The organism is Aeromonas sp. EERV15 (assembly GCF_900079845.1).
GTDB classification, from domain to species: Bacteria; Pseudomonadota; Gammaproteobacteria; order Enterobacterales; family Aeromonadaceae; genus Aeromonas; species Aeromonas sobria.
On record NZ_FKKY02000015.1, the window covers coordinates 56,856 to 112,159 of the forward strand.

Consider the following 55,304-nt stretch of genomic DNA (forward strand, 5'->3'; position numbering starts at 1 on the left):
GCATGCCGACTCCCAGCCAGGCCGCGTGTTCCATCGCCCACAGGCTGACAGCCCCTTTCATCAGCCCGGCCGGAAACAGCAAGATGATGCTGCAGCAGAGCAACAACCAGACCATCAGCCAGTTGAGGCGGTTCAGTTGATAGAAATGTTGGATCCACCGTTTCATCGTTCATCCTTCCCAAACTGTTGTGGATAGTGAACTACCTCCAGCAAGCTGTGTGCCAAGAGTGCAATTTTGGGGGGAGTGCGGCGGGTCGGGTTACATTCTCTTACAACTCAGTCAGTGAGTGATGAATTGTTTGTCTTGTGAACGGGCTGCCGCGTTGCTAAAAAGCCCCCTCAGTCATTGGGGAGTAGCAACCCGCCCGCATTCCGGGCCGGGCCCATGTCAACACTCTTGGATCCTCGCATCCATGGCATGGGCGGCGATAGGCACTATCGCTCTGCAAGACCTTTGGCCTCGATATGCACGCCAGCCGGGCGAGCCATGTCGGGTCCATTGGTTATTCTGCTCGCCTGGCGGTATCTATTATGTTGATTACCCTGCTGTTATTTCTTGCCTCTGCGGTCACCATCTACCTTGCCTGCGAATACTTCGTCAACGGCATCGAGTGGGCCGGCCACCACTTCAAACTCTCCCAAAGTGCCACCGGCTCGCTGTTGGCGGCGCTCGGTACGGCGCTGCCCGAGTGCATCGTCACCCTCACCGCCTTGCTGATGGGCAACACGGCCGCCCAGCAGGAGATCGGCATTGGCGCCGCCCTCGGCGGGCCGCTGGTGCTGGCGACCATCGGCTATGCTGCGGTCGGTCTCACCCTGCTGCTTTGCATGGGGCGTACCGAACGGGCCATCAATGGCGAGGTGCAGCGTGAGATTGGCCGGGATCAGCGCTGGTTTATCGGCATCTTTCTGGTGGCGACCGCGCTGGGTCTGGTCGCCTTTAGCGGCAAGAGCTGGTTGGCCCCGCTGTTTGTGCTGGTCTACCTCGTCTATGTGCGGCGTGAGCTGAAACAGAGCGACAGCCACGAGGCCGGGCTGCCAGAGCCCCTCAAACTGGCACCCGATGCCGGGATCCCGCCCCTTGGCAAGGTGCTGCTGCAGACGCTGGGTGCGCTGGTGGTGGTGGCGCTGGCGGCCCAGCTGTTTGTCCATCAGCTGGAGAGCATGGGCGAGCTGTTTGGCCTCTCGCCGGTGCTGGCGGCCCTGCTGCTGAGCCCGGTGGCGACCGAGATGCCGGAGCTGATGAACGTGCTGATCTGGGTGCGACAGGGCAAGACCAGGATGGCCTTGGCTAATATCTCCGGGGCCATGATGATCCAGGGCACCATCCCCAAGGCGTTCTGTCTGCTGTTTACCCCCTGGCTGCTGAGTGGTGCCATGCTGGTCTCGGCGATCGTGACAGTATTGGCGATGGTGTTGCTCTGGTGGGGGTTTCGCCGGGGGGCGATGACGGCTGGCCGTCTGGCACTGATTAGTCTGCTCTATCTGTGCTTCTGCGGCTGGCTGTTAGTGATGTGAGCGGGATGCGAACGGCGGATCGGTCGGGGCACCAAGGTGGTCACTCGTGAGTGCCCCGAAGTAGCAACGACACAGCCCAGCAGGACACGCCTGCCGGGCTGTGGGTCAGGCGGCCCCGCGCCTTAAGTTCCAAGCCGGTTTCAGGTGGGCTGGGGCAGCTGTTGTTGCGAGGTGCGTTGCTGGAACCAGAGCCAGAGGCCGATGGCAAAACCCAGCACTGAAAGACTGACCACATAGTGGGAGGGGGCCAGCATGTCGTTCTTCATCCAGAGGGTCACCGCCATCGGGGTGAGGCCGCCGAAGATGGCGTAGGCCACGTTGTAGGAGAACGACAGACCGGAGAAGCGCACCACCGGCGGGAAGGCGTTGACCATCACGTAAGGAACCGCGCCGACAATCCCGACCGCAAAGCCCGCCAGCATGTAGAGCGGCACCAGCTGGCTCGTGCCGGCCGCCAGACCGTGATAGAAGGCGTAACTGGAGCCTGCCAGCAGCAGGGAACCGAGCATGAAGGTGATACCGCTGCCCAGCAGGTCGATCAGTCGGCCATAGACGATGCAGCCGAGGGTCAGGGCGACGATCGCCAGCGAGTTGGCGGTCAGGGCGTCCGCCGGGCTGATGCCATAGACCTTCTGCAGATAGGTCGGGGTCATCAGGATCACCACCACGATCCCGGCGGAGAGCAGCCAGGTCAGCAGCATGGAGACCACCACGCTGCTCTTGTGATTGCGCAGCACCGTCTTGAGGGGCAGTTCATCGGCCAGGGTCTTGTTGGCTTGCATCTCGGCGAAGACCGGGGTCTCGTGCAACCAGCGACGCAGGTACATGGCAACGATGCCGAAGATACCGCCCAGCAGGAAGGGCACTCGCCAGCCCCACTCGCTCACCTCGGCCGGGGTCAGGCTCTTGTTGACCGCCGTGGCGATCAGGGAGCCGAGCAGGATGCCGGCCGTCAATCCCGCCGTGAGCGTGCCGCAGGCGACCCCGACCCGACGGGCAGGAACGTGCTCGGCGACAAATACCCAGGCGCCCGGCACTTCACCGCCGATGGCCGCGCCTTGCAGGATACGCAGTCCCAGCAGGGCGATGGGGGCACCGATGCCGAGCACCGCATAGGTGGGCAGCAGACCGATCAACAGGGTCGGCAGCGCCATCATGATGATGCTGAGGGTGAACATCCGCTTGCGGCCGATGAGATCGCCAAAGTGGGCCATGATGATGCCGCCGAGCGGGCGGGCCAGATAACCGGCGGCGAAGATGCCGAAGGTCTGGAACTGGCGTAGCCACTCGGGAATGTCGGCCGGGAAGAACAGCTCGCCGATGACCACGGCGAAGAAGACGAAGATGATGAAGTCGTAAAACTCCAGCGCACCGCCGAGGGCAGCCAGACTCAGGGTCTTGTAATCCTGTCGGTTGAGGGGGCGGGCGTGATCGTGTTGTTGTGCGGTTGTGCTCATATCCGTATGTTTCCCATCGGTTTTTTTAGTTATTGTCAGCCCGCGCAAGGGGCATATACAGGTGTTCGAGAGTATGCTGCCTGCCTCTTGTGTGTAAATCGCGCAATTCGCAACACTGTCTTGCATCTTTTTGGGGCAATCCGAATGCCCCGCTGGCGGAGGAATGATGGAAAAGAAACGGGTACTGCTCTCCTGGAGCAGCGGTAAGGATTGCGCCTGGGCACTGCATCAGTTGCGGCAAGATCCCGCTATCGAGGTGGTGGGGCTGTTTACCACCCTCAATCAGGCGTTCGAGCGGGTGGCGATGCACGGGGTACGCAAGCAGTTGCTGACCGAGCAGGCCGCCTGTGTCGGGCTGCCCCTCATCACCATCGATCTGCCCTGGCCCTGCAGCAACGAGGATTACGCCCGCATCATGACCGGCTTTATCGCCGATGTGGTGGCACAGGGGATCCGCCATATGGCCTTTGGCGATCTGTTCCTTGAGGATGTGCGCGCCTACCGTGAACAGCAGCTGGCAGGCACCGGTATCGAGCCACTGTTCCCGTTGTGGGGCAGCAACACCGGTGAACTGGCGCCGCAGATGATGGCCGCTGGCTTGAAGGCGCGGATCAGTGCCCTCGACCCGAACAAGCTGGATGCCAGCTTGGGTGGCCACGATTTTGACGAAGCACTGCTGGCAGCGCTGCCGGAGGGGGTGGACCCGTGCGGTGAGAACGGCGAGTTTCACACCCTGGCCTATGATGGCCCCATGTTTGCCCGTCCGCTCGGCATTCTGGTCGGGGAAACCGTACTGCGCGACGGCTTTGTCTTTACCGATCTGCTGCCAATCGAAGATTAATTGTCGGGCGTCAAATGCTCCCTTTTGCAGGAACGTTCACAGATTTGAGGGGCGGGATGGGGGCACTATTGACCCCCTCTTTTGATTGAAGATGACAACCTGCCTTATGAAACACTTCTCTCGTCCGGCGCTGCTTGCCTCCTTGCTGGCTGCTGCCCTCTCTCTGCCTGCCGTTGCAGGTGAAGCCGCTACCGTTCAACCGATCCCTGCCGGTGTCACTACCGTCACGCTGGCCCAGCAGGCGCCGATCCACTGGGTCTCGGTGGAACAGATTGCCAAGAGTCTGGATGGTCTGCCCCCGATGGCGGTCGGCTTCGACATCGACGATACCCTGCTCTTCTCCAGCCCCGGTTTTTATCGCGGCAAGCAGGAGTTCTCGCCCAACGACGAGAGCTATCTGAAGAACCCCGCCTTCTGGGAGAAGATGAACAACGGTTGGGATGCGTTCAGCATGCCGAAAGAGGTAGGCAAGGGACTTATCGCCATGCACCTCAAGCGCGGTGACCACATCTATTTCGTCACCGGTCGCTCGGCCACCAAGACCGAAACCGTGAGCCAGACCTTGCAGCAGACCATGAATATTGCGGCTGACCAGCTCAATCCGGTGATCTTCGCCGGTGATCAGCCGGGCCAGAACACCAAGGTGCAGTGGCTCAAGGATAAGCAAATGAAGGTCTTCTACGGCGATGCCGACGGGGATATCAAGGCGGCGCAGGAGGTTGGCATTCGCGGCATTCGTCTGCTGCGGGCAGCCAACTCCAGCTACCGGCCACTGCCGCTGGCAGGGGCGCTGGGGGAAGAGGTGATCATCAATTCCCAGTTCTGATCCGGAGAGTATCCATGCAACAAGGGCGGGGCCATTGGCACCCGCCCTTCTGTTTTTAAGGAGTCATGCAAAGGCGTGGCGCCTTAGTCAGCTCACGGTATCAGTCAGCCCACGGCATCTCGGGCAGGCTGTCGAGGAACTCGCCGTAACGGGTCAGATTGAAGGGGCCCTGATCGGCCTCCATCGCCATCAGCTCGGCCCCGAGGGCGCAGGCGATATACTGCAGCGCCTCTGCCCGCGGGGTGCCCTTCATCACCAGCCGCATCAGGGTCGCCTTCACATGGGGCGGGTGACCATCGTTGAGCTGGTTCTCCACCATCTCCAGCAGCGTCTCTTCGTCAAAAAATTCCTGAGTGTCGTTCATGGGCTATCCACAACAGTAAATGTGGCGGCCAGTATAGCCCTAACCGCCTCCACTCCCTGCACAATCAGGCAATAAACTGCCCGCGGTTCGTCGCGGTTAGGTACGGCAAACCAGCCCGAACAGGGTGTAGCGATCGCGCTGGTTGACGCGGCAGTAACTGATGCCGGCGGGCAGTGCCTGCTGCAGGGTGATGGCGCTGTGCTGATAGTGGCAGACCAGATAGAGTGGGCGTTGGCTACCATCAAGCTGGCTCCAGTAGTGGATCTCGTCGCTGTCGCCATTATCCGGTTTGAGTTGGGCCAGCTCGGCAGGATCTCCGTCGAACAGGGCGAGGTTGTCGAGCTGCAGGCTGAGGGAATCGCGCTGCTCGCCGCTGGCGTTGCGGGTAACGGCTTGCCAGCCCTGCTGCGGGGTCAGCAGTTGCTGGCTAACCTTGATGGCGGGCGGGCAATCAAATTGCAGGCTGGCGGCAAGGGCCAGGGTGGTCAGTAACATGATCTCGGATCTCTCTTCATTCCATCAATCCCGTCCCCATGCTATGTCATCTGCTACTGAACAGCTTCATCATTTTGTCCAGCAGATCAAGCTGTTGTGGTGGCTGTCTCATGGACTCCGCCTCCCGTTCCAGCAACGCCTGCTGCTCCTGCTGGCGGTCGCTCAGTACCCGATAGAGGGGCTCGACCAGCGACTCGCGCTGCATCACCAGTTCCTGAAACATCCCCTGATTAATGCGATAGGTTTCCACGGTAGCAAGCGCCCGTACCGTGAAGGAACTGGGCTCGCCAGTCAGCAGGCTCAGCTCGCCAAAGAAATCACCAGCCCCCAACGAGCCCAGTTTCAGCTCTCGCCCTTCCACGTTGACCAGCATCTCCGCCTCTCCCTTGACCAGTACGAACAGCCAGCCGGAGATCTCCCCCTGCTCCAGCATGATGTCGCCGCTGACGAAGGGGGCGAACTTCACCTGATCGGCCAGCTGGAGCAACTCGTTCTCCTGCAACATGGCAAACAGCGGCAGCTTGCGCAGGGTGTCGGTACGCTCGGCGGTGTGGCGTTTGTGGCGGGCATCCAGATGCTGCTTCTCCTTGGCCATAAAGACGTTGAAGATCGGCGGGGTGAGGCGACGATCGTTGCGGCGCAGGGCCGCATCTATAAGGCTGCGCACCATGGAGTCGGTCGGATCGTCGCGAGCCAGATCGGTCAGCCAGTAGCGCACCGCATAGCGGGCAATCCCCCCTTCGACGTTCATCAGCAGGCAGTCCGGTTGCGGATACTTGGCGACACAGGGGAGCTTGGTCTCCCGCAGGGATTTCTCGATCAGCGCGATGATCTGGGTCGGCAGGGTATCGAGGGTCAGATCGAACCAGACCCAGCGCCGCCACTGCAAGGGTTCGCCCTGACGCCGCCCGAGCACGGTGAAGCGCTGTTTGAGCAGATGGCTGTTGGGGATGACTACGGTTTCCCAGTTGCGGGTTTCGATGGTGGTGGCACGCCAGTTGATCTCCACCACCCGGCCCTGAGTGGTATCTACTTGCAGCCAGTCACCGATGGCGATGGAGTTGTCGAGCTGAATGGAGACCCCGGCCAGCAGGTTGCCCAGGGTATCCTGCATGGCGAAGGCGATGACCGCAGTGATCACCGCCGAGGTGGTGACTATCTCCCCCAGCGCCATCCCGGAGGCATAGAGACGAAACAGCCCCCAGCCGATGTAGCCAATGGTGATGACAATATCGGCGATGATCCGCGGGATCCGCACATGGCAGAGGGGGAGTAGAAACTCGAACAACAGGATCCCCCACACCTTGACCAGTATCAGACCCGCCAGCAGGGTGGAGATCTCGATCAGCAATTGATGGGGCAACGGCAGTTTGAACCAGCCCCCTTCCAGCTGGATCAGCAGGATCATCACCGCGCTTATCATCACGAAACTGAGCTCGGAGAGCAGCTCCCGGCGCTGGCCCGGACGACGCCAGAGGTGGATCAGCATCAGTGACAGGGTGAACAGAGTCCAGAATGGGTGTTCCATGATCCAGATGATGGCAGGTAGTACCGTGAGGTTATCGCCAGACATAGCAGCCCCTTCTTGTGGTTTACCACCAGCATAGTTGCTGTAGCGAGGGGAAATGGTGCGTTGGTACAGCAATTTATTTATGCTGTGCAGAACCAGGCAAAGGAGTGCGATCTAGTGTCAATTTCAAAGAAAATCATCTGGTTGGTGGCATTGTTGCCACTGGCTGGTTGTGACCTGTTAGTGGATAAGTATCGGGTCGAGTTCAGGGATGGATCCTGGCGCGAGATAGCCATCACCCCCTTCTCCAGCGAGGCGCGCTGGCGCGAGGGGTGTGCCACCGGCGAAGTGCTGAGCGATATGAAAGTGCCGATCAAGCGCGGTGACAAGGTCAATGGCCGGGAGCAGTTGCTGATCGGCGGCGAGAAGTTCGAGCTGGATGACAACAACCTCTACCGCAGTAATGGCATGGTGTTTGGTCAGTCCCCGGATCATATCCAGCGTGGGCTCAAGGGAATGGATATATGCCGAACTATGCGCCCCGAGCGGGGTGGCTTGCCCAAGCTCAAGGCGCGCGGTTTCGGTGACTGACCTGCTCTGGCTTAACCTTTGGCTGCCAGCCCACAGCGCTGGCGGCAGGCATCGCCAAAGGCTTGAAAGATCTTGATGGAGTGGGGGTTTTCATTGGCTTTCCACTCCGGATGCCACTGCACTGCCAGCAGAAAGGGGGAGAGTGTGGGAGCATGCAGTGCCTCGATCAGCCCATCTTCGGCGTGAGCCAGCGGCTCCAGTCCGCTCCCCAGTCGATCAATCCCCTGCCCATGCAGGGAGTTCACCGCAATCCGCTCAGCCCCCATCAGCTCGGCAAACCAGCTGTCCGGCAGCAGCTCAATCTGATGGCTCGGCCCATACTGCTCGTCGACCGGATCGTCGGCATCTTCCCGGTGATCGTCATAGCCCGGCTCGTTGTAGACCTTCTGATGAATATCGCCACCCAGTGCCACGTTGATCTCTTGCATGCCACGACAAATCCCGAGGATCGGCAACCCCTGCGCAATCGCGGCATTGATCAGTGACAAGTCAAAGAGGTCGCGATCCCGATCCTGCTGTTTTTCCGGGGTGAGGTTCTCTTGCCCATAGAGGATCGGGTCTATGTTGGAACCGGCACCACTCAGATAGACACCATCGGCCAGATCCAGATATTGCTGCAGATCGGCGGTGCTGCAGCAGGTGGGCACCAGCAACGGGACGCAGTCGCTGATCTCCACCAGCGGCATGATGTATTTGTGGGTCATCACCTGATAGGCGTGGCCGTTGCGGGGTTGGGCCCCCATGGTCATCAGCACCACAGGTTTACGGTTGGATGGGGGGAGGGGATTTGGCATAGGGCACCTTGATTATCCTTGGCGTTGAAGTCTCATCCTGCGCCTTGGGCAGGCCCTTGCATACGCAGTGGGCAAGGGCATGCCTCAAGGCATGGTCATGGGATCCCGGGTCGGGCAGGGTGGCAGAATCGTCGGTCAGCCTGGGCAGTGACAGCCTGGATCCTCTGTTCAGTCTGCCAAGGCCGTTCAATATGTCAAACAAAATGATGCTAAATTGTTAACGGGTTTGTGTTGATCTGCTCTGAAACAGCGATTTAACGGGGCGGAGTAGATGGGTATTCATGGCCGGGTCGCCAGAATGGTGGATATATTAAACGCGCAGGGGCTGCGGGGGATGGGGAAGGGCGTCAATAGAAGCACGCCTCCGCAGAGGGAGGCGTGTTTCGGGGATCACAGCAGGTCTTCGATCTCGCCGCGCAGATATTGGTACATCTCGCGATAAGCGATCGGCGGCGTGTTGAGGGTCCGCTCTTTGTTAGCTGTGCGGATCAGTTGGCGCAGCTTCTGGCGATCCAGCTCGTGGAACTGCGACAGCAGTTCGTTGAGGGCGCTGTCACCTTCGGTGATCAGGCGCTCGCGCCACTGCTCCAGACGATGCAGACGTGCATTCACGGTAGAGTGACGGTTTCTGAAGATCGACAGGGCTTCGACGATCGGCTCGATATCACGGCTGCGCATCAGGCGGCCGATAAACTGCAAGTGACGGCGGAATGACTCATCTTTGTTCGGCTTGAGCTTGCGGCCCAGCTCGACTGCATCGGCAAGCTCTTCATCCAAAGGAATTTTTTCCAATTCACTGTGGCTTAAGGAGACAATCTCTGCACCCAGTTTTTGCAACGCTTCTGCATCGCGCTTGAGCTGGCTCTTGCTGGGGCCCCAGTCTTCTAACTCGTTGTCGTCTTGATATTGACTCATCGGTCTCTTGATTCCTGTCTTTCACGTTTGGTGGATATGTTACCAGCTTCTCCCGCTGGGCGCAGGGGTCTGATATGCTTAGTCCCCTTTCCTTCCTTCATACAGATGTGAGTTATGGATCAGCAAGACCAAATCCGCCAGGATCAAGCCCATCTCGAGGCCGTGGTTGCCGAAGCCCTGGAGATAGCCAAAGGACTGGGCGCCTCGCTGGCCGAAGTCTCCATCAGCAAGCAGACCGGGCTGTCGGTGAACACCCGGGGTTGTGAACTGGAAAGCATTGAATTCAATAAGGATGGGGCGCTCGGCATCGCGGTTTACCGCAATGGCTGCAAGGGGTCATCATCGACCACCGATCTGGGCAAACCGGCCATCCGCGCCGCAGTCGAAGCCGCCATCGAGATCGCCCGCCACACCTCTGCCGACGATTGCGCCGGGCTGGCACCTGCCGAGCTGCTGGCCTGGGATGCCCCTGACTTGCAACTGTGTCACCAGATTGAACTGGATCCCCAGCGCGGGATTGAGTTGGCCATCGAGTGTGAGCGGCTGGCACTGGGTCGCGATGCCCGCATCAAGCACTCCGACGGTGCCGGTTTCTCAAGCCATCTCGGCATCAAGGTTTATGGCAACAGCCATGGCTTTGTGAAGGGCTATGCCGCCTCGCGCAACTCCCTGAGCTGCGTGCTGATCGGCGAGCAGGATGGCGAGATGCAGCGGGATTACGGTTACTCATCCAGTCGCGATCTGGCTGGGCTCTGGAGCCCGCAGCGCATCGCTGATGAGGCGGTCGAGCGTACCGTCTCGCGCCTCGGCGCCCGCAAGATTTCCACTCGCCATGCCCCTGTGCTGTTTCACCCCGATACTGCGTCCGGCCTGTGGGGTCATCTGGTGATGGCCATCAGTGGGGGTAACCTCTATCGCAAGTCGAGCTTCCTGCTCGACAAGCTGGGCAAGCAGGTCCTGCCCCAGTGGCTCACCATTGAGGAGTTCCCCCATCTACTGGGCGGGTTGGCCAGTAGCCCGTTCGATGGTGAAGGGGTGCGCACCCGCGACATGGATATCATCCGTAACGGCGAGTTGATGAGCTGGCTGCTCACCTCCTACTCCGCCCGCAAGCTGGGGTTGACCACCACCGGTCATGCCGGTGGCATTCACAACTGGCAGGTTTCCAACTCCGGCAAGGACTTTCAGGGCATGCTGAAAGAGATGGGCACCGGCCTGCTGGTGACCGAGCTGATGGGGCAGGGGGTCAATATCGTCAACGGTGACTACTCCCGTGGCGCCGCCGGTTTCTGGGTCGAGAATGGCGAAATAGCCTACCCGGTCGAGGAGATCACCATAGCTGGCAATCTGGCGGAGATGTTCAGCCATATCGTGGCGGTGGGCAGTGACGAGGACGAACGTTCCAGCCTCAAGACCGGTTCGGTACTGGTCGAGAACATGAAGCTGGCGGGTCATTGATCCGGTAGTTATCCTGCCTGACGGGATGAAATGAGAAAGGCCCCCTCGCCAACGCGAGGGGGCCTTTTTATCAGCTTGCGATCAGTGATCTGCTGGCAATCAAAGGGCTATCAGCCCTTGATGCGCTCGATGCGGCCACCCAGTCCCTGCAGCTTCTGCTCGATGTCTTCGTAGCCACGGTCGATGTGATAGATACGGTCGACGATGGTAGTGCCTTCGGCTACAAAACCGGCCAGCACCAGACTGGCGGAGGCGCGCAGATCGGTCGCCATCACCTGGGCGCCCTTGAGCTGCTCGGTGTCACGGCAGATGGCTACATTGCCCTGCAGTTCGATGTCAGCGCCCATCCGTACCAACTCGGGAACGTGCATGAAGCGGTTCTCGAAGATGTTCTCGGTGACCATGGCGGTGCCCTTGGCGACCGCGTTCAGCACGGTGAACTGTGCTTGCATGTCGGTCGGGAAGGCCGGGTAGGGGGCGGTCTTGATGGTGACCGGCTTGAGGGTGCGGCCAGTCATGTCGAGGGTGATCCAGTCAGCCCCTTTCTCGATCAAGGCGCCTGCCTCTTCCAGCTTGACCAGTACCGCTTCCAGCAAGGTCGGGTCGGTGTTGCGGCAGGTGACCTTGCCACCGGTAACCGCTGCGCCCACCAGGAAGGTACCGGTTTCGATACGGTCAGGCTGTACGCTGTAGTCGCCACCGTGCAGGCGTTCGACGCCATCGATGGTCAGGGTGTCAGTGCCTGCGCCCTGGATCTTGGCGCCCAGGGTGGTGAGGAAGTTGGCCAGATCGACCACTTCCGGCTCACGGGCGGCGTTTTCGATCACGGTGCGCCCTTCTGCCAGGGTCGCAGCCATCATCAGGTTCTCGGTACCGGTGACCGAAACCATGTCCATCAGGATATGGGCGCCTTTGAGGCGACCATCGACACGGGCCTTGATGTAGCCATCTTCGATGGTGATCTTGGCACCCATCAGCTCCAGACCGTGGACGTGCAGGTTGACCGGACGGGCACCGATGGCGCAACCGCCGGGCAGAGAGACGTCAGCAGCCCCGAAACGGGCGGCCAGCGGGCCCAGCGCCAGAATGGAGGCGCGCATGGTCTTCACCAGCTCGTAGGGGGCGACGTGGTTGTTCACCGCACCGGTCAGCACGGTGACGTTGCCGTTGACCTTGGTGGTCGCGCCCAGCATCTCCAGCAGCTTGATGGTGGTGCCCACATCTTTCAGACGTGGCACGTTGGAGAGGTGTACCTCTTCATCACACAGCAGGGTTGCGAACAGGATCGGCAGGGCGGCGTTTTTGGCGCCGGAGATGGTCACTTCGCCGTTGAGAGTGCAACGACCATCGATTTTGAATTTGTCCATTTTTACTTCGTTACCAAATCAGGAGGGCAATAGGAATTTACGTTCGCGTTTCCACTCGGCGTCGGTGAACGCCTTGATGGAGAGGGCGTGAATGGCGTTGCTGGCGATCTTGTCCATCAGCGGGGCATAGATGGCCTGCTGTTTCTTGACCCGGCTCATGCCGTCAAACATGTCACCGACGGCGATCACTTGATAGTGACTACCGTCCCCTTTGACATGGACTTCGGACAATGGCAGAGCCTCGAGGAGTATCGCTTCAATTTCAGAGACTTGCATTATGCGTCCTCAGTTGTGAGCGGGGTTGACTGAAACAGCCCGGCCACCCCGTAGAGGTTGGCCAGGGTATAGAAATCACTGGAGGCGCCCACCAGTTGCGGTGTGGCGCCTCGCGCTAATACGTTTTTGGCCCATTTGACCAGCAGCGCCAGCCCGGCTGAGTCGAGGGTGGTGACGCCGCCGAGTTCGAGCCGGTCATTCTGCCACCACTGGGCGCGGGATTGCCACAGCTCATTGACCTGTGGCGCCTGCAGATCACCGCTCAGGATCATGGCTTGAGCACTAGCGGTTTGGCGTTGTGTTCGCGCAACTGGGCGATCACCGCATCGATGCCGTTCTGGCGAATGAGGCCGCCCAGCTCGCTCTGTTTGGCGGAGAGCAGGCTGATCCCCTCGGCGACCATGTCGAAGGCTTTCCACTCGCCGGTCTTGTTGTTCTTGCGCAGCTTGAACTCGAGGAAGATATCCGGCTTGCCGGGCTCTTTTACGCTGACGCTGACGGCGGTGATGTTGCTGTCACCGGCCGCTTTGCCCGGTTCGACCTTGACGGTCTGCTTGTCAAAGTGGGCCAGCGCGTCGGCGTAGGAGCTCACCATGTACTCGGTGAACACCTCGACAAAGGCATTGCGCTGCGCCTCTGTGGTCTCTTTAATCTGGTTGCCGAGCACCTTGTAGGCGGCAAAGCGGTTATCCACGTAAGGCAACAGCTCTTCACGGATGATCACCCGCAGGTGATCCGGATTGCTTTTTACCTGGGCCTGATCGGTTTTCAGGCGGGCAAAAGTCTGCTTGGCAGCTTGATCCACCAGTGCATTGGGGTCGGTTGCATCGACTGCGGCCTGGGCCGACAGGGAAAAGAGCATGCTGGTCATCAGGCCCAGCAGCAGGGCGATTTTCTTGAACATGGTTACTCCTTCTTGCTGTCAGGTTTGCTGTCGGAGGATTGGCTGTAGAGGAATTTGCCAATCAAATCTTCCAGCACGATGGCGGATTTGGTGTCTTCAATCAGATCACCATTTTTGAGCATACCGGTTCCCATCTCCTCATCGCTGAAGCCGGGGGCCAGACCAATGTACTGCTCGCCCAGCAGACCCGAGGTCAGGATGGAGAGCGAGCTGGTATCGGAAAACTCGCCAGCACTCTTTTGCATCAGCAAGGTGACTTCGGGCACCTGGGTTTTCGGGTCCAGCACAATATCGCTGACCCGACCCACCACCACACCGCCGACCTTGATCGGCGAGCGGACTTTCAGGCCGCCGATATTATCGAAATGCGCGCGCAGGGTATAGGTTTCTCCTTCCGGTTTGAAGCTCAAACCGGCCACTTGCAGTGCCAGCGCCAGAATGGCGCCGAGGCCAGCCAGCATGAAGGTGCCAACCAGGAATTCTACTTTGCTGAACTTCATCGTTACCTTATCCAAACATGACTGCGGTGAGTATAAAATCCAGGCCGAGTACGGCGAGGGAGGAGTGGACCACGGTACGGGTCGTGGCCTGACTGATCCCGGCCGAGGTCGGCTTGGCATCATAGCCGTTAAAGAGCGCAATCCAGGTGATCACCAGGGCGAAAATCAGGCTCTTGATGGCCCCCTGCATGATGTCATCCTGCCAGTCGACGGAGGCCTGCATGGCGGACCAGAAGCTCCCTTCATCAACCCCCAGCAAATCCACTCCAACCAGTTTGCCGCCAAAGATACCGATCAGGCTAAACATAAAGGCCAATAGTGGCATGCTGATGACCCCGGCCCAGAAGCGCGGCGCGACGACGCGGCGCAGCGGATCGACCGCCATCATTTCGAGGCTTGAGAGTTGTTCGGTGGCCTTCATCAGACCGATCTCGGCGGTCAGGGCAGACCCGGCGCGACCGGCAAATAACAGGCCGGTCACCACAGGCCCCAGTTCCCGCAGCAGGGAGAGGGAGACCAGCGGCCCGAGGCTCTGCTCGGCGCCGAAATCCTTCAAGACGTTATAACCCTGCAGCGAGAGCACCATACCGATAAACAGGCCGGAGACCAGAATGATGGCCACCGACTGCACGCCCACTACGTAGAGCTGTTGCACCAGCAAGGGAAAGTGCTTGCGTGGTTCGGGTTTGCCCGCCAGTGCATGAAACAGCATGATGGAGGCGCGGCCGACAGAGCTGATAACACGCACCCCGACCCGACCCAGCTTGCTTATTTGACTTATCAACATCAGAGATCCTGTAGCAGATCGCCTGCCGGAAAATGAAACGGAACAGGACCGTCGGGCAAGCCTTTGAGGAACTGCTCGACTTCGGGATTGTGCTCCTCGCGCAATTGAGCCGGGGTGCCGTGTGCCACCACCTTGCGATTGGCGATGATGTAGGCGTAATCGGCGATGCTGAGCACCTCTTTCACATCGTGGGTAACGATGACGGAGGTGATGCCAAGGGCATCGTTCAGCTCCTTGATTAGCTTGACCAGCACCGCCATGGTGATGGGGTCCTGCCCGACGAAGGGCTCGTCATACATGATGAGATCGGGGTCAAGGGCGATGGCTCGGGCCAGTGCCGCCCGACGCGCCATGCCGCCGGAGAGCTCGGACGGCATCAATTGTGCCGCGCCGCGTAAACCCACAGCTTGCAGCTTCATCATGACGATGGTGTGGATCAGCTCTTCTGGCAGGCCGGAGTGCTCCCGCAGCGGGAAGGCCACATTGTCGTAGACCGTCATGCCGGTAAACAGGGCGCCACTCTGGAACAGCATGCTCATCCGTTTGCGCACCTCGTAGAGACGGCTGCGGGAGAGGGTGGGGATATCTTCCCCGTCGAACAGGATGTGACCGGACTCAGGTTTGATTTGGCCACCGATTAAGCGCAGCAAGGTGGTTTTGCCGATACCGCTCGGGCCCATGACGGCGGTGACCTTGCCACGGGGAATGGTCAGGCTGATCCCGTCGTACAGCAGCCGATTGCCGTGGCTGAAACTCAGGTCGGAGATGGTGATCAGATCATTGTTCAAACAATTGTCCATCCGGTGTAAATGAGGTGCGAATTTTATGGGGTAGTCTAGGTGTAAGCAACAGCAAGGAACAACTATTGAACAGGTTGCCAGCCTATTTGCACGACAGTTTTCTGTAACAAAGTGCGTCATTCATCGTGGGGTTCACCATCCGATTCGCTTATCCGGGCAGACTTTTTTATAATCCCGCAGCTAATTTCGGCCCGGAGCTGTGTCTTTATGTCTGTAAAGCCTGAGAAAGTGTCTGAACTGTTCGATTTTCGTCGCAGTGCCCGCGCGGTGCTGGACATTGAAAAACAAGCGATAGATGGACTCTATCAGTACCTGAACGATACCTTCGACAGGGCCTGCGAGATGGTGTTGCGCTGTGGCGGCAAGATAGTGGTCACCGGAATGGGCAAGTCGGGCCATATCGGCAGCAAAATTGCTGCAACCCTCGCCAGCACCGGCACGCCAGCCTTTTTCCTCCATCCGGGGGAAGCGAGTCACGGTGACCTGGGGATGGTATCCAGTGGCGATCTCATCATCGCCATCTCCAACTCCGGCGAGAGCGACGAGATCCTGGCCCTGCTGCCGGTGCTCAAACGCCGCGGCATTCCGCTGATCTGCATGACCGGCAATCCAGCCTCCACCATGGCCAAAGAGGCTAACGTGCACCTGTGCATCAAGGTGGATAAAGAGGCCTGCCCATTGGGGCTGGCACCCACCTCCAGTACCACGGCGACCCTGGTGATGGGCGATGCACTGGCGGTGGCCCTGCTGGAAGCACGCGGCTTTACTGCCGATGATTTTGCCCTTTCTCACCCGGGTGGGTCGCTCGGCAAGCGCTTGCTGCTGCGGGTCGGTGACTTGATGCATCGTGGTGAGCTGTTGCCCCGGGTTGGCATCGATGCCACCATCAGCGAGGCACTGCTGGAAGTGAGCCGCAAAGGTCTGGGGATGACGGCGATCATCAATGTCGATGGCGTGTTGGCGGGGTTGTTTACCGATGGTGACCTGCGCCGCATCCTCGACCAGCAGATCGATATCCATCACACTCCCATCAGCCGTGTGATGACCACCAACTGTGTTACCGTAGGGCCAGAGATGATGGCGGCTGAAGCTGTCAAACTGATGGAAACCCGCAAGATTAACGGATTGCTGGTGGTGGATGAAGAGAAGCGCCCGCTCGGTGCCTTCAACATGCACGACCTGCTGAAAGCCGGAGTAATTTGATGCAAAACGTACCGACCCTCTATGGTCCGGTGACGCGCAGCCAGTACGACAAGGCGGCGCAAATCCGCCTGCTGGTGTGCGATGTGGATGGGGTGCTCTCCAACGGCCTCATCTACATGGGAAACAACGGCGAAGAGCTGAAAACCTTCTGCACCCGCGATGGTGCGGGCATGCGGGCCTTGCTCAATGCCGGGATCGAGATCGCTATCATCACCGGGCGCAACTCTCGTATTGTCAGCGATCGGATGAAAAGCCTGGGTGTGGCTCACGTGGTGCAGGGAGCAGACAAGAAACTGCCCCACTTCGAGGCGCTGCTGGCCAAGCTGGGACTGACTCCGGAACAGGCCGCCTATATGGGCGATGACACCATAGATCTGCCGGTGATGGCCGCCTGTGGCCTTGGCATCGCGGTGGCGGATGCTCATCCGCTGGTGCTGAGCCGTGCTGATATGGTGACTCGTCTTGGCGGTGGCATGGGCGCGGTGCGCGAGGTGTGCGACCTCATTCTGCAAGCGCAGGGGTTGGCAGATGACCAGCCCGAGGCGTCGGTATGAGCAGACAGACCCTGTTGTTTGCCTTATTGCTGCTGGTGGCGCTGGTCGCCTGGCAGTTGGGCAAGGTGGAGCTGGTGCCCCAGAGCGCCGTCAAAATCGAAAACTATCAGCCGGATTTTGTCGCTAAAGATCTGGTGACCACCCGTTTTGACGTGAATGGTAAACGTACCGAGCGATTGGAGTCTGACTACGCCGAGTATTACCAGCTGCTCGAGCAGGCGACCTTCGACCAGCCGGTAGTCTATATGTATGACGAGCAGGGGAGTGCCGAGTGGAAGATCACTGCCGAAACCGGCGTGCTCAACACCGGTGACAACGTGATCCTGCGGGATAAGGTACATCTGGATGGGCTACTGCCAACTAGCTTCATCTCCACGCTCGATACACCCTATCTGGAGCTGGATCTGGTGACGCAGGATGTGCGCAGCAACCGGGAAGTAAATATTCTGGGTCGGGATTTCCAGACCCAAGGGGTTGGCCTCAAGGGCCATCTGGACCGCAAATATTTTGAGTTACTGGATCAAGGTCATGCCATCTATTTCAATGAAAAACGCTAATCTGGCTCTCGCAGCCCTGTTGTTGTGTGGTGCAGTAACCGCCAAAGAGTCCGACTTTGCCGAGAAGGTCTATGTCGATGCCGTCAAACAAGTGGCCGAGATGCAGGATAATCGCATCACCTTTGAACAGAATGTCATCATCACTCAGGGCACCATCAAGATCCATGCCGACAAGGTAGTGGTGACCCGTTCCGGCGAGAAAGGGGCCGAGGTGATGACTGCCTACGGCAAGCCAGCGACCTTCTTCCAGATCATGGATAATGGCAAGCCGGTCAATGCTCATGGCAATAGCATTCGTTATGAGCTGAAAAACCGCCTGGTCACCATTACCGGCAACGGTCAGCTCAAGCAGGAAGATAGTCTGGTCACTGGCGACCTGATCCGTTATGACATCGACAAACAAAAGATGACTGCCGAGAGCAAGAACCCGACCCAGCGAGTCAGGACCGAGTTCCTGCCGGATCAGGTAGAGAACTTCGACAAACCCGCCGACCAGAAGAAGCAGGGAAAATAAGCCATGGCAGTGTTAAAAGCAGTTGGGCTGCAGAAGAGCTACAAACGTCGCATGGTGGTCAGCGACGTTAGTCTGGAAGTGGGCACTGGCCAGATTGTCGGCCTGCTGGGCCCCAACGGAGCAGGCAAGACCACCTCCTTCTACATGATCGTGGGACTGGTGCAGCGGGATGCCGGTCTCATCACTATCGACGATCAGGATATCAGCCTGCAACCGATGCATGTGCGGGCTCGCAATGGCATCGGCTATCTGCCGCAGGAGGCCTCTATTTTCCGCCGCCTGTCGGTGTTCGACAACCTGATGGGGGTGATGCAGACCCGCAAGGGGTTGAGCCGCGAGGAGCGTGAGGACAAGGTTCAGCAACTGCTGGAAGAGTTCAACATCACCCACATTCGCGACAACCTGGGCCAGAGCCTCTCCGGCGGTGAGCGCCGCCGGGTCGAGATCGCCCGTGCGCTGGCGGCCGAGCCGCGTTTTATTCTGCTGGATGAACCCTTTGCCGGGGTTGACCCGATTTCTGTGATAGACATCAAGAAGATCATTCAGCATCTGAAAGATAGAGGCCTTGGCGTCTTGATTACCGACCACAACGTCAGAGAGACTCTGGACGTATGTGAGAAGGCCTATATCGTCAGCCACGGCAAGATGATTGCCGAAGGTGCACCGGCGGACATCCTCGCCGATGAACAGGTCAAGCGCGTCTATTTGGGCGATCAATTCAGTCTATAGTAAGGGGGCATGCCTTCATTCTCTTTGACGAATGCCTCGCTGAACATAAGGATATCCCGACGTAGATGAAGCCGACATTACAGTTGCGTCTCGGTCAATCCCTGACCATGACGCCGCAATTACAACAAGCTATTCGTCTGCTCCAGCTCTCCACTTTGGAACTTCAGCAGGAAATTCAGCAAGCGCTCGAGAATAACCCCCTGCTGGAGCAGGAAGAGAGTGAAGTACAAGAGACCAGTCCGGAAGAGCCTGTTGATGCCAGCCAGCTGGATTCCAGCGATGCCATGGCGCAGGAGCAGATGCCGGACGAGTTGCCGGTAGATACCACTTGGGATGAAGTCTACTCTGCCGGGACCGCCCAGAGCGCTGGCCCTATCCACGATGGGGAAGATAGCGTTTATCAGGGGGAGACCACCGAAAACCTGCAGGATTATCTGTTGTGGCAGATGCGGCTGACCCCGTTCAGCGATGTGGATGCCGCCATCGCCCTCGCTATCATTGATGCTATCGACGAGTCCGGCTATTTAACCGTTGAGCTGGAGGATATCCTGCAAGCGGTCAGTAGCGATGCGCTGGAGGTCGAACTTGATGAGGTCGAAGCTGTGCTCAAGCGGGTGCAGCATTTCGATCCGGTCGGCATCGCTGCCCGTTCGGTGCAGGAGTGTTTGTTGATCCAGCTGGGGCAGTATGACCCGCAGACTCCCTGGCTCAATGAGGCCAAGGAGGTGATCCTCGAACATATGGATCTGCTCGGTAATCGTGACTACCGAACTCTGGCGCGCAAGACCAAACTCAAAGAGAGCGACCTCAAGTCGGTGCTGGATCTGATCCAGCTGCTGGAGCCGCGCCCCGGCAATGGCATCATCCAGAGTGACTCCCAGTATGTGATCCCCGATGTTTCTGTGGTCAAGAAGGGTAGCAAGTGGGTCGTTGAGCTCAATCCTGATTCTTCCCCGCGTATCCGGGTCAACGAGACCTATGCTGCCATGGCCCGCAATGCGCGCAGTGGCACGGATACCCAATTTATTCGCTCCCATCTGCAGGAAGCCAAATGGTTCATCAAGAGCCTCGAGAGTCGCAATGATACCCTGCTGAAAGTAGCCTGTTGTATTGTCGAACAACAACAGGGCTTTTTCGAGTATGGTGAAGAGGCGATGAAGCCGATGGTGCTCAACGACATCGCCGAAGCGGTGGAGATGCATGAATCGACCATTTCCCGGGTGACAACCCAGAAATACATGCATACCCCAAGGGGCATATTTGAACTGAAGTTTTTTTTCTCCAGCCATGTGAACACCGAAGGAGGAGGAGAGTGCTCATCGACCGCAATTCGCGCGCTCATCAAGAAGCTGGTCACGGCAGAGAATCCTGCCAAGCCGTTAAGTGATAGCAAGATCGCGGATTTGCTGGCCGAACAGGGTATTATGGTGGCGAGACGCACGATCGCTAAGTATCGCGAATCCTTGTTTATCGCACCTTCCAATCAGCGTAAACGCCTGGTTTAGGCAAAACAAAAGGATGATGTTATGCAAATTAACCTGACCGGACACCATGTCGAGATCACCGAAGCTCTGCGTGAATACGTGAGTAACAAATTTGCCAAACTCGAGCGTCACTTTGACCACATTAATAACGTTCATGTGGTGCTTAGTGTGGAAAAACTGAACCAGATAGCGGAAGCTAAATTGCATGTCAGTGGCGGCGAAGTGTTTGCTACCTCTGAGCATGCTGATATGTATGCTGCGATAGACACCTTGCTCGACAAGCTGGACAGGCAGATCATCAAGCACAAAGATAAGTTAAATAAAAAATAACTATGCAACTTGAACATATATTGAGTCGGGACTGCACCAAAAGTGCAGTCCCTTGTACCAGCAAGAAACGCGCCCTCGAAATCATCAGCGAGTTGGCCGCCGAACGCCTTGGCACCTCCCGTCAGGCGCTGTTCGAATGCTTGTTGGCCCGCGAAAAAATGGGCAGTACCGGGATCGGTGCCGGTATTGCGATTCCCCACGGTCGTATTGATGATGCATTCCCGCCAACCGCGATTCTGATGACCTTTGCGGACCCCATCCCTTTTGATGCCATCGACAATCAACCGGTTGACCTGCTGTTTGCCTTGCTGGTGCCGGAAAGCGAGTGCAAGCAGCATCTCAAGACCCTTTCTCTGATGGCTTCCAAGCTGGGTGACAAGGCGGTCTGTCGCCAGCTGCGTCAGGCAACCAGCGATGAAGAGCTCTATCAGATCATGACCTCGGCCTGATACTCAGGCTTGGAATGAACCACCTGTTTTGGCGTGAGGGAACAAGATGCAGTTAATCGTGGTAAGTGGACGTTCGGGCTCCGGTAAAACGGTAGCCCTGCGTGTGCTGGAAGATCTGGGTTACTACTGTGTGGACAACCTGCCGGTCAATCTGCTGCCCCAGCTTATTGTCTCGGTGGAGAGCCAGTACGACAAGCTGGCGGTCAGCATCGATGTGCGCAACCTGCCGAGCGATCCGGAGAAACTGGAAAATCTGCTGGCTCAGGTGCGCAATGAGGGGCGGGTTGAGTTCTCCAGCTTTTTCTTCGACGCTGACAATGGCACCCTGCTCAAGCGCTATGGCGAGAGCCGCCGCTTGCACCCCCTCTCACGCAACAAGCTGTCGCTGGATGAGGCGATTCGGGAGGAGACCCACCTGCTGGCGCCACTCTCCTCGACTGCTGACCTGCGTATCGACACCACCCTCCTCAGCATTCACGACTTGAGCGAGCTCATCAAGACCAGGGTGCTTGGGAAGAAAGAGAACGAGCTGGTGCTGGTGTTCGAGTCGTTCGGCTTCAAGTACGGCATTCCCAAGGATGCCGACTTCGTGTTCGATGCTCGCTTCCTGCCCAATCCGCACTGGATCCCCGAGCTCAAGCCGTTCACCGGCAAGGATGAGCCGGTCGCCAACTACCTCTCGGCGCAGGCCGATGTGATGCTGTTTACCCAGCAGATCGAAAATATGCTGGCGACCTGGTTGCCCCATCTGGAGCGCAACAATCGCAGCTACCTCACGGTCGGCATCGGTTGCACCGGCGGTCAGCACCGCTCGGTCTTTATTGCAGAACGGCTGGCCAGTGCATTCCGTTTGCTCGGCAAGAACGTGCAGATCCGGCACCGTACTCTCGACAAGAGTGCCCCCCAATCCTGATGGACCAATAGGACGACCCGATGACTGTTTCCGCCTCGGTTGAAGTGAAAAACAAGCTGGGCATTCACGCCAGACCAGCCATGATGCTGTTCGAGCTGGTGCAGGGTTTCGATGCCCACGTGCTGCTGCGCAATGAAGATGGTGTGGAGGCCGATGCTGACAGCATCATCGGCCTGCTGATGCTGGATTCTGCCCAGGGGCGACAGGTGGAAGTACAGGTTGAGGGCCCCGAAGAGGAGGAAGCCCTGGCAGCGGTGGTGGAGTTGTTTACCTCCGGCTTTAACGAGGAGTAATCACCTCCCGTTCCATATTATGAGCCAGTACGAGCCAGCGCTTTGAAGCTGGCAAAGTCCCGACAAGCCAGCAGATTTTTGCTGGCTTTTTCGTTCATGAAGGCCAGAAACAGGTCGTAGAGACCCATAGCTTCTTCGTAGTCGGCCTTGCTGATGGATGTAGCAGAGCAGATGTTCGACCAGTTGTTCGCTCGCCGCCGCCATGGCCGGGCTCAGCCCCGGACTGTCTGCAATCAGACGTGCCTAGGTCTGGATGGCGAGGCCAGCGATCTCGTCATCTGCTGGCTGCATATCAGCTTTCCCCTACTTAGTCAGACAACCGCTGCTTTACCATATCCAGCAGGGTACGCACATCGTCGGTTCGGGTTTGGCCGCTTTCGCTGTCGACGTGGGGGAGCACCTTCTGAACCCCTGCACCCAGTGCGATCAGCACTATCTCCTCGAAGTTTTCCAGAGTGGGCTCCAGCCAGAAACCGTGGCGCGCACTGGCCTCGGCCATCGCCTGATACTCGTCGCGACAGGCAAGCCCGCCCATGGGGAATAACTTGACCGAGCTGCCGCCCATGTCCTTGATCGGGGCGATGGCGGAATCGATAGGAACAATGCTGTCCGGCTGCTGGGTGCTGAGGGGGCGGGTCACCATACCCGGCGTGCTGGTGGGGGAGATCAGCCCATTCACCAGCGTTTGTGAGTGGCCGAGCAACGCCCGACAGGCGCCGACTCCGGGGGCCACTGCGGGGTCAGCATTGTGTGAAATTGTGTTATTTATCGCAGAATTTAACGAAATGAAGTGAGCACGGGGCTGGTGGCCAAGGTGCGACCATCTGGCGTGGCGGTGACGGTTCCCCTTGGTATGAAGAGGGGGCTTCATAAAAAACTGGCCAGCAAGGGCTGGCCAGTTTGGGTGGTTGTCACTGGGATCAGAAGTGGTAGGTACCGGTCAGACTCAGCTGACGGGGTGTGCCCGGCATGATCTGGTTGGCACTGGTGGCGCTGACGAAGTACTCGTGATCGGTCAGGTTTTCGGCGCTCAGCTCGGCTTCCCACTGCTGCCAGCGATAACCGGCGCGAGCATCGAAGCGGGCGTAACCAGGTAGAACCGTGATGTTGGCGTTGTCGGCGAAGCGATCGCCCACCGTCGTTACGCCGGTTTCACCGAACCAGCCAAGCTCGCCACTCTTGTAGCCGAGATAGAACTGGCCATTCTGGCGGGAGACGTTCATCGGGCGCTTGCCCTGCAGATCCGCATCCGCCTTGACCTGCTCGGCATCCTGAATGGCGAAGCCGCCGCGCAGGTAGATCTCGTCGGTCAGTTCGGCGCGGGCGCTCAGCTCGACACCCTCGGTGCGCTGCAGGCCGGTGAGGATCACTTGGGTGGGATCCAGCGGATCCTTGGTGCGCTTGTTGTACATCTCCAGTCGGTAGAGGGAGAGGGTGGTCGCCAGCTTGCCGTTCAGCCAGTCACTCTTCACGCCACCTTCGTAGAGGCGGGTGTGCTGGGGTTCCAGCCCGTTGTTCTTGTCACCCGGGGTGATGCCGATCAGCTCGCCGCCCACCGGAGTGAAGGTCTTGCTGTAGGAGGTGTAGAAGGCGTGAGCCTCGAGGGGATTCCACACCAGACCGAGGCGCGGGCTCAGGCTGTTGACCGAGATGCTCTCCTCCTTGTTGAGGTCGTAGCGGCGACTGGTAACGGTGAAGTCGTCACGGCGCAGCCCGCCAACCAGATGCCAGTCACCCAGGCTGAGCTGATCCTGCAGATAGAGGCCATTGCCGCGCACCTTGTGTTTGGCGTCGCTGGAGAGCTTCATGGCGCCATTGTAGGTGGGCAGTGAGCCCGGGTCGTAGAGGTTGCCGGACGGGATGGCGGTGGCGTTCTGGTAGAGCTTGGGTGTGCGTTCCTGCCAGTTTTGCTCGAAGCCGACCAGCAGGCGATGTTCCACCGGGCCGGTCTGGAACAGACCTTCGGCCTCGGTGTTGCTGATCAGGGTCTTCGCTTTCAGATCCTGCTGCCAGCGGGAGCGGGTCACCTGATCCCCTTTGACGCTGGTGACATAGGTGTTGTCAAACTGGCTGTCGAGGGTGGAGTAACCGAGCTGCTGGCGCAGCTGCCACTGATCGTTGATATCCCAGGAGAGGCGGGAGCGGGTGGATTGCGCCACGTCATCGATGAAGTCGCGACTGGTATCGCTGTAGACATACTCCCGCGGCACATCGGCCGGACGACCATTGACCCCGGGAATGCCGCGATCCGGGGTGCGGTCATGTTCGTTGCGCTCGTACTGCACCAGCCAGTTGAGGTTGTCGCTGATCTCCCAGTTGGCGGAGGGGGCGAGCAGGGTGCGCTTGCTCTTCACGCCGTTGCGGAAGCTATCTTTGTCCTCTTGCGCCATGTTGAGGCGCAGCTGTACCTGTTCGCTCGCCTCGCCATTGAGGTCGGCGGCCAGCCGCTGGCTGTCAAAACTGCCGACCCGGGCGGTGACGCTGGACTCCTCTCCTTTCTGCGGCTTCTTGCTGACCCGGTTGACGATGCCCCCCGTGCTGCCGCGGCCGTAGAGCACGGCTGCCGGGCCCTTGAGTACTTCCACCCGTTCGATGTTGCCAAGATCCCGGGTGTACTGCATGTCGTCGCGGAATCCGTCGAGATAGAAGTCGTTGCTGGCGCTGAAGCCGCGGATATTGACCCCGTCGAAGCGGGTATCACCGCTGGCGTTGACCCCGGGAATGCCGCTCAAGGCTTCACTCAGCGTCGGTTGGCCGAAGGCGGTCAGCTCGCTGACCTTGACGCTGTCGATGGTCTGGGGAACCAGCTTGGCTGGCGTATTGGTACGGGTGGCGGTGGCAACTTCCTGATGCTGGGAGCGTTTGCCAACCACAGTCATGGTTTCATCGGCGGCCTGGGCAGTGAAGCCGGTGCCCAGCAGTGCCAGCGAGACCAGCGTTCTGCGAAAGTGAGGGTGCTGCATATTCAATGTTGACTCTTTTGAATGTCGACCTGACGGCTCGAATATATTGATTTAATTATAATTAGCCTGACCCGTCAAAGCGGGATGTCAATGATATTGATTTTCATTTGCGTGGCAAGGTGAAAATGGAGGTATCTGTGGGGGTGGTTTGTTGCGGTTGGGGGAGCGCTGCTGAAATGAAAATCCCCTGCCATAAACAGCAAGAATAAAGCGAGAGGAAAAAGGGCTAAGCGGAAGAGAAAGGGACGAAAGGTGAAGAGGTATCCGGCTCTTTGTGTCGGGCCGGATACCGGATCAGTGGGTGCGCAGCAGTCGGCGGGTGAGGGGCAAGGCCGCCAGCAGGCGATAGGCCAGCAGAGACGATCCCAGCAGCAGCGGCACCTTGGCGATCTCCCACAGGATGGATGCGCTGTGCGGGCCGAACATGAAGAGCCAGACCACCAGCATCATGTGCAGGCAGTAGATCCCGAGCACTTTGGGTGCCTGGCGCTCAAGCCAGCTGCCCTTGCCCCACTCGGGGTTGGCCAGCAGCAGTCCAAACAGACCGAGAGCCCAGGGAACGGAGCCGAACAGGAAGTCGTGGCGGGTGAGCGGCACCGCGGCGAAGTGCTGCAGCGCCCAGGCTTCACAGCCATAGAGCGCCATGCCCGCCAGCAGCAGTTGCCAGCCGGTGCGAGCATCCGGTTGCCACTGACGCTGGCGCACGGTGGCACCCAGCGCCACAAACAGTAGCGAGAAAAAGGGGCCGTTACGGGTGAGCAGAGGCCACTCGGCGCCCAGCAGCGGTTTGGCATAGGAGCCCCCCAGCAACGCCAGCAGGTAGAGGCCAAGACCCAGCCAGAGGGCGAGCGCTGGCCTGCCAAGCCGGTGGCAGATCGCCAGCAAGGTCACTGCCATGATCAGGGCTGGCAGGAACCAGAGGTGGATCATGCCGCCCACCAGCCAGCCGTTAAGGGGATCGGCGAGCTGAAACTGCCACTGCACGCGCAGGGAGGCCAGATAGCCTTGCTGCACGGCATCCAGCGGATTGAACGGCACCAGCAGGTAGAACAGGCTCCACATCAGCCAGAGCAGCAGCAAGGGGCGGCAGTAGTGCCAGGCAACGGTCAGCGATGCCTCGCGACTCAGTCTCGGCTGCAGAAAGTAACCGGCACAGAGGAAAAACAGCGGAACGGCAAAGCGGCATAGCTGGTTGATGGTGCCGCTCAGCCAGAGCCATGACTCACCTCCCCACAGGGCGGGGTTGAACGGGTTGGCGAAGGGGGAGACGTGAATGGTCATCACGGCCAGAATGGCCAGTACCCGCCCGCACTCGATACTGGAAATACGCATGGTGGCTCGTCGTTACAGGGGTTGTGACTGCACGCTAAAACCCTTGCTGGCAACTTACAACCAGTTGATTTTATTAGTGTTAATCACACTGTTGAGTAGTTACGTTTTGTAACGGGATGGCGGGAGGTGTTACCTGTAACGGGAGCAGGCTCCCGTTTTTGGTCGCTGTCATGGAGATAAAAAAAGCGAGGCGGGCGCCTCGCTGCTTTTTGGGTGGGGGATGTGGCAGGGTCAGTATGAGCGGTTAGTTTGCTGCCAGGGTGGTGCTACCCGAGCTCTCCAGCCAGGTTTTGATCCGCTTGGCATCAGCAACCCGATCGTTGGTGGTTTCGGCATTGAGCAGTACCATAATCACCGGCTCGTGATTGACCTTGGTGCCCAGCACCAGACAGCGGCCCGCTTCGCGGATATAGCCGGTCTTGGAGAGGGTGAACTCCCATTGCCCTTCGCGGATCAGCCGGTTGGAGTTGAGGTAGTGCAGCTGACGCTTGTTGGTACGCACATAGCTCTGCTCGTCGGTGGAGTACTGGCGGATCAGCGGATAGGAGGCCGCTGCGGCGGCGAGTTTGGCGAGATCCTGCGCGGTGGAGACATTGCGCGGGTTGAGCCCTGTGCTGTCGGCGTAGCGGGTATTCCACATTCCCAGCATGCGGGCTTTGGCGTTCATCGCCTCGACGAAGGCGCGCTGGCCGCCGGGATAGTGGCGGGCCAGCGCCGAGGCGGCGCGGTTTTCAGAGGACATCAGGGCGATATGGAGCATTTCGGCGCGACTGAGCCTGGAACCGATGGCCAGGCGCGAGCCGGTTCCCTTGATGCGGTCGATGTCGGCATTGGTCACGGTGAGCATTTCGTTGAGGCGCAGGTTGGCATCCAGCACTACCAGCGCTGTCATCAGCTTGGTGAGAGAGGCGATGGGCATTACCCGGTTGCCGTTGTGTTCGGAGATCACCTCCCCGGTCCTATGATTGGCCACAACGAAGGCGGCAGAATTCAGATTGGGGATCTCTCGTCGCTCGAGAAAACCGCTGCTGCCCTTGTTGCTGGCGGAGAAGGGGTTGGCATAGGCACTTTCTATCGTGGCTGGCAGCATCACTGCACCAAGCAACAGGGGAAGGAGGAAACGCATCATGATGATCTGCTCTATCGGGCGAAATACAGGGATATCTGGCTAAGTTATATGTCGTGAACTGGCGCTTCACAATCATTCTCACCTTGATATTGATAATTTACGGTGTTCAGCGCCTTTTGGTGGCCCAGAATCGGCAAGAGAGGTCTCTTTAGGGTCTTTTTCATGACCGGCAGGGCGGCTAGATGGTGGTGATGCACGCGATGGCCGGCTAAAAAAATCGGGACCTGAAAGGTCCCGATTTACATGACAAAAACAACACCGTTTAGTGGATATCGTCCTGCTTGATCTTGAAGCGCATGGCGATCACCACGAACAGCAGCGGGCCTATGATGGTCCAGATACCGGTGGAGATATCCCCGGAGATAAAGGGGGCGACCACGGTGAAGACGTTACCGAAGGCGACCAGAACCAGGCTGATGATGGTTGCCAGCAGCACCGAGCCCGCGCTCTTGAAGAAGATCAGATCCTTGCCCAGCGCCGGGTTGTTGCGATAGCGGTACCAGGCGTAGATGAGGAACATGTAGGGCAGGGTCATACTGACGTTGGTCATGGTGATGATCAGTTCATAGAGGGCGGCGGCCCCTTCCGGGTTGATCAGGGTGAAGATGGATTTGGCTGCGATAAAAGCACAGACCACCCAGGCTTGCACCTTGAGCGCTTCAATCCTTACCCCATTCTTGTTTTCGCTCTGGAAACGCTCCGGCCAGAAGTAGCTAGGGGTGCCGGTGATGAACTGACGCAGCGGCGCATAAGATAGCGCGATAAAGGCACCCAGATAGCTCAGGAACATGCCAAGACCGGCAAAGCGCATGAAAATCTGGCCCAGCCACTCACCACCGAGATGGCGACCCAGCTCCAGCATGATGATGAAGAGGGCGGAAAGGGAGGTGATCCCTTCGGCCGGGAAGTCGCTCCAGCGCATGATGGAGCCGACCGCCAGAAAGCCGATGATGTAGCAGATCACGATGAAGCCACCAGAGAGGAAGATGCCACGCTTGAGGTCGCGCTCCGGATCTTCCAGCTCGTCCGCTACGCCGGCCATCGCCTCAACCCCGCCGTAGGCGAAGATAGCGAATACCATGAAGCCGAGGAAAGGAATGATGTCGTTGAAGGCGGCGTTCGGTGACGCGGTCAATGATGCTCCAGTAAGGGGCTCTTGCAGGGTCATGCCGCTTACCGCGAAGGTGAAGACGCCCCCCACCAGCAGCAGCACGTTGAGGGCCACTACGGAGAGGCCACCGATGGCAGCCACCTTGGCGAAGCGGGCGCTGCCGAAGGTGATGAGTTTGGTGACAGTCGCGACCAGTGCGATGGCGACCACTCCCAGCATGAAGGGGCCGAAGTCGATGCTAGTGCCGAACGTGACCGGGATGACGGTGATGTCGCGGCCAAATAGCATGAAGGAGAGGGGCACCCACATGGAGAGCGCCTTGCCAAACATCCAGATGACGTACGAGGCAAACCACATGGTCAGGCCGATAAAGGCAAAGCGGGTTGATACTGAATGGCGCATCCAGGTAAAGATGCCGCCCGCCTCTTTGCGAAAGCCGGTGCCAAATTCAATCATCATCAAAATAAAAGGGATGAAGAAAAAAAGACCACCGACCACAAACATCGGAATGGCAGCATATCCCATTCGGTAAAAACCGATCCCGATATTAGTGACGCCAAATACCGATGTTAATATCATCAATATAAAGGCACCCAACTTCAGCTTTTTTGCTGACATAATTGACACTCCCTTATTGTGCTGGATTTAAAATAACCAAAAATTAAACAAAAAATCCTGATTTGATTAATAACTCTGGGGCAGCGACCTCACCCACTGCCGGTAGAACAGGGTCTGGCAGAGGGTGAGAGGATCGGTAAATTCGTCCAGTGATTAATCAATATTTTGACGGCATTGATTATGGCGATGACTGCGAGCGATATTAGGTAAGATGCACCAGTAACCAGATGTGAATAATTTTATCACTAGTTGTGCTGACTTGGTAAGTTCACTCGTGTGAGGCCGCTCAAGAAAAAAAGTAATGCCAGTAATTTGATACGTTACGGATGTAAATATTTACGGTGTTGATGGCATTATCCTCACCATGAGAGCGCAGCGCCTCGCGGCTGGATAAATAAACGGCAAGAGCGCCACTTTGATTATCCCAGGCGGGTTAACAAAACCCCGACCGTAATAATGGCCGCCGCGGTGAGCCTTACTCGCCCAAGTGGCTCTTTCAGTAGCAAGACCGAGAGCAGCATGGCGAACAGCACACTGCTTTCACGCAGGGCCGCCACTACCCCGATGGGCGCCTTGGTCATGGCCCAGATGACGATGCCATAGGCAAGCAACGACATGGCCCCTCCCATGATACCGATCAGCGCGTATTGGCGGATCTGATACCAGGCGTTGCGTCGCTGATGGATCAGCAGTACTACCAGCATCACCAGCCCGTTGCAGGCAAACAGCCAGAGGGTGTAGCGGATCGGTTCACCACCAACCCGAGCCCCGGCACCGTCCGAGAGGGTGTAGCCAGCGGTAAACATGGCAGTGATCAGTGCTGCCTTGATCGCTTTGCTGCCAAGTCGTTCTCGTCCGCCCCTCCAGGCCATTAACAAGACCCCCAGGATCAATACAACTGCCCCCAGTACGCCGTGAATACCCGGATAGTCAGCCAGTATTGCGGCACCAAGGATCATTGCCAACAAGGGCGCACAGCCACGGGCCAGCGGATAGATCTGGCCAAACTCTCCGTGGTTGTAAGCGCGGCTGAGAAACAGGCAGTAACCGGTATGGAGCAGGATCGAGAGGCCGAGCCAGGGCAATTCGGCAGCAGAGGGGAGCCCCATTGGCAACAGCGCCACGGCAGCGATAAGCCCGGAGAAGAGCGCTACCAGCGACACGCCAACCAGTCGCTCCTCGCCAATTTTGACCAGCGCATTCCAGCTGGCGTGAAGCAGGGCAGCCAGCAGAACGGCAAAAAAGACGGTGGTAGTCATGGGAAGGGGCTCTCGGGCGACAGGAGCCAATAGCATACTCGCCCTAACGGGTGTGGGCTGAGATCTCCATCAAGGCTTCAGCTGCCCCAGCACCAGCTTGGGATGGGGATCGGTCTGCAGCGGAATATCTTGTAGTGGTGTGCCCTGCTGGTGGAGATGGATGATCCCGGCGGCCATCTTGCCCAGTGCCTCGTAGCTGCTGATGGTGCCGATGGTGCAGCCGTGTTCAACGAACAGTTCGGCGCTGCAGATGGTGGGGATGGACGCCTCGTTGAGTGCATTGAGCAGACGGGGGGCGATGGAGAGCAGATAGCTGTCGGCGGCCAGAAAGACGATGTCGCTTTTGGCATCCTGTTGCAGCCGCTTCAGTTCGTTGTCCAGCCGCCGTTGATCAGGGGCCATCCGCCAGGTGACCATCTGCCACTGATAGCGCTTCGCCTCGTTGAGCAGCATATCGGCCACCAGCAGGGTGTTCTGCTCCCGTGGGTTGAAGGGCAGCAACAGCCGTTTTCCGGTGGGGAGATGTTTACTGGCGTTGGCCAGTTGCAGCGCCATCGGCACCATGTTGCTCACCCCGGCGACCATGGTGTTCTGGGCTTTGTCTTCCGAGAGAAAGCCTGCCCCGACCGGATCGGAGACTACGTTGAAGATAAGGGGCTTGCGGTTTGCCACCAGACTCTTGGTCATGGCGGTGGCCGTGGTGCCAAAGGTGTAGATGTAGTCGTACTCCGCCAGTTTCGGCAGCATCTGCTGGCGCAACATGGTCGCCAGTGCGGTGCGATCCTGATCGGCATTGTAGGTAGTGATGGTGGCCTGATAGCCCAGTCGGGTCAGCTCTGCCCGAAAGCCCGCTTCGGCTGCGGTTTCGCCGCGCCACAGCACCATGGCAATAGAGAAGGCGTGAGCTGGTAGGGAGATCAACAACAGCAGTGTGGCAAGCAGTTGAACCTTCATTTTCTCCTCTCTCGGGCAGACCCTTGTCTGATGAGCTTAGGCTACTTCCTCTCGTGGTAAACGACGCCAAGCAAAAAGCGCGATGGCAAGCCATCGCGCTGTGGGGTCTGCAGGAGTTTGCTTAGAAGTCGTAGCGGGCGGCCAGCTGGAAGTCATCCTCGTTGGCGGTCGCTTTACCGGCAACGCTGTCCAGATTGTTGATGCGGTACTCGCCGATGACCCGCAGGTTCTTGTTGAACTTGTACTGGGCTCCCAGGGTGTAGTAGTCAATCGCATCGGTTTTCTTGCCGCCAGTGACTTCTTGTTCCTGCTTGTTCCACAAAGCCATCAGACCGAAGCCGTTTTCGAAGTTGTAGCCGAGCGCGGCTTCCCAGCCGGTGTGGTCGGTGCCGCTTTGGACAAAGTCAGAGCCATCGGCATAACTCAGGGCGGCATAGGCGGCCTTGTTGTCGTACTTGGCGGAGATCAGCCACAGCTTGGCGTCTTCGGTATTCTTTTCCTGACGCAGTCCTACGTTGTAGGCGGTACCCAGCGACAGGTTGAACGGGAAGGTGTAGGCCACTGCTGCTCCATAGGCTGGGTCAGCTGGGGAGGTCTTGCTGCTGCTCTTGTCTTCTTCTTGGCCGCCATCAAATTTGTAGCTGGTATCGATCTGGAAGCCATTGAACAGACCAGAGTATTTCAGCACGGAACCGGCGCGGTTGGTGGCGAAGGTATCGGTCTTGGCGCCCAGAGCCTCATTGCCGTAGCCGTCAGAGAGGGAGACATCTGTCCAGTCGGCCAGGAAGCCTGGGGCCCCTTTCTGGCGACCGAAGGTCACGGTGCCCCAGTCGGCGCCGACACCTGCAAATGCCAAGCGAGTACGCAAGTTTTCGCTTTCTTTAATTTGGCCTTTTGAATCGACAGTACCCGCAAGAGTTTTTTCGCTGTCGTTGATATACATCTGCACTTCGTACTGGGCCAGCGCCTTCAGACCGCTCTGGATCTGGGTTTCGGCCTTGGCGCCGAAGCGGACAAACTGGTTGGCTCCCTGCTTGGCGCTGTAGTCCTTGGTGCCATTCGGGTTGGTGGTATCGACGTTTTCTTTCTTGTCGCCAAAGAATTGACCAGCGTAGATACGGCCATAGAGATCCAGCATGGCGGTGTCATTTTTATAAACTTCAACGGCTTGAGCCTGGAATGCGGCGGTCAGAGCCAGTGCCACTACAGTCAGCTTTTTCATCTTAATCCCTTGTGTTGCAAGCTTTTGTTTTGAAGACGGGGCCATGCTAGGCAGTGGGGATGACAGCGGGGTGACAGCGGGATGAAGAGTTAGTTGCAGTTAGGTTGCAATTAGATGAATTGGCTACATTATTGCCCGCAGCGGCTACTTTTGTGCGCAAAGGTTTGCCCTTGTGGTAGAATGCCGCCCGTTTTCGGGCCCCATAGGTTGGATATGCGATGAGACGTGAACTGGCAATCGAGTTTTCCCGAGTGACGGAAGCGGCTGCACTGGCTGGCTACAAGTGGCTCGGGCGTGGTGACAAGAATATCGCTGATGGGGCGGCCGTAGCGGCCATGCGCCACATTCTCAACCAGATCGACATCGATGGTGAGATTGTGATCGGCGAAGGTGAAATTGATGAAGCACCGATGCTCTATATCGGTGAAAAAGTGGGTACCGGGCACGGTGATTCGGTCGATATCGCCGTTGATCCGATAGAAGGCACCCGCATGACCGCCATGGGTCAGTCTAATGCGCTGGCGGTGCTGGCGGTGGGCGACAAGGGCTCGTTCCTGAAAGCGCCTGACATGTACATGGAAAAGATTATTGTCGGTCCCAAGGCCAAAGGGTCGATCGACCTGAATCAGGCCCTCGAGCTGAACCTCAAGTCGGTGGCCAAGGCGCTGGGCAAACCGCTCTCCCGCCTGACCGTCATTACCCTGGCCAAGCCGCGTCATGACAAGGCGATCAAAGAGATGCAGGGGCTGGGTGTGCGGGTGTTTGCCATCCCTGATGGTGACGTTGCTGCCTCCATCCTCACCTGTCTGCCGGACAGCGAAGTCGACATGCTTTACGGCATCGGCGGCGCACCGGAAGGCGTGATTTCGGCCGCGGTGATCCGCGCGCTGGATGGCGACATGCAGGCTCGTCTGGTGCCGCGTCACCGGGTCAAGGGCGACAGCCCGGAAGTGCGTGCACTGGGCGAACAGGAAATTGCCCGCTGCGAAGCACTCGGTATCGATATCAGCAAGGTGCTCAAGCTGGAAGATATGGCGAAGAATGACAATGTCATCTTCTCCGCCACCGGCATCACCAAGGGTGACCTGCTGGACGGCATCACCAGCGATGGTGTGATGGCGACCACCGAGACTCTATTGATCCGTGGCAAGTCACGTACCATCCGTCGTATCAAGTCGATCCACTACCTTGAGCGCAAAGACAGCGTGGTACGCGATATCATCATGTGATGATGTTTCGCTGAACCGGCTGTTTTGCCTCAAAGCCCGATCGCCCGTGCGGTCGGGCTTTTTATTACGCGCCAGCTACGTTTGTGCCACCGCTTCGGCTATGGTGGCTCAGACCGTCCCCGTCCCAAAGGAGTGGAGTGTATGGAGTGTCGTAGCGGCTGCGCTGCCTGTTGCATCGCCCCCAGTATCAGCAGTGCCATTCCCGGTATGCCAGATGGCAAGCCGGCGGGTATCCCCTGTGTCCAGCTTGATGGCGTGCTTGGCTGCAAGATATTCGGTTTGCCTGAGCGGCCTGCGGTATGTGGTGGCTTTCGCCCCATGATGGATGTGTGTGGCAGCCACCGTGCCGAGGCCATTTGGCTGATCGGCGAGCTGGAGCGGCTGACCGGTTGACGCGACCTGAAAAGATCACTGGATCGAGCATAAAAAAAGAGGCCGCATCATGCGGCCTCTCGCGTTTCTGTTAGCCGGGGATCAGACCCCCGCCAGCTCCAGCGCCTGACGATAGTACTCGTTGGCCTTGTTGGTGAGGCGGCGCTTGTCCATCAGCTGGCCAAGGGCATGGTAGGCGGCAGCGCTGGGTGCGCTGACTACTTCCTGCTCCAGCAGCTTCTGGGCATCGTCCAGCTGGCCAGCCAGCAGATAGAGCTGGGCCAGCGCCGTATCGACATTCGGTTGCCCTTGCTGCTTTTGCAGCAATGCCAGCAGCGGCTGGTAGTTGTCGAGTTTCAGCTTGGGCAGGCGCGCCAGCAGCTGCGGCATCGGCTGTTTGCGCAGCGCTTCCTGCCACAGGGTGGCGGCCTCGCCATCGGCACCCAGCTGGCGCAGCAGATCGCCGTAGCAGGCCAGCAGTTCCGGCTCCAGGCGCAGCTTGCGCGGCAGATCCTGCCACACCGCCTTGAGGGTTTCGAGGCTGCTTGCCGCCTGTTGCAGGCGACCACTCCATGCCTGTTGCAGCAGATCTTCTTCCTGTTTCGGGGTCAGCTTGCCCACCTTGTGCAGCGCAGGGATCAGGTCGCACAGGGCGCTCCAGTCCTTGCGGGCCAGATGCACCTGACGCAGCTGATCCAGCACCATGGGGTGGCGCGGGTTGAGGGCATAGACCGACTCCAGCATCGCCAGCGCGGTGTCGTACTGGCCCTGTTCGATCTGCAGCTGGGTCTGGGTGAGGGTGAGCGCCAGCTCGGCCTTGGGGTTCTCCTCCTGCGCTTTTTGCAGGTATTGATCCCGGCGGGCGTCATCACCACGGGCCTGAGCCGCCTTGGCGGCGCTCAGGTAGTTGAGCAGCGGGGTGTCGCTGTTGCTGGCCCCCTTGATCATCAGCTTTTCTGCCTGACTGTAGTGCCCTTCGGCCATCGCCAGAGTGGCGGCAACGGTCTGCTGATTGGCCTTGCGGCGGCGACGGGAGCCATACCAGCCGAGGGTCTTGCGGCGCAGGCCGAATACCCGGCCCAGCAGCCACTCGATGAGCAGCAGGGCACCGTAGAACAGCACAGCCAGGATCACCGCGCTGGTGACGGAGGATTCGATGGTGTAATTGCCAAGGGCAATCAGTACATAGCCCTTGTTACCGGACGCTTGTGGGCCAAAGATCAGCCCTGCGACCATCACGGCAACCAGAATGATTATACGGATCATGGTGCCCTCCTCAGTTGCTGGCCAGAATGCGTTGCAGGCGTTCGGTCAGTACCTGCTCCAGCATGGCCTGAGTCTTGAACTGTTCCGGATAATCGATCTGGATCTGCTCGCCTTTGAGCTTGTCGATCTCCCCCTGCATATAGCGGGTAGCACTGTTTTCGGTGTCGAAGTATTGGGTCAGCCAGCGCTGGGCCTTGTCCAGGCTGTCTTCATAGAGCGTTTGCTGCTCGCGGTAAACCGAGATTTGTGCCTGCAGCAACTTGGTCTTGAGGTTTTCACGCAGGAAGATCTCTTGTTGCGGCGAGAGCAGCGCCTCTACCGCGCCATCGCGGCGACGGATAGTGACGAAGTTTTCGGTGAACTTGACCCAGTTCTTCTTCAGGTTGCTCTCCCACTCGTCGGGATTGGCGGTGACCGCCTGATCCGCTTCAAGCTTGGCTTCCGGCATGCTGACGGTAGAGAGGGGCAGCAGCTCGATCTGATCTTCAAGGGCGGCCAGTTTGAGGGTCAGCCCCTCACGGTCAATACGCGGCATCCCCTTTAGCTTGGTGATGTCTTCCGCCAATGCCTTGCGGATTGGCATCAGGCTGGGGTCGTTCAGGGCTCGGATCCGCTCGTCGGCATTACCCAGCAGGGTGATGGCGGAGATCAGATCATGCTCCAGCCACAGCTTGCGGCCTGCCATCCGCACCAGATACTCGGATTCGGCCAGCATCCAGTCGTTGGGGCGCTTGTCGTTCAGATCCAGTACCCGGTTTTGTAGCCCCTGCATCTCCCCCTGCAGTCGTTGCTGGGTTTGATCCAGTGTGGCCAACTGCTCGGCATCCTTGCTGCTGGTCTGGTCGATCTTGCTCAGGGAGCTCGCCAGTTGCTGCTTGAGCTGGGCCAGTTCGGCCTGCTGGGCAACGGCATTCTGGTGACCGTGCAGATAGAGACCACCGGTCAGGCCAAGGGCCAGCAGAATGGCGACGCCACCCAGTACGGTACCGGAGCGGCTCTTGCTGTTATTGACCACAGCGGTGGGCTGGGGTTTGACCTGGGATTCTTGTTGTTCTGTCATTCCATCTTCCTCAGTTCCAGTGCGGCCATCAGGGCCTGGTTGGATGCACCTTGGGCAATCGTGATATGGATAAAGCCCGCTGCGCTGGCCATCTCGGCCACGCGGGGGCTGGGGACCACCAGCAGGCGGCCAAAAAGCCAGGGCCGCTGGTGGTCGGGCACCAGCGCCAGCAGCCGTTGCAGCAGTTCACCACTGGTAATGAGCAGGCTATCCAGCCCGGCTGCTTGCCAGTGGTGGGTTAATTGTTCCCCGTCGAACTCGGGGTAGTGGCGCTCATAGGCCGCACAATAGTGCACCAGAGCACCGCGTGAGGCCAGCGTGTCGGCGATCAGCTCCCGTCCGCCATTGCCACGGAGGATCAGTACCCGTTTGCCAACCAGCTGTTGCAGGGCGGGTAATGCCAACAGCCCCTCACTGCGCGGGTCATCCGGGCAGATCGCCGCAATACCGATGGCGGCAAACCCATCTGCGCTGGCTTGACCTACCGCAAAGTACTCAATATGTGGCCAGGTCTGACCAGTTTGCAACAGAAAATCGTGTGCAAAATGAATGGCATGGATGCTGACGGCGATAACCATGTCGGCACTGTGCAGCAGGTCAGGCAGGTAAGGGAGTTCACTGCCCGCCACGGTTTCCAGTAGCGGGCAGCAGAGTGGTGCATGACCGTGCTGGCGCAGCAACTGCACCAGCTCGGCGGCCTGAGCGGCCGGACGCACCACCAGCGGGATCATCCGCGGTAGACCTCGGCCAGAATCACGTCGGCACCGGCGGCCAGCAGGCGCTGGGCCAGCTGTTCGCCGAGGGCTTCGCCGTCGCTCACCGAGCCACGGATCTCGTCACGGATCACCTGAGTGCCATCCGGGCTGCCCACCAGACCGCGCAGCCAGATCTGGTCGCCCTCGACCAGTGCGTAGGCACCGATAGGGACCTGACATCCCCCTTGCAGGGCGCGGTTCATGGCCCGCTCGGTCAGCACCCGGGTGCGGGTCTCGGCGTGCTCCAGCGGCGCCAGCAGGGCGTGCAGCTCAACATCGTCGAGGCGACACTCGATGCCGACGGCCCCCTGGCCGTTGGCGGGCAGGCTCTGTTCCGGTTCGATAAAGGCCGCAATGCGGTGTGCCATCTCCAGTCGTTTCAGACCGGCGGCGGCGAGAATGATGGCATCGTACTCACCGCCATCCAGCTTGGCGAGGCGGGTGTTGACGTTGCCCCGCAGGTCGCGGATCACCAGATCCGGGCGGGCGGCGCGTAGCTGGCACTGGCGACGCAGGCTGGAGGTGCCGACCACGGCTCCTTGCGGCAGTTCGGCAATGGCCTTGAAACGATTGGAAACGAAGGCATCGCGGGGATCTTCCCGCTCGCAGATAGTGTGCAGGCCGAGCCCCTCGGGGAACTCCACCGGCACATCTTTCATGGAGTGAACGGCGATATCGGCTCGCCCTTCCAGCATGGCGGTCTCCAGCTCCTTGACGAACAACCCCTTGCCACCGACCTTGGCCAGCGGGGTATCGAGGATCTTGTCACCCTGAGTGCTCATGGGAACCAGTTCGACCTGCAACTGCGGGTGCAGGGCTTCGAGCCGGTCTTTGACAAAGTTGGCCTGCCACAGGGCCAGCGGGCTCTTGCGAGTGGCAATTTTCAGGGTTCGGGCTGCCATATCAATCAGTTGTTTCATTTTTAGGAGGAAATCGATATTACCACCCTTTGCCCGGGCTTTCATGGCGCAGCCGGCAAAAGCGCGGACAGGCTCAAAAATGCAGGTTGAAAATGATTTTCATTAAGAGTTTGTGGAAGGCTAAGATATTGAAAATATTTAAATTTAAAGATATCCCTTGATACTTAATGTGGTCATACCAGAAATAATCAGGTGATTCGCGGTGGGCTTGTTTACCACTGCTGCTGGCATTGTTAACATGATCACACTTTTTTGACGTATCCCCCTTTTGGTGCGTCATTTTTACCTTGGTGATAGGCAGGGCATTGCAGGAACACATAGATACGCTGGTTGCGCGTTATGACGACATTACCCGTCTCAAGACGCAACGGGCGTTAGGCCTCATGAGTCGCTACGGACAGCAGGTATTTCAACTGCTGCCCGTGATGCTGCACTTCAATCACCCCCTGCTGCCAGGCTATGTTTCTGGCGATGTCCCTCATGGTATCTGGAGCTTCAGCGCCACCGCCGAACAGCAAGCCTTTATCGATGACCTCTGTCGCAACGCCAACTGCCTGAATGGTCTGGCAACCCAGGATCGCGCGATTCAGGGGCTCTACTCCATGGGCAGTACCTCCTCCATCGGCCAATGCTGCCACTCCGATCTCGATATCTGGGTCTGCCACGTGGCCGGTTTGTCGCAGGAGCGGCTTGAACTGCTGGAGCAGAAGTGTCAGCAACTCTCCAAGTGGGCCGAGCAGCGCGGGGTCGATCTCAACTTTTTCCTGATCCCGGAAGACAAGTTCCGCCAGACCAACGATGCCCAGATGCAGGGGGAGAGCTGCGGCAGTGCCCAGCATCTGCTGTTGCTCGACGAGTTCTATCGTAGTGCCATGCATATCGCGGGCAAACGCTTGATCTGGTATCTGGTGCCCATCGCCTGTGATGACCACTACGACGCCTATGTGAACGAACTGTTCGAGAGCGGCAAGCTCAAGCAGGACGACTGGCTCGATCTCGGCAGTTTTGACCGCATTCCGGCCGAAGAATATTTCGGTTCCGCCTTGTGGCAGCTCTACAAGGGGATCGACTCCCCCTACAAAGCGGTGCTCAAGTCGGTGCTGATGGAGGCCTACTCCCACGAGTACCCCGATACCCGCTTGCTGTCGATGATTGGTCGCGACTGGTTCCAGCATAACGAGGGGATGCACTACCGGCTCGACAACTACTCTCTGATGCTGGACAAGGTGACCAACTACCTCAAGTCCATCGGCGATATGGCGCGGCTCGATCTGGTGCGCCGTTGCTTCTACCTCAAGGTGTGTGACGGCCTCAGCCATCCCAAGGATGATCACTCCCCCGAGTGGCGCCGTGGGCAAATGAGCCAGCTGGTCTCCTACTGGGGATGGAGTCAGCAGAAGCTGTATCAGCTCGATCACCGCCACGAGTGGAAGATCGAAGAGGTGAAGATCGCCCACGCCGAGTTGCTGGAGGCTCTGATGCAGAGCTACCGCAACCTGATCCAGTTCGCCCGCCGCAACAACATCAGTGAGTCGATCAACCCGGAAGATATCGGCATTCTGTCGCGCAAACTCTATGCCGCCTTCGAGAGCCTGCCGGGCAAAGTACAGCGGATCAACCTCAAGATCGCGCCGGACCTCAGCGAGCCGGATCTCAGCTTGGTACAGGTGCCCCACGGTCGCCTCAACCGCGCCGGTTGGTACCTCTACAAGCATTCACTGGAGCCGGTGGACATCATTGGCCGCGCGCCGCTCGAGTTCAACGGCTACATCAGCAAGCTGGTCTCCTGGGCCTACTTCAACGATCTGCTTACCCCGCAGTCGCGGGTGCACCTGTTCAATCAGGGCTCGGATCTGCACATCGACAATCTGCACCAGTTCTGTCGCGATCTCTCCGGTTGTTTCCCCGAGAAGTACCCGCTGGCCACCAACCTGGCCCTCAGCCGCCCGTGCGAGATCCGTCAGCTCTCCATCTTCCTCAATCTGGAGATGGACCCGACCAGCCACTGGGTCGGTCAGGTAATCGAATTTGATGCCAACACCGTGGATGTCTTCTCGTTTGGCCGCAATCAGGAGTGTCTGGTGGGCTCGGTAGATCTGGTCTATCGCAACTCCTGGAGCGAGATCCGCACCCTGCACTTCCAGGGGGATGAGGCTGTGGTCGATGCCCTCACCACCATCCTCGGCAAGATGCATCAGGATGCCGCCGCCCCCGAGATGATCGAGGTGTTTTGTTACAGCCAGCACTTCCGCTCATTGCTGCGCTCCCGCTTCGAAACCCTGGTGGCTGAGTGTATCGATCTGCGCCTCGCCCGCGACAAGCAGCAGTTGGTCAAGACCATGGCGCTCGGCAAGGAGAAGTACGGCATCTTCTTTGAGCGGCGCGGGGTGTCGGTCAAGAAGCTGGAAAACGCCATCGATTTTTACCGCCACATCTCCCACAACAAGCTGGATCACCTGCCGCTGCGGCTCGACAAGACCCACAGCCAGCATCTGCCGAGCATCGTCGATGCCTACGCCAGTGAAGGTTTGGTGCAGTTCTTCTTCGATACCCGGGATGCAGGGACCAACATCTACATCCTCGATGAGGCGAACCGGGTGGAGATTTACCAGCATTTTGCCGGCAACAAGGATGAGCTGGTGGCGGGGGTCAACCGCTTCTACACCTCCAGTCACGAGCGGTTCAGCGATGACGGTCAGTTCATCAACTTCAACCTGCCCCAGTACTACGAGATAGTGCAGCAGGGTGGTGAGCTGGCGGTGATCTCCTACCGCAGTCAGGGCATGTTGCGGGATCAGGCGCCGCCGACCCGGGAAGTGGGCTGACCCACCAGTTGGCATCGCCATAAAAAACGGCCTGCAATTGCAGGCCGTTTGCTTTTGAGGCAGATCAGGCGCCGAGACGGGCCAGCAGCCAGCAGCGAATATCATCGAGCTGCGGACGGCAGATCTCGTGACGCATCGGGTACTCGTGCCACTCGGGAGCGAGCCCGGCACTTTCCAGCCGGTTCTTGGCATCCCACCCCAGCGACAGGCTCACCACATCGTCATAGATGCCGTGCATGTAGCAGATGGGCAGGGTGCGAGCCGCTTCGCTCATCTCGTCTACCAGCTTGTCCGGGACGGCCAGATAGGTGGACATGCAGAGCAGGCCCGCCAGCTGGGCGCGGTAGCGCAGCGCGGTGAAGGAGGCAATCACCCCGCCCTGAGAGAAGCCCACCAGCACGATGCGCTCGGGGGCAAACCCCTCGGTTACCAGTTGATCGAGCAGGGCGGCAATCTGGTCGGCCGATTCACGGACATGGGACTCCACGGCTCGCTCGGCGGGATCCTCGAAGCTCTTGATGTCGTACCAGCCGCGCATCTTGTAGCCCATGTTAATGGTGATCGGCCGCTCGGGGGCATCCGGCAGCAGGTGACGCACCGGCAGCTCGGTGGGCAGGTCCAGCGCCTCTACCAGTGGGGCGAGACCGGCGCCGGAATCCCCCAGCCCGTGCAGCCAGATCACCGCATGGCGGGCGCCCTGCGGGTGCAGGTCGATCATGGGAACACCACAGTTTCACCCGCCTGCGTGGTACAGGAGCGGCTCAGCAGGGCTTTCAGCTCGTGACCGAAGCGGTTGTCGATCCAGGTTTCACCCTGCAGTTCGAAGTGGAAGCCGTTTTCGCGGGTAGCGACCCAGATCTGGTGCAGAGGCTCCTGTTTGTTGATGATGACCTTGGTCTTGTTCTCGAAAGAGAGGGTCAATACGCCGCCGTTGCGTTCGCAATCGATATCGGGATACCCCTCGTCGATAATGTCTTCCACATACTGGAAAAAGGTGTCGGTCAGGGCGTGATACTGGTGATCCTTCATCGGTTTATCCTGTTGCTTTTAACAATGTGAGTGCGATTATAGAGGGCCAAAAATTTTTTCGCAGCGAACCATTATGATCACCCAGTTCACCAAGTGTCTGCTTGCCACTCTTCTGTCCCTCGGGTTGGCCGCATGCGGTCTGACGGGGCCGCTCTATATGCCGCCCCCCGAGCAGCCACAGAGCCAGAGTACACCGCAATCGGCACCGCCTGCGACCTCCGAGGCAGCCACCGAGGCCGCGCCGCACTAATGCCGCACCCATTCTAGGAAGGAACCGCCCCCTTGGATCACTTTAACTACGACGCCGACGGCCAGCTTCAGGCCGAGCAAACCTCGCTGCAGCAGCTTGCCGAGCAGTACGGTACCCCGCTTTACGTCTACTCCCGTGCGACTCTTGAGCGCCACTGGCACGCCTTCGACACGGCGGCTGGCAATATTCCCCATCTGATCTGCTATGCGGTGAAGGCCAACTCCAACCTGGCGCTGCTCAACCTGCTGGCCCGTCTGGGTTCAGGGTTTGATATCGTCTCCGGTGGCGAGCTGTCGCGGGTGCTGGCGGCGGGCGGTGATCCGGCCAAAGTGGTCTTCTCCGGGGTGGCCAAGAGCGAAGCCGAGATGCGCCTCGCGCTGGATAAAGAGATCCTCTGTTTCAATCTGGAGTCGGAAGCCGAGCTGGAGCGCCTCAATCGGGTGGCGGGCAGCATGGGCAAGAAGGCCCGTGTCTCGGTGCGGGTCAATCCGGACATCGATGCCGGTACTCACCCCTATATCTCCACCGGCCTCAAGCAGAACAAGTTCGGCATCCCCATCGAGCTGGCGCCTGCCATCTATCGCAAGGCGGCGGCGATGGCGAACATCGAGATCGTCGGGGTGGATTGCCATATCGGCTCCCAGCTCACCGAGCTCACCCCCTTCATGGAAGCGGCTGACAAGCTGCTGCGGCTCATCGACGAGCTGGCGGCGGAGGGGATCCGCATTCACCACCTGGACGTGGGCGGCGGCCTCGGGGTCAACTACGGTTCCGAGCAGCCACCCCATCCCACCGAATACGCCGAAGCGCTCAAGCAGAAGCTGGCGGGTCGGGATCTGACCCTGCTGTTCGAGCCGGGCCGCGCCATCGTCGCCAATGCCGGTGTGCTGCTGACCCGGGTCGAGTACCTCAAGCCGGGCGAGACCCGCAATTTTGCGCTGATCGATGCCGGCATGAACGACATGCTGCGCCCCTCGCTCTACGGCGCCTGGATGAACATCATCGAGGTGGATAGCTGTGCCGGCCATGCTCCCGCGCTCTATGACGTGGTGGGCCCGGTGTGCGAGACCGGCGACTTCCTCGGCAAGGAGCGTACCCTGGCCATTACCGAGGGGTCACTGCTGGCAGTGCGTTCGGCTGGTGCTTATGGCTTTACCATGTCATCCAACTACAACACCCGCCCCCGTGCCGCCGAAGTATTGGTAGATGGTGCCGAGTCGCACCTGATCCGTGAGCGGGAGCAGTTGGCCGATCTCTGGCGCGGTGAGCACCTGTTGCCTTGATGCAGTAGATAGAGACGACGGAATTTTTACAGCCCTGACAGCACAGGAATGCGCTATGTGGATGGACTCTTCCGGGATGCATGGGGCTATGGACAACGACTTCATAGTGGTTGATGGTGAATTTTTACAGCCCTGATAGCACTGGAATGCACTATGTGGATGGATTGTTCCGGGATGCATGGGGCTATGGACAACGACTTCATAGTGGTTGATGGTGAATTTTTACAGCCCTAACAGCACAGGAATGCACGATGTTGATAGATTTTTCCAAGATGCATGGCTTGGGCAACGACTTTATGGTGGTGGATGGCGTCACCCAGAAGGTCTTTTTCAGCAATGATGTCATCAAGAAGCTGGCAGATCGCCACTTCGGGATCGGCTTTGACCAGCTGTTGCTGGTCGAGCCCCCCTATGATCCGGAACTCGATTTCCACTATCGCATTTTCAATGCCGATGGCAGCGAGGTGGAGCAGTGCGGCAACGGCGCCCGCTGTTTTGCCCGTTTCGTGCGTCTCAAGGGGCTGATCAACCGGGATCGCATCGCCGTTAGCACCTCTCGTGGCCGCATTATGCTGCAGCTCGAAGGGGAGAATCAGGTCACGGTCAATATGGGGGTCCCCCAGTTTGAGCCGAGCAAGATCCCGTTTCGGGCTCAAAAAGCAGAAAAAACCTACCTGTTGCGGGTGCAGGAGCATACCGTGATGTGTGGCGCTGTCTCCATGGGCAACCCTCACTGCGTCATTGATGTACCGTCGGTTGCCGATGCACCGGTCGCCGTGTTGGGGGCCATCATGGAACGCAACGAGCGTTTTCCCGAGCGGGTCAACGTTGGCTTCTCCGAGGTGGTCAACGCCAGCGAGATCAAGCTGCGGGTATTCGAGCGCGGGGTCGGTGAGACCCTGGCCTGTGGTACCGGCGCGTGCGCCGCTGTGGTGGTCGGCATCAGTCAGGGCAAGCTCAAGGAACGGGTCACTGTCACCCTGCCGGGCGGCAAGCTGACCATCGCCTGGAAGGGACCAGGGCAACCTGTCTATATGACCGGGCCAGCCGAGCATGTGTTTGACGGCCAGATAGAGGTTTAGGTAGAGGGGGCGAATGCCCCCTTTGCCCATGTTATCGGGGCAGTAAGCCCTGTTTTTCTAATGGATCACCCAATTTATGAGCGAGCTCAAACGGCAGGAGCAAGCGGTGGACGAAGCCGCTGTGCTGGAGTACCTGTCCCGTTACCCCGAATTTTTCCAGCGTCATGTCACTGTGCTGGACCGGATCCGAATTCCCCATGAACGTAAGGGCTCCGTCTCGCTGGTAGAGCGCCAGCTGGATCGTCAGCGCGAGCGGATTGAGCAGTTGGAGCTGGAGATCACCGAGCTGATGGGCATTGCCAGCGAGAACGAGCGGATCTTCCGGGTTTATGCCGATCTCTATGGCGAGCTATACGGTTGCCAGACCCTGTTTGAGGTGAGTGCCGTGATGGGCAAAGCCTTTGTCCAGCGGTTGCGGTTGACCGGCCTGCGGCTCTGGCTCAATCCCAAGCGCTTTGCCCTGAGCGGGCCCGAGCAGCGCTTTCTGGCGCAGGGCAAGCAGCTCGAATCCCTGCTGGGTCAGCGTCTGCCAGGGCAGGATTACTACTTTGGCCGCCTGAGCCAGAGCGAGAAGCAGGCGCTGTTTGGCCACGATGTGCTGGTTAACTCGGTCGCCCTGATGCGGCTCGGCGATCTCGGTGTGCTGGCCTTCGCCAGCTCGGATCCGAGCCACTTCAGCCCGCACAACGACACCCTGCTGCTAGGCCAGTTGGGTCGCTTGCTGCAGTTGCGTCTGCCCGAGCTGACCCGTGGCTAGGGAATCGGCCAATACACCGCCAGCCTCTGAGCCGCTGCCGGCAGCACTGGCGGATGAGCTGGCAGCCTTTATCGAATACCTGAGGGTCGAGCGCCAGCTCAGCCCCCACACCCGTACCAACTATCAGGGGCATCTCGACGCCATGACCGCCGAGCTGGTGCGACTGGGTCTTTGCGACTGGGGCCAGCTCGATGCGAGTCAGGTGCGCAGTCTGGTGACCCGGATGCACAAAGGGGGGCTGGCGCCCCGTTCGCTGGCCACCAAGGTCTCTGCGCTGCGCAGCTTCTGCGACTGGCAGGTGCGGCAGGGGCGGCTGACCGCCAATCCGGCCCGTGGCATCGTCACCCCCAAGCAGGGGCGGCCGCTGCCGAAAAACCTCGATGTGGACGAGATGTACCAGCTGCTCAACATCACCGATGAGCAGGATCCGCTGGCGGTGCGGGATCGCGCCATCATGGAGCTGATGTACTCGTCAGGGCTGCGTCTCGCCGAGCTGGTGGGGGTCAATCTGGTGGATCTGAAGCTCGATGATCGTCAACTCAAGGTGACCGGCAAAGGCTCGCGGGAGCGGGTGCTGCCCATCGGCCGGATGGCGGTCGAGTGGCTGCAGAAGTGGCTCAAGGTGCGCCCGCTGCTGGCCGGGGACGAGAGCGAGGCGCTGTTTCTCTCCAGTCGCAAGCAGCGGCTGTCGGCTCGCTCAGTGCAGGCCCGTCTCGATGGCTGGGGCAACAAGCAGGCACTGAACGCCCACGTCCATCCCCACAAGCTGCGTCACAGCTTTGCCACCCATATGCTGGAGTCCTCCGGCGATCTGCGGGCGGTACAGGAGCTGCTGGGACACGCGGATCTCTCCACCACCCAGATCTACACCCATCTCGACTTCCAGCATCTGGCCAAGGTCTACGACAGCGCCCACCCAAGGGCCAAGCGTGACCCGGATGCGCAGGAAGATGAATAACGGGCTCTGAGCCCCGTCGCAGAGGAGAGTCCATGCACTTCTATCGCCGCTGGCAGCCGGTTGCTGCCATCTCGTTTGACCTCGATGACACCCTCTATGACAACGGCCCCGCCATCGTGCGCGCCGAGCAGTGGATGCTCGACCATCTGCGCAGCGAATATCTGGCCACCGCCATGCTCGACCAGCCGCGCTGGCTGGCGCTCAAGCGTACTGTGCTGAACGGCGCACCCGAGCTGCACCACGATGTCAGTCTGGCGCGCCAGCAGACCATCCGCGCCGCCATGGTCGCGGGGGGCATGGCTGACCAGCAGGCCAGCCGCGAGGCGGAGCAGGTATTTGCCGCGTTTCTGGCACAGCGCTCGAAGATCGAGGTGAGCGAGTCAACCCATCAGCTGCTAGCCAGACTGGCCGCACGCTATCCGCTGGTGGTGATCACCAACGGCAATCTAGATCTGGCGCAGGCGGGACTGGATCGCTACTTCACGCTGATCTGTAAGGCGGGCGCTGGCACCAGAATGAAACCGGCGGCGGATATGTTTGAGCAGACCCGCAGCGCCCTCAAACTGCCACCTGAGCAGATCCTCCATGTGGGGGACCATCCTGAGACCGATGTGCTGGGGGCCCGCTTGCATGGCTTTCGTGCCGCCTGGCTCAATGAGCGGCGGCAGCCGTGGCATGCATTGCAACTGCTGCCAGATGTCGAGATCAATGGGCTGGAGGAGTTGGCCGGGCTGCTGCTTTGAGGGTGGTTACGAGCTTGGGAGCTTGCTGTATTGATCTGGTGACCCATAATTATGAGCAGTTTGCTCCGGCAAACAGATTGGAATACTCATAACATGGATGGACATGACTATGCCTACGATCGACTCCTTGCTGGCGGAACCCAAGCTGCTGCCCCAGATCCCTGAAGTGATGCGCGACTTGATTCAGACTTTCAACGAAAAAGACCCTGATCTGCTTAAGGTCAGTAAATTGATTAACAAGGATCCGGTCATCTCTGCCAAGTTGTTGCGCTTGGCCAACTCGGCTAAATTTGGCAGCAGTCGTCAGGTCGCTACCGTCAATGAGGCGGCGGTGCGGCTGGGGTTGGCGATGGTGCGTAACATGGTGCTGGCTTGCGGGCTCACCGAATCAGTCAAAGCGGTGCCCGGTATCAATCTCCAACACTTCTGGGGTTGTGTTTTCAACGTAGCGGAGCTGGCCCGTCGTCTGGCGGTCAAGAAAGGGATGAAGGGGGAGGAGGTCTTTACCTGCGCACTGCTGCACGATCTTGGTCGCCTCATCATGCATGTGGGACTGCCAGAAAATACGGTGAATCACATTCACGATCTGGAGCAGCATAAAGGGCGAGCCAAGGCGGAGGAGCTGGTGATTGGCTTCAATTATGCTCAGGTCGGGGCGGCGATGGCCAGATACTGGAAGTTTCCAGACACCATCAGCAATGCGGTGGAGTATCACTACAACCCGATGAAGGCGAAAGAGTTTTCCTCTGAGGCGGGGTTTATCCATCTGGCCATCGTGTTGGCAGCCCAGTCCGATGTGGGGGAAGAGGCTCCCCCCGAGTGGCCTCAGAGCGTGGCGGAACAACTGGGGCTGACATGGGCCGATTGTGCTGCCCAGTTCAGCGCGCTGCGGGAGCAGGGCAACGGCTATGCGGGGTTATTGGCAGCCTGAGTCGATTCATTTGATGTTACCAGGGGCCTATATGGTCCCTTTTTCATGACGAAATAATCTGCAGGCTTGTCAGCTCGGGAGTGACGGGGCACTCTTTGCCCTTCACTTTCCGTTTGAGAGCCCTTGCCATGATTGCCTCCTCCCGCTTGATCCTGCGCGAAATGATCGCCACCGATGCCCCTTTCATTCTTGAACTGCTCAATGACGGCGACTTTTATCGCTACATCGGCGATCGGGGCATTCGCACGCTGGAGCAGGCGCAGGAGTATATCCAGCAGGGGCCTGCGGTCAGCTATGCCCGCCACGGCCATGGCCTCTATCTGGTGGAGCGCAAGGAGGATAGTGCCAGCCTCGGTATCTGCGGTCTGATCAAGCGCGACACCCTGGAGCAGGTCGATATCGGTTACGCCTTTCTGCCGCAATATCGCGGTCAGGGTTATGCCATTGAAGCGGCGCAGGCTGCCCTTGCCGATGGCAAAAGCCGGTTGGGGATTGAGCAAGTAGTCGCCATCGTCACCCCGGGCAACGAACGCTCCATCTGCCTGTTGGCCAAGCTGGGGCTGGTGCGCAGCCGTCTGGTCAAGTTGAGCGAAGATGCTGATGAATGCCTGCTGCTGGAACAGTGATCGGCAAGTCAGAGAATGGGAAAATGACTAGTGAAGTGCTGTTCAGGCTGAACGACAAGCAAGAGAGTGGGTCTGGATAAAGGGCGAGAGAGGGAGAAGCAAAGAGGCCGCCGTGAGTTGCGGCCTGTCTGCATCGGGCGCTGCCGGTGGGCAGGCAGGATCAGTTGAGGTCTTCGATGGAGAACTCGCCAGCGATACCATCACAGGAGATGGCGAAACCGCCGCTGAAGCGGGTGCTGAACTGGATCAGGAACGCATCGGAATCCTGCTCTTGCGGAGGCAGGTTGATGGGTTTGCTACGACGCAGGGGCTTGTGTGTATGTATGGCTTTCATCATGGTATTTCTCTATATAAATTAGGTGTTTGCTCCTTGTATTGGCAAATGTCAGGTTAATGGACGCGGTTGATTTTGGATCAACAAGCGCGCAGGAATACCCAGCCCGGTCAGGGGCGTCTGCACTTTTCAAGGAATGCGCCAAAGAGTATGCGGATGCATAGTTCAATGTAGTGGGCAGATCGGGTCTGCACCGTGAGAGCCGGGCAACGCAGGCAGACAGCCTGACGGTTCTCAAGGCGAGTAAATCAGAGGGAGGTTATGTGTGTACTGGCAGGATTCATCTAACGTTGAAGCATTGCGAACATAATCAGGGCTGATTAACTAGCCGGGGCGCATTCTCTCCTCGAAATGAATAAAAAGCAAACAATAATTTGGCAATACTCGCTAAAAGTCATTTTTTTTGTGTGTTAAACCACCAGCTGACAGTAACAAAGAGGGCTCCCGATGGGAGCCCTCTTTAGTATTCTGCAAGCAAGTTCCGGGGTGACTCAGTAGTCGCCACAGGCCTTCTTGGCGGCGGTGATCATCGGGGTAATGGTCATGCCCTGCACCACGATGGAGAACATCACCACCGAGTAGGTCATCACCAGGATCACCTGACGCAGGTCGACGCCATGCTCCGGGATCATCATGACGCCGGAAGGCAGCGCCAAAGCCATCGCCATGGCCAGACCGCCACGCAGGCCACCCCAGGTGAGGATCCGTACCGAGAAGGTGTTGTAGCTGCGGAATCTGCGGAAGGCCATATAAGGCAGCGACACGCTGACGAAGCGCGCGGCCAGGCAGAGTGGCACCGCGATGACCAGCAGTACCCAGTCATGCCAGGAGAGCTCCAGCAGCACCAGCGCCAGACCGATCAGCAGGAACAGCAGGGCGTTGAGGAACTGATCCATCAACTCCCAGAAGTGGTCCAGGTGATGACGGCTCTGCTCGGAGAAGCCGGAGTGGCGGGTCCAGTTGCCGATCATGATGCCGGTGACCACCATGGCCAGCGCGCCGGAGACACCGATCATGTTGGCGAGGGCAAAACCGGCGGTCGGGATGCAGAGGGTCAGCAGTAGCTCAAGGGAACCATCGTCGGTGGCGCTGATCATCACGTGGGCGATGACGCCCAGCACGGCGCCAAACAGAATGCCGCCGAGGGCTTCATGCAGGAACAGACCGGCCACGCTGCCGAAGGTGGGCTCGACACCGCCAAAGGCCACGGCAAACACGGTGGCGAAGATGACGAGGCCGACACCGTCGTTGAACAGGGATTCCCCTTCGATCTGGATGGCGATCTGGGGTGGCGCTTGCATCTTCTTGACGATGGCCAGCACCGCAATCGGGTCAGTGGGGGAGATCAGCGCCCCGAACAGCAGGCAGTAGACCAGTGGCAGTTCCCAGCCCAGTAGCTTGGCGATAAACCAGAAGCCGTAGCCGATGATGAAAGTAGAGAGCAGGGTCGCCACGATGGAGAGAATGGTGATCTCCCACTTCTGGCTACGCAGCGCCTTGAGGTTGATGCCGAGGCCACCGGCAAACAGCAGGAAGCCCAGAATCCCTTTCAGCAGGAAGTTCTGGAAGTCGATGCTCTGCATGGTTTTGACAGCAAGAGGTTCCAGATTGAACCAGCCCAGTTTACCAAACAGCACCAGCAACGCGGAGATCACCATGGAACCGGCGGTGATGGCGATGGTGGTCTGGATCTTCACAACATACTGGTTGGCAAAGGCGATAAAAATCGCCAACGCTGCCAGAAAACAGAGTGTGTAGTAGACGCTCATAGTTATTTTTTTCTCATTAGTAGACAGCAAGCACGTATCCCCATGCGGGACGGGCATAGGGTACTCTCGGGCCCTATGTTACTCATTACCTATAAATGAGTATATCTTGGTGTGTTTGGACTGATAGACGGCTAGATTTCCATTTTTTTTGTTTGCTGTTAGGATGCTTGTTACGCAGTTGCATGGATGTAGAGGAGCGAGTCGTGGCGAACAGGAAGCCGAGCATAAAATCGGACATTACAAAGAAACTGGAATTCTGTCTCAAGGAACGGATCCTGATCATCGACGGTGCCATGGGCACCATGATCCAGGGTTACAAGCTGGGAGAGGCGGATTATCGCGGTGAGCGGTTTTCCGACTGGCATACCGACATCAAGGGCAACAACGATCTGCTGGTGCTGACCCGCCCTGCGGTGATCCGCGAGATCCACGATCAGTATTGCGCCGCCGGCGCCGACATCCTCGAGACCAACACCTTCAACGCCACTCGCATCGCCATGGCCGATTACGAGATGGAGGAGTTTTCGGCCGAGATCAACCGTGAAGCCGCCCGGCTGGCCCGCGCCGTGGCAGACGAGTGGACGGCAAAAGATCCCGCCAGGCCGCGTTTCGTCGCCGGGGTCTTGGGCCCCACCAACCGCACCTGCTCCATCTCGCCGGACGTCAACGATCCCGGCAAACGCAACGTCACCTATGACCAGCTGGTAGCGGCCTACACCGAATCGACCCACGCCCTGATCGAGGGCGGCGCCGACATCATTCTGATCGAGACCATTTTCGATACCCTCAACGCCAAGGCGGCCGCCTTCGCGGTGGAAGGGGTGTTCGAGGAGCTGGGCTACAGCCTGCCGGTGATGATCTCCGGCACCATTACCGACGCCTCCGGTCGCACCCTCTCCGGCCAGACCACCGAAGCCTTTTATCATTCTCTGCGCCACGTCAAACCCGTTTCGTTTGGCCTTAACTGTGCGTTGGGACCCGATGAGCTGCGCCAGTATGTGGAGGAGCTGTCGCGGATCAGCGAAAGCCATGTCAGCGCCCACCCCAACGCCGGTCTGCCCAACGCCTTTGGCGAGTACGATCTCGATGCGGGTGAAATGGCGGCCCACATCCGCGAGTGGGCCCAGAGCGGTTTTCTCAACATGGTGGGCGGTTGCTGCGGCACCACCCCGACCCACATCCGCGCCATGAGCGACGCCGTGGCGGGCATCAAGCCGCGCGTTCTGCCCGAGCTGCCGGTAGCCTGCCGCCTGTCGGGCTTGGAGCCGCTGATCATTACCCCCGAATCCATGTTTGTGAACGTGGGGGAGCGTACCAACGTTACCGGTTCGGCCAAGTTCAAGCGGCTGATCAAGGAGGGGCTCTACGACGAGGCGCTGGATGTCGCCAAACAGCAGGTAGAGAGCGGCGCCCAGATCATCGACATCAACATGGACGAGGGGATGCTGGACGCCGAAGCGGCCATGGTGCGCTTCTTGAACCTCATCGCCGGTGAGCCGGATATCGCCCGGGTGCCGGTGATGATCGACTCCTCCAAATGGGAGGTGCTGGAAGCGGGCCTCAAGTGCGTGCAGGGCAAGCCGGTGGTCAACTCCATCTCCATGAAGGAGGGGGAGGAGAAGTTCATCCAGCAGGCCAAGCTGCTGCGCCGCTATGGCGCTGCCGTGATCGTGATGGCGTTTGATGAGGTAGGGCAGGCGGATACCCGCGCCCGCAAGTTCGAGATCTGTCAGCGCGCCTACCGCATTCTGGTGGATCAGGTCGGTTTCCCGCCGGAAGATATCATCTTCGACCCCAACATCTTCGCGGTGGCGACCGGCATCGATGAGCACAACAACTACGCGGTGGACTTCATCGAGGCGGTGAAGGATATCAAGACCCATCTGCCTCATGCCATGATCTCCGGCGGCGTCTCCAACGTCTCGTTTTCGTTTCGCGGCAACGAGCCGGTGCGCGAAGCCATTCACGCGGTGTTCCTCTATCACGCCATCCAGAACGGCATGGACATGGGGATCGTCAACGCCGGTCAGCTCGCCATCTATGAAGACATTCCGAAGGATCTGAAGGCCAAGGTCGAGGCGGTGGTACTCAACCTGAGTGACAGCGCCACCGAGGATCTGCTGGCCATCGCCGAGACCTATCGCGGTGCTGGCGCTCAGGCGGAGGATCCGCGGGATCAGGAGTGGCGCAGCTGGCCGGTGGGCAAGCGGCTGGAGCATGCGCTGGTCAAGGGGATCACTGACTTTATCGAAGAGGATACCGAACAGGCGCGGGCCGAGGCCGACAAGCCACTGCACGTCATCGAAGGGCCGCTGATGGATGGCATGAACGTGGTCGGTGATCTGTTTGGCGCGGGCAAGATGTTCCTGCCGCAGGTGGTCAAATCGGCGCGGGTAATGAAGCGGGCAGTCGCTTATCTGCAGCCCTATATCGAAGCTGAAAAACAGGGCAGTTACAGCAACGGCAAGATAGTGCTCGCCACCGTCAAAGGGGATGTGCACGACATCGGCAAGAACATCGTCGGGGTGGTGCTGCAGTGCAATAACTACGAGATCGTCGATTTGGGCGTCATGGTCTCCTGCGAGACCATCCTCAAGACGGCGCGGGAGGTCGGCGCCGATATCATAGGTCTGTCGGGCCTGATCACCCCGTCGCTGGATGAGATGGTGCACGTGGCCAAGGAGATGGAGCGTCAGGGCTTCAAGCTGCCGCTGTTGATCGGCGGTGCTACCACCTCCAAGGCCCACACAGCGGTCAAGATCGAGCAAAACTACAGTGAACCCGTGGTCTATGTCTCCAACGCCTCTCGTGCGGTGGGGGTGGCCCAAAGCCTGCTCAACCCCGAGCTCAAGCCCGCCTTTGTCGCCCGTATCGACAAGGAGTACGAGATTGCCCGCGAGCAACATGCCCGCAAGCAACCCAGAGCCAGGCCGGTTAGCCTGGCCCATGCCCGTGCCAACCGCCAGCAGCTGGATTGGGTCGGTTACCAGCCGCCCAAGCCCCGCGAGCCTGGGGTGCAAAAGTTCGAGAACGTGCCCATTTCGGTACTGCGCCCCTATATCGACTGGACCCCGTTCTTCCTCAGCTGGGAGCTGGCGGGCAAGTATCCGCGTATCCTCGAGGACGAGATTATCGGCGAGGAGGCAACCAAGCTGTTTGCCGATGCCAACGCCATGCTGGATCAGCTGGAGCAGGATGGGAGCGTGCGCTGCGCCGGTATTATCGGCCTGTTCCCGGCCAACGCCGTGGGGGACAGCATCGAGGTCTATAGCGACGAGTCGCGCAGTGAAGTGAAGAAAGTGCTGCACCACCTGCGTCAGCAGAGCGAGAAGCAGGGCTTCCCCAACTACTGTCTGGCGGACTATGTGGCGCCGAAAGAGAGCGGCAAGCCGGACTGGATCGGCGCCTTCGCGGTGACCGGCGGTATCGGCGAAGAGGCCATCGCCAATGCCTACAAGGCGGATCACGATGACTACAACGCCATTCTGATCCAGGCGGTGTGTGATCGTTTGGCAGAGGCCTTTGCCGAGTACCTGCACCAGCAGGTACGCAAAGAGCATTGGGGTTATGTCCCCGATGAAGCGCTCTCTAACGAAGAGCTGATCCGCGAGAACTATCAGGGCATTCGTCCGGCCCCCGGTTATCCGGCCTGCCCGGAGCACACCGAGAAGGGCAGCATCTGGGAGTTGCTGGAGGTGGAGCAGGCCATTGGCATGACACTCACCGAGTCCTACGCCATGTGGCCGGGGGCGGCGGTGTCGGGCTGGTACTTCTCTCACCCCGAGAGCAAATACTTCGCGGTAGCGCAGATCCAGCAGGATCAGGTTGAGGATTACGCTGTCCGCAAGGGGATGACCCTCGCAGAAGCAGAACGCTGGTTGGGGCCTAATCTGAGCTGAATCGCGATTCTCGAGGTGTCACAGGTTGATCTTTGACAACAAACGGCGGCATCCTTGCACTGGTTTGATGAGCCGCATGGAGCCGCCGTTTGCCGTGTTGGTAACTCTCATTTGGCAGCGCGCTGTTTCGTGTGGTTTGTCTTGTTGTCAGGAGAAACAATTGGCGTTGTCTTGGCGCTGTGGCACCTTATACTCTCCC

56 protein-coding genes, 1 pseudogene and 1 riboswitch (1 of these 58 only partly in view) are annotated in these 55,304 nt (G+C 59.0%); of the genes and pseudogenes, 27 read left to right on the forward strand and 30 right to left on the reverse strand.

Annotated elements, in window-relative coordinates:
• Positions 1-166: the 5' portion of a superinfection exclusion B family protein gene (locus BN4575_RS14090; protein WP_042024483.1), read on the reverse strand. Its footprint begins 422 nt before the window's first position; only the first 166 of its 588 coding nucleotides appear in the window; it begins with the start codon at positions 164-166; its stop codon lies off the left edge, out of view.
• A 170-nt stretch (positions 167-336) separates the two neighbouring features.
• A riboswitch (yybP-ykoY riboswitch) is annotated at positions 337-443 on the forward strand.
• A gap of 88 nt (positions 444-531) precedes the next feature.
• Here BN4575_RS14090 and BN4575_RS14095 point away from each other — a divergent pair.
• Positions 532-1,518, forward strand: a complete 987-nt coding sequence (locus tag BN4575_RS14095; protein ID WP_068978651.1) for a sodium:calcium antiporter — start codon at positions 532-534, stop codon at positions 1,516-1,518.
• Positions 1,519-1,658: 140 nt separating this feature from the next.
• On the opposite strand, the gene BN4575_RS14100 is transcribed toward BN4575_RS14095, so the two are convergent.
• Entirely contained in the window at positions 1,659-2,975 is a 1,317-nt protein-coding gene (locus BN4575_RS14100; protein WP_068978652.1) for an MFS transporter, read from the reverse strand.
• A 166-nt stretch (positions 2,976-3,141) separates the two neighbouring features.
• Between BN4575_RS14100 and BN4575_RS14105 the strand changes: the two genes are divergently transcribed.
• Together BN4575_RS14105 and aphA are read left to right on the forward strand one after the other, a co-directional pair.
• Positions 3,142-3,816, forward strand: a complete 675-nt coding sequence (locus tag BN4575_RS14105; protein ID WP_068978653.1) for a Dph6-related ATP pyrophosphatase — start codon at positions 3,142-3,144, stop codon at positions 3,814-3,816.
• Between the two features lie 106 nt (positions 3,817-3,922).
• Complete coding sequence (aphA, locus tag BN4575_RS14110; RefSeq protein ID WP_068978654.1) at positions 3,923-4,642, forward strand: acid phosphatase AphA; 720 nt, start codon at positions 3,923-3,925, stop codon at positions 4,640-4,642.
• A 100-nt stretch (positions 4,643-4,742) separates the two neighbouring features.
• Here the strand turns inward: aphA and BN4575_RS14115 are convergent, their stop codons facing one another.
• From BN4575_RS14115 to BN4575_RS14125, 3 genes are all read right to left on the reverse strand, one after another.
• The gene (locus BN4575_RS14115; protein WP_042024501.1) at positions 4,743-5,006 is read right to left on the reverse strand and encodes a hypothetical protein; all 264 of its coding nucleotides are present in this window, start codon (positions 5,004-5,006) and stop codon (positions 4,743-4,745) included.
• Between the two features lie 96 nt (positions 5,007-5,102).
• Complete coding sequence (locus BN4575_RS14120) at positions 5,103-5,501, reverse strand: STY0301 family protein (RefSeq protein ID WP_068978655.1); 399 nt, start codon at positions 5,499-5,501, stop codon at positions 5,103-5,105.
• 46 nt (positions 5,502-5,547) lie between these two features.
• A complete protein-coding gene (locus tag BN4575_RS14125; protein ID WP_068978656.1) occupies positions 5,548-7,074 on the reverse strand; it encodes a mechanosensitive ion channel family protein in 1,527 nt (508 codons plus the stop codon).
• 114 nt (positions 7,075-7,188) lie between these two features.
• On the opposite strand from BN4575_RS14125, the gene BN4575_RS14130 reads away from it, so the two are divergent.
• A complete protein-coding gene (locus BN4575_RS14130) occupies positions 7,189-7,602 on the forward strand; it encodes a hypothetical protein (RefSeq protein ID WP_068978657.1) in 414 nt (137 codons plus the stop codon).
• 11 nt (positions 7,603-7,613) lie between these two features.
• On the opposite strand, the gene BN4575_RS14135 is transcribed toward BN4575_RS14130, so the two are convergent.
• Both BN4575_RS14135 and yjgA read right to left on the reverse strand, forming a co-directional pair.
• On the reverse strand, positions 7,614-8,396 hold the full coding sequence (locus BN4575_RS14135; RefSeq protein WP_068978658.1) for a gamma-glutamyl-gamma-aminobutyrate hydrolase family protein: 783 nt from the start codon (positions 8,394-8,396) through the stop codon (positions 7,614-7,616).
• Positions 8,397-8,786: 390 nt separating this feature from the next.
• Entirely contained in the window at positions 8,787-9,311 is a 525-nt protein-coding gene (gene yjgA, locus BN4575_RS14140) for a ribosome biogenesis factor YjgA (protein ID WP_042024509.1), read from the reverse strand.
• 114 nt (positions 9,312-9,425) lie between these two features.
• On the opposite strand from yjgA, the gene pmbA reads away from it, so the two are divergent.
• Complete coding sequence (pmbA, locus tag BN4575_RS14145; RefSeq protein WP_068978659.1) at positions 9,426-10,769, forward strand: metalloprotease PmbA; 1,344 nt, start codon at positions 9,426-9,428, stop codon at positions 10,767-10,769.
• Positions 10,770-10,879: 110 nt separating this feature from the next.
• On the opposite strand, the gene murA is transcribed toward pmbA, so the two are convergent.
• The 7 genes from murA to mlaF are packed head-to-tail and all read right to left on the reverse strand — an operon-like array spanning position 10,880 to position 15,403.
• The gene (murA, locus tag BN4575_RS14150) at positions 10,880-12,136 is read right to left on the reverse strand and encodes a UDP-N-acetylglucosamine 1-carboxyvinyltransferase (RefSeq protein ID WP_042024513.1); all 1,257 of its coding nucleotides are present in this window, start codon (positions 12,134-12,136) and stop codon (positions 10,880-10,882) included.
• A gap of 18 nt (positions 12,137-12,154) precedes the next feature.
• On the reverse strand, positions 12,155-12,412 hold the full coding sequence (ibaG, locus tag BN4575_RS14155; RefSeq protein ID WP_005306001.1) for a BolA family iron metabolism protein IbaG: 258 nt from the start codon (positions 12,410-12,412) through the stop codon (positions 12,155-12,157).
• Positions 12,412-12,684, reverse strand: a complete 273-nt coding sequence (locus BN4575_RS14160) for an STAS domain-containing protein (protein WP_042024514.1) — start codon at positions 12,682-12,684, stop codon at positions 12,412-12,414. Before BN4575_RS14160 ends, ibaG begins: the two co-directional genes overlap by 1 nt.
• Positions 12,681-13,316, reverse strand: coding sequence for a phospholipid-binding protein MlaC (gene mlaC / locus BN4575_RS14165; RefSeq protein ID WP_068978660.1), 636 nt, complete (start codon positions 13,314-13,316; stop codon positions 12,681-12,683). Before mlaC ends, BN4575_RS14160 begins: the two co-directional genes overlap by 4 nt.
• A 2-nt stretch (positions 13,317-13,318) precedes the next feature.
• Positions 13,319-13,816 (reverse strand): outer membrane lipid asymmetry maintenance protein MlaD, encoded by a 498-nt coding sequence (mlaD, locus tag BN4575_RS14170; protein WP_068978661.1) that lies wholly within the window; start codon positions 13,814-13,816, stop codon positions 13,319-13,321.
• Positions 13,817-13,823: 7 nt separating this feature from the next.
• Positions 13,824-14,603 (reverse strand): lipid asymmetry maintenance ABC transporter permease subunit MlaE, encoded by a 780-nt coding sequence (mlaE, locus tag BN4575_RS14175; protein WP_068978662.1) that lies wholly within the window; start codon positions 14,601-14,603, stop codon positions 13,824-13,826.
• Entirely contained in the window at positions 14,603-15,403 is an 801-nt protein-coding gene (gene mlaF, locus BN4575_RS14180) for a phospholipid ABC transporter ATP-binding protein MlaF (RefSeq protein ID WP_042024519.1), read from the reverse strand. The genes mlaE and mlaF overlap by 1 nt, the downstream gene beginning before the upstream one ends.
• A 207-nt stretch (positions 15,404-15,610) precedes the next feature.
• Here mlaF and BN4575_RS14185 point away from each other — a divergent pair, with 207 nt between their 5' ends.
• From BN4575_RS14185 to npr, 10 genes are all read left to right on the forward strand, one after another.
• Positions 15,611-16,606 carry a KpsF/GutQ family sugar-phosphate isomerase gene (locus tag BN4575_RS14185; RefSeq protein ID WP_042024520.1) on the forward strand — a complete coding sequence of 332 codons (996 nt, stop codon included), beginning with the start codon at positions 15,611-15,613 and terminating at the stop codon, positions 16,604-16,606.
• On the forward strand, positions 16,606-17,160 hold the full coding sequence (gene kdsC, locus BN4575_RS14190) for a 3-deoxy-manno-octulosonate-8-phosphatase KdsC (RefSeq protein ID WP_068978663.1): 555 nt from the start codon (positions 16,606-16,608) through the stop codon (positions 17,158-17,160). The genes BN4575_RS14185 and kdsC overlap by 1 nt, the downstream gene beginning before the upstream one ends.
• The gene (gene lptC / locus BN4575_RS14195; protein WP_068978664.1) at positions 17,157-17,717 is read left to right on the forward strand and encodes an LPS export ABC transporter periplasmic protein LptC; all 561 of its coding nucleotides are present in this window, start codon (positions 17,157-17,159) and stop codon (positions 17,715-17,717) included. The genes kdsC and lptC overlap by 4 nt, the downstream gene beginning before the upstream one ends.
• Positions 17,704-18,231, forward strand: coding sequence for a lipopolysaccharide transport periplasmic protein LptA (gene lptA / locus BN4575_RS14200; RefSeq protein ID WP_042024523.1), 528 nt, complete (start codon positions 17,704-17,706; stop codon positions 18,229-18,231). Before lptC ends, lptA begins: the two co-directional genes overlap by 14 nt.
• Positions 18,232-18,234: 3 nt before the next feature.
• Positions 18,235-18,960, forward strand: a complete 726-nt coding sequence (gene lptB, locus BN4575_RS14205; protein ID WP_005336333.1) for an LPS export ABC transporter ATP-binding protein — start codon at positions 18,235-18,237, stop codon at positions 18,958-18,960.
• A gap of 65 nt (positions 18,961-19,025) precedes the next feature.
• Positions 19,026-20,465 (forward strand): RNA polymerase factor sigma-54, encoded by a 1,440-nt coding sequence (locus BN4575_RS14210; protein WP_042024524.1) that lies wholly within the window; start codon positions 19,026-19,028, stop codon positions 20,463-20,465.
• 21 nt (positions 20,466-20,486) lie between these two features.
• Positions 20,487-20,774: a ribosome hibernation promoting factor gene (gene hpf / locus BN4575_RS14215; RefSeq protein WP_042024526.1), complete on the forward strand. Its 288-nt coding sequence runs from the start codon at positions 20,487-20,489 to the stop codon at positions 20,772-20,774.
• A 2-nt stretch (positions 20,775-20,776) separates the two neighbouring features.
• Entirely contained in the window at positions 20,777-21,223 is a 447-nt protein-coding gene (gene ptsN, locus BN4575_RS14220) for a PTS IIA-like nitrogen regulatory protein PtsN (protein ID WP_042024527.1), read from the forward strand.
• Positions 21,224-21,269: 46 nt separating this feature from the next.
• A complete protein-coding gene (gene rapZ / locus BN4575_RS14225) occupies positions 21,270-22,136 on the forward strand; it encodes an RNase adapter RapZ (RefSeq protein WP_068978665.1) in 867 nt (288 codons plus the stop codon).
• A gap of 20 nt (positions 22,137-22,156) precedes the next feature.
• Positions 22,157-22,429 carry a PTS phosphocarrier protein NPr gene (npr, locus tag BN4575_RS14230; protein ID WP_042024530.1) on the forward strand — a complete coding sequence of 91 codons (273 nt, stop codon included), beginning with the start codon at positions 22,157-22,159 and terminating at the stop codon, positions 22,427-22,429.
• 307 nt (positions 22,430-22,736) lie between these two features.
• Here the strand turns inward: npr and BN4575_RS14235 are convergent.
• From BN4575_RS14235 to BN4575_RS14270, 8 genes and pseudogenes are all read right to left on the reverse strand, one after another.
• Positions 22,737-23,153, reverse strand: a pseudogene (locus tag BN4575_RS14235) (KDGP aldolase); the annotation flags it as partial.
• A 196-nt stretch (positions 23,154-23,349) separates the two neighbouring features.
• Positions 23,350-25,392: a TonB-dependent receptor gene (locus BN4575_RS14240; protein WP_068978666.1), complete on the reverse strand. Its 2,043-nt coding sequence runs from the start codon at positions 25,390-25,392 to the stop codon at positions 23,350-23,352.
• Between the two features lie 294 nt (positions 25,393-25,686).
• Complete coding sequence (locus tag BN4575_RS14245; protein WP_068978667.1) at positions 25,687-26,724, reverse strand: acyltransferase; 1,038 nt, start codon at positions 26,722-26,724, stop codon at positions 25,687-25,689.
• 244 nt (positions 26,725-26,968) lie between these two features.
• Entirely contained in the window at positions 26,969-27,856 is an 888-nt protein-coding gene (gene pbpG / locus BN4575_RS14250; protein WP_068978668.1) for a D-alanyl-D-alanine endopeptidase, read from the reverse strand.
• Between the two features lie 259 nt (positions 27,857-28,115).
• On the reverse strand, positions 28,116-29,582 hold the full coding sequence (gene yjeM, locus BN4575_RS14255) for a glutamate/gamma-aminobutyrate family transporter YjeM (protein ID WP_042024552.1): 1,467 nt from the start codon (positions 29,580-29,582) through the stop codon (positions 28,116-28,118).
• A gap of 419 nt (positions 29,583-30,001) precedes the next feature.
• Positions 30,002-30,877 carry a DMT family transporter gene (locus BN4575_RS14260; RefSeq protein WP_083221047.1) on the reverse strand — a complete coding sequence of 292 codons (876 nt, stop codon included), beginning with the start codon at positions 30,875-30,877 and terminating at the stop codon, positions 30,002-30,004.
• Between the two features lie 33 nt (positions 30,878-30,910).
• Positions 30,911-31,795, reverse strand: coding sequence for an ABC transporter substrate-binding protein (locus BN4575_RS14265; RefSeq protein WP_068978670.1), 885 nt, complete (start codon positions 31,793-31,795; stop codon positions 30,911-30,913).
• A gap of 121 nt (positions 31,796-31,916) precedes the next feature.
• Positions 31,917-33,017 (reverse strand): porin, encoded by a 1,101-nt coding sequence (locus BN4575_RS14270; protein ID WP_068978671.1) that lies wholly within the window; start codon positions 33,015-33,017, stop codon positions 31,917-31,919.
• A gap of 218 nt (positions 33,018-33,235) precedes the next feature.
• Here BN4575_RS14270 and glpX point away from each other — a divergent pair, with 218 nt between their 5' ends.
• Together glpX and BN4575_RS14280 are read left to right on the forward strand one after the other, a co-directional pair.
• The gene (gene glpX / locus BN4575_RS14275) at positions 33,236-34,246 is read left to right on the forward strand and encodes a class II fructose-bisphosphatase (protein WP_042024560.1); all 1,011 of its coding nucleotides are present in this window, start codon (positions 33,236-33,238) and stop codon (positions 34,244-34,246) included.
• Between the two features lie 141 nt (positions 34,247-34,387).
• Entirely contained in the window at positions 34,388-34,639 is a 252-nt protein-coding gene (locus tag BN4575_RS14280) for a YkgJ family cysteine cluster protein (RefSeq protein ID WP_042024562.1), read from the forward strand.
• A gap of 81 nt (positions 34,640-34,720) precedes the next feature.
• Here BN4575_RS14280 and BN4575_RS14285 read toward each other — a convergent pair whose 3' ends face one another.
• From BN4575_RS14285 to hemC, 4 genes are read right to left on the reverse strand one after another with little or no spacing between them, the layout of a single operon-like run.
• The gene (locus BN4575_RS14285) at positions 34,721-35,884 is read right to left on the reverse strand and encodes a heme biosynthesis HemY N-terminal domain-containing protein (RefSeq protein ID WP_068978672.1); all 1,164 of its coding nucleotides are present in this window, start codon (positions 35,882-35,884) and stop codon (positions 34,721-34,723) included.
• 10 nt (positions 35,885-35,894) lie between these two features.
• Positions 35,895-36,944 (reverse strand): uroporphyrinogen-III C-methyltransferase, encoded by a 1,050-nt coding sequence (locus tag BN4575_RS14290; RefSeq protein ID WP_068978673.1) that lies wholly within the window; start codon positions 36,942-36,944, stop codon positions 35,895-35,897.
• Positions 36,941-37,675 carry a uroporphyrinogen-III synthase gene (locus BN4575_RS14295; protein WP_068978674.1) on the reverse strand — a complete coding sequence of 245 codons (735 nt, stop codon included), beginning with the start codon at positions 37,673-37,675 and terminating at the stop codon, positions 36,941-36,943. The genes BN4575_RS14290 and BN4575_RS14295 overlap by 4 nt, the downstream gene beginning before the upstream one ends.
• Positions 37,672-38,601 (reverse strand): hydroxymethylbilane synthase, encoded by a 930-nt coding sequence (hemC, locus tag BN4575_RS14300; RefSeq protein ID WP_139426007.1) that lies wholly within the window; start codon positions 38,599-38,601, stop codon positions 37,672-37,674. Before hemC ends, BN4575_RS14295 begins: the two co-directional genes overlap by 4 nt.
• Before the next feature lie 323 nt (positions 38,602-38,924).
• Here hemC and BN4575_RS14310 point away from each other — a divergent pair, with 323 nt between their 5' ends.
• Positions 38,925-41,444, forward strand: coding sequence for a class I adenylate cyclase (locus BN4575_RS14310; RefSeq protein ID WP_068978677.1), 2,520 nt, complete (start codon positions 38,925-38,927; stop codon positions 41,442-41,444).
• Between the two features lie 64 nt (positions 41,445-41,508).
• Here BN4575_RS14310 and BN4575_RS14315 read toward each other — a convergent pair whose 3' ends face one another.
• Together BN4575_RS14315 and cyaY are read right to left on the reverse strand one after the other, a co-directional pair.
• Positions 41,509-42,162 carry an alpha/beta hydrolase gene (locus tag BN4575_RS14315; protein WP_068978678.1) on the reverse strand — a complete coding sequence of 218 codons (654 nt, stop codon included), beginning with the start codon at positions 42,160-42,162 and terminating at the stop codon, positions 41,509-41,511.
• Positions 42,159-42,473, reverse strand: a complete 315-nt coding sequence (gene cyaY / locus BN4575_RS14320; protein ID WP_042024573.1) for an iron donor protein CyaY — start codon at positions 42,471-42,473, stop codon at positions 42,159-42,161. The genes BN4575_RS14315 and cyaY overlap by 4 nt, the downstream gene beginning before the upstream one ends.
• A gap of 73 nt (positions 42,474-42,546) precedes the next feature.
• On the opposite strand from cyaY, the gene BN4575_RS21800 reads away from it, so the two are divergent.
• The 8 genes from BN4575_RS21800 (at position 42,547) to BN4575_RS14355 (ending at position 49,103) form a co-directional block, all read left to right on the forward strand.
• Positions 42,547-42,723 carry an LPS translocon maturation chaperone LptM gene (locus tag BN4575_RS21800; protein ID WP_139245159.1) on the forward strand — a complete coding sequence of 59 codons (177 nt, stop codon included), beginning with the start codon at positions 42,547-42,549 and terminating at the stop codon, positions 42,721-42,723.
• A 32-nt stretch (positions 42,724-42,755) separates the two neighbouring features.
• The gene (gene lysA, locus BN4575_RS14325; RefSeq protein WP_068978679.1) at positions 42,756-44,006 is read left to right on the forward strand and encodes a diaminopimelate decarboxylase; all 1,251 of its coding nucleotides are present in this window, start codon (positions 42,756-42,758) and stop codon (positions 44,004-44,006) included.
• 251 nt (positions 44,007-44,257) lie between these two features.
• The gene (dapF, locus tag BN4575_RS14330) at positions 44,258-45,088 is read left to right on the forward strand and encodes a diaminopimelate epimerase (RefSeq protein ID WP_042024577.1); all 831 of its coding nucleotides are present in this window, start codon (positions 44,258-44,260) and stop codon (positions 45,086-45,088) included.
• A 76-nt stretch (positions 45,089-45,164) separates the two neighbouring features.
• Positions 45,165-45,845 (forward strand): DUF484 family protein, encoded by a 681-nt coding sequence (locus BN4575_RS14335; protein WP_068978680.1) that lies wholly within the window; start codon positions 45,165-45,167, stop codon positions 45,843-45,845.
• On the forward strand, positions 45,838-46,803 hold the full coding sequence (gene xerC, locus BN4575_RS14340; RefSeq protein WP_068978681.1) for a tyrosine recombinase XerC: 966 nt from the start codon (positions 45,838-45,840) through the stop codon (positions 46,801-46,803). The genes BN4575_RS14335 and xerC overlap by 8 nt, the downstream gene beginning before the upstream one ends.
• Positions 46,804-46,835: 32 nt before the next feature.
• Entirely contained in the window at positions 46,836-47,546 is a 711-nt protein-coding gene (locus BN4575_RS14345; RefSeq protein ID WP_068978682.1) for an HAD-IA family hydrolase, read from the forward strand.
• A 109-nt stretch (positions 47,547-47,655) separates the two neighbouring features.
• A complete protein-coding gene (locus BN4575_RS14350; RefSeq protein WP_068978683.1) occupies positions 47,656-48,477 on the forward strand; it encodes an HDOD domain-containing protein in 822 nt (273 codons plus the stop codon).
• 128 nt (positions 48,478-48,605) lie between these two features.
• On the forward strand, positions 48,606-49,103 hold the full coding sequence (locus tag BN4575_RS14355) for a GNAT family N-acetyltransferase (protein ID WP_068978684.1): 498 nt from the start codon (positions 48,606-48,608) through the stop codon (positions 49,101-49,103).
• A 160-nt stretch (positions 49,104-49,263) separates the two neighbouring features.
• Here BN4575_RS14355 and BN4575_RS21805 read toward each other — a convergent pair whose 3' ends face one another.
• Together BN4575_RS21805 and BN4575_RS14360 are read right to left on the reverse strand one after the other, a co-directional pair.
• On the reverse strand, positions 49,264-49,440 hold the full coding sequence (locus BN4575_RS21805; protein ID WP_098980954.1) for a hypothetical protein: 177 nt from the start codon (positions 49,438-49,440) through the stop codon (positions 49,264-49,266).
• 488 nt (positions 49,441-49,928) lie between these two features.
• On the reverse strand, positions 49,929-51,206 hold the full coding sequence (locus BN4575_RS14360) for a cation:proton antiporter (RefSeq protein WP_068978685.1): 1,278 nt from the start codon (positions 51,204-51,206) through the stop codon (positions 49,929-49,931).
• Between the two features lie 182 nt (positions 51,207-51,388).
• On the opposite strand from BN4575_RS14360, the gene metH reads away from it, so the two are divergent.
• On the forward strand, positions 51,389-55,105 hold the full coding sequence (gene metH, locus BN4575_RS14365) for a methionine synthase (protein WP_068978686.1): 3,717 nt from the start codon (positions 51,389-51,391) through the stop codon (positions 55,103-55,105).
• The last annotated feature ends 199 nt before the right edge of the window (positions 55,106-55,304 follow it).

Excerpts from the sequence above, each read along its gene's own strand:
- BN4575_RS14095 (WP_068978651.1), top strand. The coding sequence starts at position 532 with ATGTTGATTACCCTGCTGTTATTTCTTGCCTCTGCGGTCACCATCTAC.
- BN4575_RS14100 (WP_068978652.1), bottom strand. The coding sequence starts at position 2,975 with ATGAGCACAACCGCACAACAACACGATCACGCCCGCCCCCTCAACCGA.
- BN4575_RS14105 (WP_068978653.1), top strand. The coding sequence starts at position 3,142 with ATGGAAAAGAAACGGGTACTGCTCTCCTGGAGCAGCGGTAAGGATTGC.
- aphA (WP_068978654.1), top strand. The coding sequence starts at position 3,923 with ATGAAACACTTCTCTCGTCCGGCGCTGCTTGCCTCCTTGCTGGCTGCT.
- BN4575_RS14115 (WP_042024501.1), bottom strand. The coding sequence starts at position 5,006 with ATGAACGACACTCAGGAATTTTTTGACGAAGAGACGCTGCTGGAGATG.
- BN4575_RS14120 (WP_068978655.1), bottom strand. The coding sequence starts at position 5,501 with ATGTTACTGACCACCCTGGCCCTTGCCGCCAGCCTGCAATTTGATTGC.
- BN4575_RS14125 (WP_068978656.1), bottom strand. The coding sequence starts at position 7,074 with ATGTCTGGCGATAACCTCACGGTACTACCTGCCATCATCTGGATCATG.
- BN4575_RS14135 (WP_068978658.1), bottom strand. The coding sequence starts at position 8,396 with ATGCCAAATCCCCTCCCCCCATCCAACCGTAAACCTGTGGTGCTGATG.
- yjgA (WP_042024509.1), bottom strand. The coding sequence starts at position 9,311 with ATGAGTCAATATCAAGACGACAACGAGTTAGAAGACTGGGGCCCCAGC.
- pmbA (WP_068978659.1), top strand. The coding sequence starts at position 9,426 with ATGGATCAGCAAGACCAAATCCGCCAGGATCAAGCCCATCTCGAGGCC.
- murA (WP_042024513.1), bottom strand. The coding sequence starts at position 12,136 with ATGGACAAATTCAAAATCGATGGTCGTTGCACTCTCAACGGCGAAGTG.
- ibaG (WP_005306001.1), bottom strand. The coding sequence starts at position 12,412 with ATGCAAGTCTCTGAAATTGAAGCGATACTCCTCGAGGCTCTGCCATTG.
- BN4575_RS14160 (WP_042024514.1), bottom strand. The coding sequence starts at position 12,684 with ATGATCCTGAGCGGTGATCTGCAGGCGCCACAGGTCAATGAGCTGTGG.
- mlaC (WP_068978660.1), bottom strand. The coding sequence starts at position 13,316 with ATGTTCAAGAAAATCGCCCTGCTGCTGGGCCTGATGACCAGCATGCTC.
- mlaD (WP_068978661.1), bottom strand. The coding sequence starts at position 13,816 with ATGAAGTTCAGCAAAGTAGAATTCCTGGTTGGCACCTTCATGCTGGCT.
- mlaE (WP_068978662.1), bottom strand. The coding sequence starts at position 14,603 with ATGTTGATAAGTCAAATAAGCAAGCTGGGTCGGGTCGGGGTGCGTGTT.
- mlaF (WP_042024519.1), bottom strand. The coding sequence starts at position 15,403 with ATGGACAATTGTTTGAACAATGATCTGATCACCATCTCCGACCTGAGT.
- BN4575_RS14185 (WP_042024520.1), top strand. The coding sequence starts at position 15,611 with ATGTCTGTAAAGCCTGAGAAAGTGTCTGAACTGTTCGATTTTCGTCGC.
- kdsC (WP_068978663.1), top strand. The coding sequence starts at position 16,606 with ATGCAAAACGTACCGACCCTCTATGGTCCGGTGACGCGCAGCCAGTAC.
- lptC (WP_068978664.1), top strand. The coding sequence starts at position 17,157 with ATGAGCAGACAGACCCTGTTGTTTGCCTTATTGCTGCTGGTGGCGCTG.
- lptA (WP_042024523.1), top strand. The coding sequence starts at position 17,704 with ATGAAAAACGCTAATCTGGCTCTCGCAGCCCTGTTGTTGTGTGGTGCA.
- lptB (WP_005336333.1), top strand. The coding sequence starts at position 18,235 with ATGGCAGTGTTAAAAGCAGTTGGGCTGCAGAAGAGCTACAAACGTCGC.
- BN4575_RS14210 (WP_042024524.1), top strand. The coding sequence starts at position 19,026 with ATGAAGCCGACATTACAGTTGCGTCTCGGTCAATCCCTGACCATGACG.
- hpf (WP_042024526.1), top strand. The coding sequence starts at position 20,487 with ATGCAAATTAACCTGACCGGACACCATGTCGAGATCACCGAAGCTCTG.
- ptsN (WP_042024527.1), top strand. The coding sequence starts at position 20,777 with ATGCAACTTGAACATATATTGAGTCGGGACTGCACCAAAAGTGCAGTC.
- rapZ (WP_068978665.1), top strand. The coding sequence starts at position 21,270 with ATGCAGTTAATCGTGGTAAGTGGACGTTCGGGCTCCGGTAAAACGGTA.
- npr (WP_042024530.1), top strand. The coding sequence starts at position 22,157 with ATGACTGTTTCCGCCTCGGTTGAAGTGAAAAACAAGCTGGGCATTCAC.
- BN4575_RS14240 (WP_068978666.1), bottom strand. The coding sequence starts at position 25,392 with ATGCAGCACCCTCACTTTCGCAGAACGCTGGTCTCGCTGGCACTGCTG.
- BN4575_RS14245 (WP_068978667.1), bottom strand. The coding sequence starts at position 26,724 with ATGCGTATTTCCAGTATCGAGTGCGGGCGGGTACTGGCCATTCTGGCC.
- yjeM (WP_042024552.1), bottom strand. The coding sequence starts at position 29,582 with ATGTCAGCAAAAAAGCTGAAGTTGGGTGCCTTTATATTGATGATATTA.
- BN4575_RS14260 (WP_083221047.1), bottom strand. The coding sequence starts at position 30,877 with ATGCTATTGGCTCCTGTCGCCCGAGAGCCCCTTCCCATGACTACCACC.
- BN4575_RS14265 (WP_068978670.1), bottom strand. The coding sequence starts at position 31,795 with ATGAAGGTTCAACTGCTTGCCACACTGCTGTTGTTGATCTCCCTACCA.
- BN4575_RS14270 (WP_068978671.1), bottom strand. The coding sequence starts at position 33,017 with ATGAAAAAGCTGACTGTAGTGGCACTGGCTCTGACCGCCGCATTCCAG.
- glpX (WP_042024560.1), top strand. The coding sequence starts at position 33,236 with ATGAGACGTGAACTGGCAATCGAGTTTTCCCGAGTGACGGAAGCGGCT.
- BN4575_RS14280 (WP_042024562.1), top strand. The coding sequence starts at position 34,388 with ATGGAGTGTCGTAGCGGCTGCGCTGCCTGTTGCATCGCCCCCAGTATC.
- BN4575_RS14285 (WP_068978672.1), bottom strand. The coding sequence starts at position 35,884 with ATGATCCGTATAATCATTCTGGTTGCCGTGATGGTCGCAGGGCTGATC.
- BN4575_RS14290 (WP_068978673.1), bottom strand. The coding sequence starts at position 36,944 with ATGACAGAACAACAAGAATCCCAGGTCAAACCCCAGCCCACCGCTGTG.
- BN4575_RS14295 (WP_068978674.1), bottom strand. The coding sequence starts at position 37,675 with ATGATCCCGCTGGTGGTGCGTCCGGCCGCTCAGGCCGCCGAGCTGGTG.
- hemC (WP_139426007.1), bottom strand. The coding sequence starts at position 38,601 with ATGGCAGCCCGAACCCTGAAAATTGCCACTCGCAAGAGCCCGCTGGCC.
- BN4575_RS14315 (WP_068978678.1), bottom strand. The coding sequence starts at position 42,162 with ATGATCGACCTGCACCCGCAGGGCGCCCGCCATGCGGTGATCTGGCTG.
- cyaY (WP_042024573.1), bottom strand. The coding sequence starts at position 42,473 with ATGAAGGATCACCAGTATCACGCCCTGACCGACACCTTTTTCCAGTAT.
- BN4575_RS21800 (WP_139245159.1), top strand. The coding sequence starts at position 42,547 with ATGATCACCCAGTTCACCAAGTGTCTGCTTGCCACTCTTCTGTCCCTC.
- dapF (WP_042024577.1), top strand. The coding sequence starts at position 44,258 with ATGTTGATAGATTTTTCCAAGATGCATGGCTTGGGCAACGACTTTATG.
- BN4575_RS14335 (WP_068978680.1), top strand. The coding sequence starts at position 45,165 with ATGAGCGAGCTCAAACGGCAGGAGCAAGCGGTGGACGAAGCCGCTGTG.
- BN4575_RS14345 (WP_068978682.1), top strand. The coding sequence starts at position 46,836 with ATGCACTTCTATCGCCGCTGGCAGCCGGTTGCTGCCATCTCGTTTGAC.
- BN4575_RS14350 (WP_068978683.1), top strand. The coding sequence starts at position 47,656 with ATGCCTACGATCGACTCCTTGCTGGCGGAACCCAAGCTGCTGCCCCAG.
- BN4575_RS14355 (WP_068978684.1), top strand. The coding sequence starts at position 48,606 with ATGATTGCCTCCTCCCGCTTGATCCTGCGCGAAATGATCGCCACCGAT.
- BN4575_RS21805 (WP_098980954.1), bottom strand. The coding sequence starts at position 49,440 with ATGATGAAAGCCATACATACACACAAGCCCCTGCGTCGTAGCAAACCC.
- BN4575_RS14360 (WP_068978685.1), bottom strand. The coding sequence starts at position 51,206 with ATGAGCGTCTACTACACACTCTGTTTTCTGGCAGCGTTGGCGATTTTT.
- metH (WP_068978686.1), top strand. The coding sequence starts at position 51,389 with ATGGATGTAGAGGAGCGAGTCGTGGCGAACAGGAAGCCGAGCATAAAA.